The sequence below is a fragment of the Euryhalocaulis sp. genome (assembly GCF_013911995.1).
Classification (GTDB): Bacteria; Pseudomonadota; Alphaproteobacteria; order Caulobacterales; family Maricaulaceae; genus Euryhalocaulis; species Euryhalocaulis caribicus.
The window spans coordinates 1-42,081 of the sequence record NZ_JACESD010000025.1 but is presented as its reverse complement, the minus strand read 5'-3'; the positions used below and the strand labels follow the sequence as shown (position 1 = coordinate 42,081).

The window sequence follows — 42,081 nt, the reverse complement described above, 5'->3', positions numbered from 1 at the left end:
CAGCGCGGATGTTGTCGAGGCGTTGAAGTAGAGCTTCCTCTCCCCCGGGTGGGGAGAGGATCGAGGAGTGGGGCGGTCAAATTTCCGGGTTGGTGGACGTGTTAGACGCCCCCCTCACCCTAACCCTCTCCCCACGAGGGGGAGAGGGGATTAGTGTTGTGGAGAGGCTAGTTCGACTCTTCCATGTCTCCGCCGGCGTCCTCCGTTTCCGGAACCTCCAGCCCGGTGAAGTGGGCGAGGAAGGCGAGCTGGTCGGAATATTCCTCGATCAGCTTGGATTTCGGCTTGCCTGAGCCGTGGCCGGCGCGGGTTTCGATCCGGGCGAGGACGGGCTGGCCGTCAGCCGGGATGTCGCCGCCCTGAGCGGCCTGCAGCCGGGCGATATATTTGAAGGTGTGGCCCGGCACGACGCGGTCGTCCGTGTCCGCCGTGGTGGCCAGGATCGCCGGATAGTCCGCGTCCGCATCGATATTGTGATACGGCGAATAGGCGTAGAGCGTCTCGAAATCGTCGGCGACGCCTGGATCGCCGTAATCGTCGGTCCAGAAGCGGCCGGCGGTGAACTGGTTGAAGCGCAGCATGTCCATCACGCCCACGGTCGGCAGGCCGACCGCCATCAGGTCCGGGCGCTGATTAACCACCGCGCCGACCAGCAGGCCGCCATTGGAGCGGCCATGAACGCCGAGCTGTTCGGAGGTCGTGATCCCTTCGGCGATCAGATACTCGCCGGCGGCGATGAAATCGTCGAACACGTTCTGCTTGTTATCCAGCCGGCCGGCGTCGTGCCATTCCTTGCCGTACTCCCCGCCGCCGCGAATATTCGCGTTGGCGAAGACCCCGCCCATGTCCATCCATGTCAGGAATTGCGGGAAGAAGCGGGAGGTATAGGAGATGTTGAAACCGCCATAGCCATAGAGCAAAGCCGGGCGGGGCTCATCCAGTTCGATGTCGGCCCGGCGGGCGATGAACATCGGGATCTCCGCGCCGTCCTTCGACTCGTAGAAGACCTGTTCGATGACATAATCGTCCGGATCATAGGGCAGGTCCGGGGCGAACAGTTCCTCGCTCTCGCCGGTCTCCACATTATAGCTGTAGATGGTTTCCGGGCGGCGGAAGCTCTGGAAGGCGTAGAAGGTTTCCGGATCGCCGTACTTGCCGTTGAAGCCGGAAGCCTCGCCAAGGCCCGGCAGGTCGACCTGGCCTTCCCAAACGCCGTCCATGGCGTAGACCAGAGCCGCGCTTTTCGCATCGATCAGATATTCGGCGATGATCCTGTCGCCAACCACCGAGGCGTCAATCAGCGTATTTTCGCTTTCCGGCACAATCTCGGCGGAGACGGTCTGCTCGCCATTGGGCACGACCGCGATGATCTTGCCTCTGGGCGCGCCGCGATTGGTGCGGAAATAGAGACGGTTATTGGCCGAACCGATAAGGGCGAACTCGTCCTTGAACCCGCCGAACAGCTTGAAGAATTCGGCGTCGGGCTGGCCAACGCGGCGGATCATGATCTCGTATGCCTCGTCCGTGCCTTTCGAGGCGGTGACGACGATCCATTCGCCATCATCGCTGATTTCGGCCGACAGGCTGACATCGGGTTCTTCGGGACGGTCATAGATCAGCGTGTCATCCGCCTGACCGTCGCCCAGTTCGTGGAAATAGACCTTGTGGTCGTAATTCAGGTTCTGGAATTTCGCGCCTTCTTCCGGGGCGGGATAGCGGCTGTAATAGAAGCCCGATCCGTCCGGCGCCCAGTCGAGCCCGGAGAACTTGATCCACTCGACCGTGTCGGACATCACCTCGCCGGTTTCCACGTCCAGCACCTTTGCCGTGCGCCAGTCCGTTCCGCCGTCCTGGATCGTGTAGAGCAGTTGCGAGCCGTCGGGGGAGGGCTTGATTTCGGCCAAGGCGATGGTGCCGTCATCGGACCACTCATTGGGGTCGATCAGTTCGCGCGGTTCGGCGCCGGCCTCGTCCATCACGTAGAGGACGGACTGGTCCTCGCCCTCGCTGCGTTTGCGGAAGAAGATGCGTCCGCCCTTCTTCTCGGCCAGCGAGTAGGCGTCGAAATCCCAAAGCGCGGTCATGCGGCCGGCGATGGCTTCGCGCCCGCCAATGGAATCCAGGAAGGCGTTGGTGAATTCGCTCTCCGCCTGCACCCAGGCGGCGACGTCGGCGCTCTCGCGCACGTCATCTTCCAGCCAGCGATAGGGGTCGGCGACGCTGGTACCGTGATAATCGTCCGAAACGTCCACCGTGCGGGACTGCGGGTAGGGCGTTCCGGCCTCCTGCGCGGCGGCGGCCAGCGGCAGGGTCAGGACAGTCAGAAAGGCTATGGCGCGCATCAAATGCGTCTCCCCATCCAGGTTGTTATTGGCAGCTTGCGCGCAATCTAGAGCCAATGGGCCGTGGCGCAAAATGACGCATCGGTAAGGTCTTGCCCTTAACGTAAGCGTTAGGTAGGCTCCGCCGCGATGACTGCCCAAACCTATAGCATTTCCCAGCTCGCCGCCGAATTCGGCATTACGCCGCGCGCCTTGCGCTTTTACGAGGATCGCGGCCTTCTCAAGCCCGCGCGGTCCGGTCAGAACCGGGTCTATTCGGCCGCCGACCGGGCGCGCCTCGCCATTATCCTGCGGGGAAAGAGCGTCGGGTTTACGCTGGAGGAAATCCGGGAATTGCTGGATCTCGACCAGCTTGAGGGGCTGAAGACCCAGATGCGCGAGGCGCATCGCCGGTTGGAACAGCGCATCGACGACCTGAAACAGCGCCGCAAGGATATTGATGCGGCGATCGACGAGCTGAAAGCCGGTTGCGAGTGGCTGGAAACCAAGCTGGCCGACAAGGAGCCGCCGGAGGAGCTGAAACGCTCCGCCCGCGCATTCGAGGCGCTGGCCAAGGCGCGGCTTGAATCGGATCTTGCCACGATGGGCTCGAACTAGAGAATTTTCTTAAACGCCGGGTCGCCCCTGCCGGCGGCGCGATTGCGATTAACAGGGGAAGACACGCCATGCCGATGTACAAAGCGCCCGTTCAGGAAATGAAATTCCTGATGAGCGAGGTCCTGGACCTCGACAAATATTCCAATCTTCCGGGCTTTTCCGACGCCACGTCCGATCTGCGCGACGCGATCCTGGACGAAGGCGCGAAGTTCGCGGAAGGCGTGGTCGCCCCCCTGAACCGCGTCTCCGACACGCAGGGCTGCGCCTATAATGGCGACGACCATTCGGTGAAGACGCCGGACGGCTTCAAGAACGCCTATGACACGATGAGCCAGAATGGCTGGATGGGGCTGGGCTTCCCGGCCGAGCACGGCGGGCAGGGCCTGCCGGGCGTGCTGTCCATCGCGGTCAGCGAAATGGTGTCGTCCGCCTGCATGGCGTTCGGCATGTATCCGGGTCTGACCGCGGGCGCGGCGGAAGCGCTGCTGTCCGGGGGCACGCAAGAGCAGATCAAGAAATATGTGCCCAACATGGTCTCCGGCCAGTGGGGCGGCACGATGAACCTGACCGAGCCGCACTGCGGCACGGATCTGGGGATGCTGAAATCCAAGGCCGTCCCGAACGGCGATGGCTCCTATTCCATCACCGGCCAGAAGATCTGGATTTCCTCCGGCGAGCACGACCTGGCCGAAAATATCGTCCACCTGGTGCTGGCCCGGATCGAAGGCGCGCCGAAGGGCACGAAAGGCATTTCGCTGTTCGTGGTGCCGAAATTCCACGTCAATGACGACGGCTCGCTCGGCGATCGCAACGATGTCTATTGCGGCGGCCTTGAAGAGAAGATGGGCATTCACGGCAACGCCACATGCGTCATGAATTATGAGGGCGCGAAGGGCTGGCTGGTCGGCGAGGAGAACAAGGGCCTGAAGGTCATGTTCATCATGATGAACCGCGCGCGCATCGGCACTGGTCTGCAGGGTCTGGCGCAGGCGGAGGTCGCCTATCAGAACGCCGCCGAGTTCGCCCGCGACCGCGTGCAGGGCCGCGCGCTGACCGGCCCGAAATACCCGGACAAGCCGGCCGATCCGATCATCGTCCACCCGGACGTGCGCCGCATGCTGATGGATCAGAAAGCCTTTGTGGAAGGCGCGCGGGCGTTCGCCCTGTGGGTCGCGCTTTACGGCGATCTGGAAGAGCACGCAGAGGATGACGAGACCCGCCGCAAGGCCGGCGACTACATGGCGCTGATGACGCCGGTGGTGAAAGCCTTCCTGACCGGCAAGGGCTTCGACTCCGTCTCGCAGGCCGTGCAGGTGCATGGCGGCATGGGCTATGTGGAGGAAACGGGCGTCGCCCAGTTCCTGCGCGATAGCCGGATTTCCATGATCTATGAGGGCACGAACGGCGTTCAGGCGCTGGACCTGGTCGGCCGCAAGCTGGCCATGGAGGGCGGCCGCCCGATCTTCACCTTCCTGGAAGAGCTGGACGCGTTCGCCGCCGAGCATGAAGGCGACGAGGCGATGCGCCCGTTCGTCGAGGGCGTGAAAACGTCCAAGGAACGGCTGTCGCAAGGCGTGAACTGGCTGATGGAGAACGGCTTGACCGACTTCAACAATGCCGGGGCCGCCAGCCACGATTTCCTGGAGCTCTTCGGCTACACGGCGCTGGCCTATATGTGGGCGAAGATGGCCAAGACCGCGCTGGCCAAGGCCGGCGGCGGCGATCCTTTCTACGACACGAAACTCAAGACCGGGCGCTATTTCGTGGCCCGGATGCTGCCCGAGACCGAAACGCTGCTGGCCAAGGTGAAGGCCGGGGCGGAGCCGGTCATGGCGCTGGAAGCGGAGGCCTTTTGATGTCCCTGAACGTGCTGAGCAATCCCCGTCCCGACTGGCTGGACCAGGAGGACGTGAACATCTTCGAGGACGCGGTGCGCGGCTTCATCGAAAAGGAAGTCCTGCCGAACGGCGAACGCTGGGAGAAGGAAGGCAAGGTCGACCGCGAGGTCTGGAACAAGGCCGGCGAGGCCGGGATCCTGGTTCCCGCCTGTCCTGAGGAATATGGCGGCGCCGGCGGCGACTGGCGCCATGACTATGTGTTCCACATGGCGGTGGCCGAGATGGGCGTCGATGGCTGGGGCGCCTCGCTGCACAACTCCATCGTGGCGCCTTATGTCTGGGAATACGGCACGGACGGGCAGAAGGAAAAGCTGCTGCCCAAGCTGGTCTCCGGCGAATATGTCGGCGCCATCGCCATGTCCGAGCCCGCCGCCGGGTCCGACCTGCAGGGCATCAAGACGACCGCGGTGAAGGACGGCAACGGCTATCGCCTGAACGGCCAGAAAACCTTCATCACCAATGGCGGCACGGCGAACTTTGTCGTGGTGGTCGCCAAGACCGACCCGAGCGAGGGCGCGAAAGGCACCTCGCTGTTCCTGGTGGAAACGGACGAACTGGAAGGCTTCAAGCGCGGGCGCATGCTCGACAAGGTCGGCCTGAAGGGTCAGGACACGGCCGAGCTGTTCTTCGACAATTGCTTCCTGCCGGCCGACAGCCTGCTGGGCGAAGTCGAGGGACAGGGCTTCATCCAGCTGATGGAGCAGCTGCCGCAGGAGCGCCTGCAGATCGCGGTCCAGGGCGTGGGCATGATGAAGCGGGCGCTGGCCGAGACCATCGCCTACGTCAAGGAACGCCACGCCTTCGGGAAGCCGGTGATCGCGTTCCAGAACACCCAGTTCAAGCTTGCCGAGATGAAGACCAAGGCGACCATCGCCGAGAGCTTCTGCCACGACTGCTCAAAACGGCTGCTGGAAGGAACCCTGGATGCGGCGACGGCGTCGATGGCCAAGTACTGGGTCACGGACACGCAATGCGAAGTCATCGACGAATGCGTGCAGCTTCACGGCGGATACGGCTATATGAACGAGTATCCGGTCGCCCGGATGTGGCGCGACGCCCGCGTCCAGCGCATCTATGGCGGCACCAACGAGATCATGAAACTGCTGATTTCGAGGACGCTGTGAACCCTGAAGTCCTCCGCAAGCTGCCCAAGCCCAAGCTGGCCGATTTGCTCGGCTGGAAGTTCGAGTCGTTCGACGCCGAGAAGGGCGAGCTGACGCTGAGCTTTGTGGGGCGGGAGGACTTCACCAACCCGACCGGCAATGTCCAGGGCGGCATGCTGGCCGCCATGATGGACGACACGATGGGGCCGGCCATGGTGATCGTTTCAAACGGCGAGAAATTCGCCCCGACCATCGACTTGCACACCCATTTCCTGCGGCCCGTGAAACCGGGCCCCATCACGGTGAAGGCGCGCGTGACCCAGATGGGCCGCACCATCGCTTTCGGCGAATCCGAACTGTTCGATTCCCGCGGCCGCCTGTGCGCCCGGGCGACCTGCAGCTCCGCCGTGATGCCTTTGCAGAACAATACCCCCGAGACACTGGAGGCCTCCGCATGACCAAGGCTTATATTTACGACGCCGTGCGCACGCCGCGCGGCAAGAAGAAGAACGGCGCGCTGCACGAGATTACGGCGCTGTCCCTGTCCACCCAGATGCTGGAAGCGATCCGCGACCGGAACGAGCTGGACACGTCCAAAGTGGACGACGTCGTGCTGGGCTGCGTCTCGCCGGTGGGCGAGCAGGGCGCCGATATCGCCCGCGCCTCGGTCATCAACGCTGAGTACGCGCAGACGACAGCGGGCGTGCAGATCAACCGCTTCTGCGCTTCCGGCCTGGAAGCCACCAACATGGCGGCGGCCAAGGTGATGTCGGGCGAGGCCGATTTCGCCATCGGCGGCGGCGTGGAATCCATGAGCCGCGTGCCCATGGGCTCCGACGGCGGCGCGATGATGTCCGACCCGGAGATGAGCTTCGACCATTACATGGTCCCGCAGGGCATCTCTGCCGACCTGATCGCCACCAAGTACGGCTTCTCCCGCGATGACGTGGACGCCTATGCGGTGGAGAGCCAGAAGCGCGCGGCCAAGGCCTGGGACGAGGGCCGGTTCAAGAACTCCATCGTTCCGGTGAAGAACCAGCTGGGCCTGACCCAGCTTGACCATGACGAGCATATGCGCCCGGATTCCGACATGCAGTCGCTGGGGTCGCTGAACCCGTCCTTCCAGGGGCTGGCGGAATTTGCGGGCCTCGATAGCGTGGCCATCCAGCGCTACCCGGAAGTCGAGGCGATCAACTACGTCCATACGCCGGCCAACTCCTCGGGCATCGTGGACGGCGCCGCGGCGGTACTGGTCGGGTCCAAGGACGCCGGCAAGGCGGCGGGCCTGAAGCCCCGCGCCCGGATCAAGGCGATGGCCTCCATCGGCTCCGAACCGACGATCATGCTGACCGGCCCGGTGACGGTGACCCAGAAAGTGCTCGACAAGGCCGGCATGAAGGCCAAGGACATCGATATCTGGGAGCTGAACGAGGCGTTCGCCTCTGTCGTCCTGCGCCTGATGCAGGCCTATGACATCGACCACGACAAGATGAACGTGAATGGCGGCGCCATCGCCATGGGCCACCCGCTGGGCGCGACCGGGGCGATGATCCTGGGCACCGTCCTCGACGAGCTGGAGCGCACGGGCAAGGAAACCGCCCTTGTGACGCTCTGCGTCGGCGGCGGCATGGGCACCGCGACGATCATCGAGCGGGTGTAACCCCATGGCGGGCCGGAAAGACACAAACGACGAGCAACGCGAACGTCAGCAGGCCGCCTTCCAGCGTGGCCTGCCCATCGGGATCGGCGTGGGCATTGCGATTGGTGTGTCGTTCGGCCTGCTGTTTGGCTTGATGTTGGACAATCTCGCGCTGGGCGTGGCGATGGGGCCGGCCCTTGGCTTGGGGATCGGCATCGCGCTGTCCCCCGCCTTCGGCGCGCAACTGATTGAGAAAGACCGCCCGACGGGCGGAAAGGACGAGACAGATGAATAATTTCACCATCGACATCGACAATGACGGCATCGCGCTGGTCACGTTCGACGTGCCGGGCCGGTCCATGAACACGCTGACCAATGAAGTGATTGGCGAGATCGACGAACTGGCCGAGAAGATCGCCAGCGACGACGCCATCAAGGGCGCGGTGATCACGTCCGGCAAGGCGTCCGGCTTCTGCGCCGGGGCCGATCTTGGCGAAATGGGCGGCGGCCTGTTCGGCGGGTCCGGCGCCGCCAAGTCGGAAGACGAGCTGAAACAGGAAATCTTCGACAGCGCCTTCCGTCTGAACAAGACGCTGCGCGGTCTGGAAACCTGCGGCAAGCCGATCGCCGCGGCCATCAACGGCCTGGCGCTGGGCGGCGGGTTCGAGATCACGCTGGCCTGCCATTACCGCGTGGCCGCGAATGACAATCCGAAGCTGAAAGTCGGCCTTCCCGAAGCCATGGTCGGCGTCCTGCCGGGCGGCGGCGGCACGCAGCGCCTGCCGCGCCTTGTCGGGGCGATGAACGCCTTTGACCTGATGCTGCAGGGCAAGCAGATCCGCGTGGAGAAGGCCGCGGAGCTGGGCCTGGTGGACACTGCGCCGGGCGATCAGATCGTCCAGAAGGCCAAGGACTGGGTGAAAGCCAATCCGGAGGCCAAGGCGCCGTGGGACCAGGACAAGTTCAAGATTCCGGGCGGCGGACCTTACCATCCGTCCGGCGCGCAGGTTTTCATGGGCGCGGCCTCCATGCTGCGCAAGAATACCTGGGGCAATTACCCGGCCCAGCGCTTCATCCTGTCCTGCGTCTATGAGGGCCTGCAGCTGGATATCGATTCCGGTCTGCGGATTGAGAGCCGGTATTTCGCCAAGCTGCTGATGCGCCCCGAAAGCCGCAACATGATCCGCTCCATCTTCCTGTCCAAACAGGCGCTGGAGAAGGGCGCGGCGCGCCCGGCGGGTCAGGAGTCCAAGAAAATCAAGAAGATCGGCGTCGTCGGCGCGGGCTTCATGGGCGCGGGCGTGGCCAATGTCTCCGCCCAGGCCGGGATCGAGGTCATCCTGATCGACAAGGACCAGGACGGCGCGGACCGCGGCTACCAGCATATCGAGAAGGACCTGGCCAAGCGCGTCGAGCGCAAGAAGATGACCGAGGAGAAAAAGGCCGAGATACTGGGCCGCGTTACCGCGACCACGGACTATTCCGGCCTGAAGGACGCGGACATCGTGGTCGAGGCGGTCTTCGAGGCGCGCGACGTCAAGGAGCCGGTGATCAAGAAGATCTACGAGTCGGTCGGCCCGGACACGATTGTCGGGTCCAATACCTCGACCCTGCCGATCTCCTCGCTGGCCGAATACGGCGCCGATCAGGACCGCTTCATCGGCGTGCACTTCTTCTCGCCGGTCGAGAAGATGATGCTGGTCGAGCTGATCAAGGGCGACAAGACGGGCGACAAGGCGATCAGCGTCGCCATCGATTTCGTCGCCCAGATCAAGAAGACCCCGATCGTGGTCGAGGATACGCGCGGCTTCTACGCGAACCGTTGCGTCATGCGCTATATCCAGCAGGGCATGCATATGCTGGAGGAAGGCTATCTTCCCGCGCTGATCGAGAACGGCTCGAAGATGGCCGGCATGCCGGTGGGGCCGCTTTCCCTTCAGGACGAGGTCGCCATCGATCTTGGCTACAAGGTGCTGCAGGCCACCAAGAAGGATATGGGCCCGGAGGCGGCCGACGGTCCGACCGAGCGCATCCTGACGGTGATGTACGAGGCCGACCGCATGGGCCGCAAGAACGGCAAGGGCTTCTATATCTATCCGGAAGGCGGCAAGAAACGTCTCTGGGAAGAGCTGGACCAGTTCGCCAAGGACGGCGTGCTGCCGGAGAAGAAACAGCCCTCCACGGACCTGATCCGCGACCGCGTCCTGTATTCGCAGGCCATCGAGGCGGCGCGCTGCATGGAAGAGGGCATCGTGGACGATCCGCGGGAAGCCGATGTCGGCTCCATCCTCGGCTGGGGCTATGCGCCTTTCACGGGCGGCGTGCTGAGCTTCATCGATACGGTGGGAACGGAAGCCTTCGTGAAACGGGCCGATGAGCTGGAAGCCAAGTATGGCGATCCGTTCGAGGTTCCCGAGCTTCTGCGCGAGATGGCCGGCAAGGGCGAGACCTTCTATGGCCGCTTTGGCCGCGACGAGAAGAAGGCGGCCTGACCCGTGTCCGGCAAGGGCAGGGACGTCATGCCGCCTGACGAGGAGTTGGAGGAGGGGCTCGACGAGTCCTTCCCCGCCTCCGATCCGCCCACGGCGACGGCGCCCGGTTCAGACCGGGACGACCCCGCGCCGGGTGATGAGGAAGAATGAAGAAAGGCCGGGCGCACACGCCCGGCCTTTTTCCTTGCGGTGATATGCAGACAGGCGCGCGGCCGATGGAGCCTTTTGGGCGACGATGCGTTCAACCGGTGAACAAAAACCGCCCCGAAGGAGGCTCGATCCATGAGTGATCCGAAGAAACCCAAGGACGACAAGTCCCGCGAAGAAGAGATCGACGAAAGTCTCGACGAGACGTTCCCGGCGTCCGATCCGCCGAGCTATATGCCGCCCGCGCCGGACGATCCCGACGAAGAGGACGACAAGAAAAAGAAGAAGGACTAGGGCCTAGTCCTTTTTATCCTTGTCGCGACCGAACATGCCGCCGAACACGTCTGAAAGCGTGTTCGGCGTTCGCGTATTGCGCTGCTGACGCTTTTCTTCCTTCGAACGCTGAAGGTATTCGCCTTCCTCGCCCGGCTTTTTCGGGTCCAGCGCGCCGCCGATAAAATCACCGAACAGCGGAATATCGTCGACCAGACGGTCGTCATAGACATTGCAGTCGCGCATGACGCGATAGATTTCCGCGTCCGCGCCGCCGGTCGTGAAGGTCAGGCGGATGGGATCGCCGCGATCCTTCTGCGCCTCGATGAACAGGCGGCGGCCCTTGATCATCCGCCAGGCAAAGGTTTCGGGGTTCGGGGCGACCAGCATGGCGCGGTCATCCTCGGCGGCGTACCAGGTCTCGGTCACGATCTCCCCGTCATCGACGCGGTAGCGCACCGGCGTCGCGGCGGCGGCGATATATTGCGGGAAGCTGACCGCGGCGGACAGGCCCTGAAAGGCGTCGCAACGGACCTGAACGCGAATGCGGTTCAAACCCTCCGACTGTTCGGTCCAGGCGACGGTGGACAGGGAGTCGTCGAAATTGTCGTAATTCCGGTCGTAATCCCAGTCGTCGGTAACCACGGGAACCGCGGCGGCGGAGCCGGCGGAAAGCAAAAATGCGGCGAAAGCCATGCGTAGCGTGGTCATTGGCAAACAGTCCAAGTCTTAAAAGTCATGTCCCCTGTGCGCCCTCTTTAGAGGAGGAAAGCGCATTTCGCCAAGAGGCGATGGCTGCGTCAGCCTTTCCGCGCGCGCGGATGAGCGCGGTCATAGACCGACATCAGGCCCGCTGCGTCAATTTCCGCATAGACTTGCGTGGTCGACAGGCTGGCATGGCCCAGCAATTCCTGAATGGTGCGGAGATCGCCGCCGCCGGCCAGAAGGTGGGTGGCGAAGGCGTGGCGCAGGGCGTGCGGGGTGGCGCTGTCCGGCAGGCCCAGCTGGCCGCGCAGGTTCTGCATCAGGCGCTGGGCCTGACGCGGGTTCAAGGGCCCGCCGCGGGCGCCGCGGAACACGGGCTGCTCGCCGTCCAGCGCATAGGGGCATTTATTTTCATAGTCGGCCACGGCGTCGCGGGCGGCCTTCAGGACCGGCACGACGCGCGCCTTGCCGCCCTTGCCGGTGACGCGGATCGCCTCGCCCAGGGGCAGGTCCGCGCCGGTCAGGGACAGGGCCTCCGATATGCGCAGGCCCGCGCCGTATAAAAGCGTGATCAGGGCGGCGTCCCTCGCGGCGATCCACTGCGTGACGGTCTGGTCCGAGGCCGCCTCGATCAGTTCCCGCGCGGCGGCGGGGCTGACCGGGCGCGGCTTGGACCGGGCGAACCGGGGGGCGCGGAGATCGTTGAGGCCATCCGCCTTTACGCCCAGCCGCCGCACGGCGAAGCGCACGAAAGCGCGGATCGAGGAGACTTGCCGCGAAAGCGAGCGCGTGGACAGCGGGTCCGGACCGGAGCGGCGTCTGGCGAGATAGGCGCGAACGTCACGCGCCTCCAGCCTTGCGACCGCGCCAAGCGTCACCGGCCCGCCAAGATGATCCCGCAGGAAAGCGAAGAAGGCGGAGAGATCCGAGAGATAGGCGTCGACGGTTTTCGGGCTGAGGCGGCGTTCGTCCCGAATATGCGTCACGAAACGCGACAGCGCCTCTTCCGCGGAAAGATCTAGCGCGACAGCCATTCCCCCAGCCTGCGCTCCAGAACGCGGGCGAGGAAATTGAGCAGCTCGGTGCCGTTATCCTCGCGGAAAGTCTCGGGATCGAGCGAGCCAAGGGCCATCAGGCCGCGGCGGCCATTGATGTCCAGGCGGATGATCGCCTCGGACCGCAGGCGGTCGGTGTCGTCGCCGAAGATGACGCGCGCGCCGCGGCCCATGCGGCCCAGACGCTCCCACCGGCTGACGCCGATGGTCGATTCGATCAGGCCGGCCTCGGCGGACATGATGGAGGCGCCATCGGAAACCGGCAGGTCCTCGACCAGCACTTTCGCGCAATCCACGCCCAGCGCGCCGCGCAGCATCCAGCTGAGACGCTCATCGGCTTCCTCGGCCGATTCGGCGCTCATCAGGGTCAGCACGACGGCGTGAACCTGCGACTGCACGGCCAGATTGGCGCGGGCGGTTTCCACAATCGCCTGATGCGTGTCGGCCATGCGGCGGGCGCGTTCCTGAATCTGGGCCACGCGCGCGGCTTCCAGATCAACCACATTCCCCCCGGCCCGGCGCGCCAGCGCGTTCAGGTCCGAATCCTCGGTCAGCCAGTGCGGGTTTTCCAGCAGCACGGACTTGACCAGCTCCAGCGCCTCGTCATCGGATGGGCGCGGAAGAGTATTGAGATCACCATTCATGACAGCGACCCTAAACGACGAGGCGTTAAAGAAGCGCCAAGCCGATCGGAGAAAACCGCTTAAAGCGCGGATACTTTTCCCGATGCCGCTGCCAGAACCCTTTGATTATGCGATTCCGGAAGGGATGAACCTGACTGCAGGCGATGTGGTGATCGCCCCCTTGTCCGGCCGGTCGCAGCGCGGCGTGGTCTGGGAGGTGGTTCCCGATGAGGGCGAACGGGCGCTGAAGGCCGTCGAATCGCGGCAGGACGCGCCGCCGCTGACCGATGAATTACGGGCGTTTCTGGACTGGTCGGCCCGCTACACCGTGCATCCGCCGGGGGTTTTCCTGCGCATGGCGCTGCGCCATCGCGATTCCGCCGGCGAGCCGCGCACGCAGGATGTGTTCGAACCGACGGGTCAGACGCCGCCGCGCGCCACCGAGGCCCGCGCCGCCGTGCTGGCCGAGGCGGCGGCGGACGCGGGAACGGCGGCCGATCTGGCCCGGCGCGCCGGGGTGAGTCCGGGCGTGGTGACGGGTCTGGAGAAGGCGGGGGCGCTGCGCCGGGTCAAACGGCGGCTGGATCCGCCCTTCGATATTCCCGATCCCGACCGCAGCGGCATGAATCTGACAGACGGGCAGAAGCGCGCGGCGGACGAGCTGGTGTCTCTGGTGAAACGGGACGCCTACGCCCCGGTGCTGCTGGACGGGGTGACCGGGTCGGGCAAGACGGAAGTCTATTTCGAGGCGATCGCCGAGGCGCTGCGCCGCAGCGACAGCGCGCAATGCCTGGTCCTGTTGCCGGAAATCGCGCTGACACAGGCGGTGACGCGCCGCTTCGCGGAGCGGTTCGGGGCCGCGCCGGCCGTCTGGCATTCCGATGTCAGCCAGGTGGAGCGGCGGCGAGTCTGGCGGGAAGTGGCCAAGGGACGGGCGAGGATCGTTCTGGGCGCGCGTTCGGCGCTGTTTCTGCCCTTCACCGATCTCAAGGCGATCGTGGTCGATGAGGAGCATGACGGCTCCTACAAGCAGGATGACGGGGTGGTCTATAACGCCCGCGACCTGGCGGTGGCGCGGGCGAAATTCGCAGGCGCGTCGGCCATTCTGACGTCCGCCACGCCGTCCCTGGAGACGCTGGTGAACGCGCGGCGGGGGCGGTACGCGCATGTGCAGCTGCCGTCCCGGCCCGGCGCGGCGACGCTGCCTCAAACCGAGGCGATCAATCTGCGCGAGCAGCCGCCCGAGCGCGACCACTGGCTGTCGCCGGCTCTGGTCAAGGCGGTGGCCGAGACGTTGGAGCGGGGCGAGCAGAGCCTGCTGTTCCTGAACCGGCGGGGCTATGCGCCGCTGGTCATCTGCCAGGCGTGCGGCCACCGCATGACCTCGCCCGAGACCGATTCATGGCTGGTCGAGCACCGCTACACGGGAAGGCTGGTCTGTCACCTGACCGGGTTTTCCATGCCCAAGCCGAAAACCTGCCCGGAATGCGGGGCCGAAGACACGCTGCGCCCGGTGGGGCCGGGCGTGGAGCGCATCGAGGAAGAGGCGAAAGCGCGCTTCCCGGAGGCGCGCGTGGAGACGTTTTCGTCCGACAGCGCGCAGGCGCCGGGCGAGGTGCGGCGGCTGGTCAGCCGGATGGAGGCGGGCGAGATCGATATTCTGGTCGGCACCCAGATCGCCGCGAAAGGGCATAATTTCCCGAATCTGACGCTGGTCGGCGTGATCGACGCCGATCTTGGGCTGAAGGGCGGGGATTTGCGCGCCGCGGAGCGCACCTATCAGCTGCTGGTGCAGGTGGCGGGGCGCGCGGGGCGCGCGGCGCGTCCGGGGCGGGCGCTGATCCAGTCCTATGCGCCCGAGCACGAGGCGATTCAGGCGCTGATCGCGGGCGACCGCAATGCGTTCATCGATGCGGAGCTGGAAGCCCGGCAGGCTTACGGGCTGCCGCCATACGGCCGGCTGGCCGCGATCGTGCTGTCGGGACCGGATCAGGAGAAGCTGGACCAGTGGTCGCGGCGCATGGCGGCGGCGGCGCCGGTGACGGACGGGGTGGAGATTTTCGGCCCGGCCGAGCCGCCCATCGCGGTGATACGCGGGCGCTGGAGGCGGCGGATTCTGGCGCGCGCCGATCCGGGGATTGATCTGTCGGCCTATATCGCGGCTTGGCGGACGCGGGTGAAAATCCCGCCTTCAATCCGCGTGCAGGTCGATATCGACCCTTACAGTTTCGTCTGAGTTCAGGCGGCCTGCGCGGCTTTCGGATCGGCCGTGCGCTCGGCCCGCTTGAGTTTAAGACGGGCGCGGAAGGTGGAGCCCTTGCCTTCTTCCGATTCAAGCTGGACGTCGCCGCCCATCAGCTTGGCGATCTTGCGGGTAATGGCGAGGCCAAGACCCGTGCCGCCATATTTGCGGGTGGTGGAGTTGTCGGCCTGGGTGAAGCGTTCGAAAATCGCATCCTGCCGGTCCTGGCTGATGCCGATGCCGGTGTCGGCCACTTCCACGACCATGTGGCCGCCGGAGGTGGAGATGCGCCCGGTGACCGAGCCCTCCAACGTGAATTTCATGGCGTTGGACAGAAGATTGTGGAGGACCTGACGCAGGCGCAGCGCATCGCCCACCCACATGCCGCGGGCGGCCGGGGTGACGGTGATGGCGAATTCCAGATTCTTTTCCTGCGCCAGAGGCGTGAAGAGAGCGGATGCGGCGGAGGCGATCTCGTCGACCTCGAACGGCGCTTCCTCCAGCTCCACCTGTCCGGATTCGATGCGCGACAGGTCCAGCACGTCATTGAGAATGGCCAGCAGGGTCTGCCCGCTATTTTCGACCACCTCGATCATCTTGTGCTGGCTGTCTTCCAGCTGGGTGCGCTTCAGCGCGCCGGCCATGCCGATGACGCCGTTGAGCGGCGTGCGGATTTCGTGGCTCATCGTGGCCAGGAATTCGGACTTGGCGCGGTTGGCCTGTTCTGCGCGCTCCTTGGCCGATTCCAGATCGGCAGTGCGTTCGGCGACGGCGCGCTCCAGGCGTTCATTGTGGGATTGCAGGGCGCGGCGGGCGATCAGCAACTTGCGGTGCTGGGCGTGGGCGTCATAGGCGACCAGGCCCCATAGAATGGCGATGACGATCAGAACAATGCCGCCAATCGCGGTCAGCCATGTGGCGGTCGACCGCGCGCGCTGAAGCTCCAGATCCATGATGCTGGCGGCGTAGTCCAGCGCCTCGTCCAGACGGTTCGTATAGACCAGCTTCAGGTCGCGATACTCGCCGCTCAACATTTCCTCGGCGCGCGTATAGTCGCCGCGCCGCGCGAAGGCGACGGCCACGTCTTCCAGCGCCAGATAGGCTTCGCGTTCCGCGTTCAGGCTCTGTTCGATCCGCGCGCCGGTCTCGTCCACCGACAGGGAGAGAAGTTCGGTCAGGGTGTCGTCCAGCTCCCGGCTGAGCTGGTCATGGCGGTCAATGGCGGCGCGGTCGCCCTCGACGGCGCGCTCCACCGCGTCGGTCATGCCGTAGGACAGCGCCATGACTTGCCGCTGGACCTGCGAAAGCTTGGCCTGGTGTTCGGCGGCGTCCTGAAGATCGTCCACAAGACGGTTCATGCCAAAGGCCGCGACCCCGACCGCGGCCACGGTAATGACCAGCGCGGACCCCATTAGAACAAGGCGCATGGCGTTCCGCCCGCCTGTGAAAACGTCTGAAATTTTCATGTTTCCCCGTCCGAATGTGACAGAAAATGCGCTAGAGAAGTAAAGAATCATTTGATGAAAGTCAGAGTTGCGTTCGGGCGGGAGTAAAAGCCGATGGAATGGATTGCGTCACCGGAAGTCTGGCTGAGCCTGCTCACCCTGACATTTCTCGAAATCATCCTTGGCATAGACAATGTCGTCTTCGTCTCCGTCGCCGCGACGCGGGTTAAGGACGGCCAGCAGGCCAAGGCGCGGGATCTGGGCATCTATTCCGGCGCGGCGATGCGGATTGTCCTGCTGTTCGGACTGGTGTGGCTGGCCTCGCTTTCCCACGCGACTCTGTTTGAAATGCCGGAATTCCTGCACTTCATGGGCGGCGACTCCCACCCCGAAAGCTTCGTGCAGGTGACGCTGGAGGATCTGATCCTGCTGTTTGGCGGCCTGTTCCTGTTGTGGAAGGGCACCGACGAGATTCACGACAATCTGGAAGGCCAGCACGGCCACGGCGCGGCGAAAAAGAAATCGGCGTTCTGGACGGTGGTCATGCAGATGACCTTCATCAATGTCGTGTTCTCTCTGGATTCGGTGCTGACGGCGCTGGGCATGACCTCGGAGCTGGGCGGCGACGAAGGTTCGGGCGTGCGGCTTGGCGTTATGATCGTGGCCATTGTGCTGTCGACGGCGGTGATGGTGTTCTCCGCCAAGGCGATCAGCAGCTTCCTGGAAAAGCACCCGACGACGAAGATGCTGGCCCTGGCCTTTATCCTGCTGGTGGGCGTGGCGCTTGTGGCCGACGGGCTGGGCTTCCATATTCCGCGCGGCTATCTCTACTTTGCGATTGCCTTCTCGCTGACCGTGGAAGTGCTGAACGTGCTGGCGTCGCGGGCGCGGCGGAAAGGCAAGGCGGCGGCAGAATAGAGGCGCGGGGCGGACGGCGTCTGTTACAGGGCGCCATCGCCCGCTTGCCGGTCACAAGGGGCCATGCTATCAGCCCGCCGGGCTGGCGGATAAGTCCGCTGAGACCCCTTGTGGTTGCAGTATCAGCAACGTAATTCCCGATTTCCTTTTGTCCCGGACGGGACAGGCGAAAAACGTCTACGAAAGCGCACATTGTAGTGAATGACGAACACGCAATCGTGAACGAGGCGGCGGAGCGCTACGCAGAAGCGCTCTTCGAGCTGGCGACCGAGGCCAAGGCGGCCGAGGCAGTCGAAGCCGACCTCGCAAGCCTGAAATCCATGCTGCGCGAAAGCGCGGACCTGCGGCGCGCGGTCAACAGCCCGCTTGTCGACGCAGAGGACAAGGCGTCCGCCATGACGGCGCTGGCCGACAAGGCCGGCTTCCAGGGGCTGACCCGTAAGTTCCTGGGCATGGTGGCCGAGAACCGGCGCGCCGGCGCCCTGATGGACATGATTTACGCCTTCGAGGCGCTGTCCGCGAAAGAACGCGGCGCGACCCGGGCGAAAGTGACTTCCGCCGAAGCGTTGAGCGACAAGGAGCTGGACGCTGTCCGCGCTTCGCTCAAGACGGCGCTGGGGCGTGACGTGGAGATCGACGCGAAGGTCGATCCCGCACTGATTGCCGGCCTTAAGATCAAGGTTGGATCCCGACTATTCGATTCCTCTCTCCGGACCCGTCTGGAGAGACTGCGCGCAACAATGAAAGAGGCGTGAGAGACATGGACATTCGCGCCGCGGAGATTTCCGCGATCCTGAAGACCCAGATCCAGAATTTCGGCGAAGAGGCCGAGGTCGCCGAAGTCGGCCAGGTGCTCTCTGTCGGTGACGGCATCGCCCGCATCTACGGCCTGGCCGAAGTGATGGCCGGCGAGATGGTCGAGTTCGAAAACGGCATCAAGGGCATGGCCCTGAACCTGGAACGCGACAATGTCGGCGTCGTTATTTTCGGCGACGACCGCGGCATCAAGGAAGGCGACACCGTCAAGCGCCTTGGCGAGATCGTCGACGTGCCGGTGGGCAAGGGCCTGCTGGGCCGCGTCGTCAACGCGCTGGGCGAACCGGTGGACGGCAAGGGCCCGATCGAGGGCGAGGTCGAGCGCAAGCAGGTGGACGTGAAGGCGCCGGGCATCATCCCGCGTAAATCCGTGCACGAGCCGATGCAGACCGGCATCAAGGCCATCGACTCCATGATCCCGATCGGCCGCGGCCAGCGCGAGCTGATCATTGGCGACCGCCAGACCGGCAAGACCGCCGTCTGCATCGACGCCATGCTGAACCAGAAGCCGCTGAACGACGGCGATGACGAGAGCCAGAAGCTGTATTGCGTCTATGTCGCGGTCGGCCAGAAGCGCTCCTCCGTCGCCCAGCTCGTGAAGAACCTGGAAGAGCGCGGCGCACTGGAATATTCCATCATCGTCACCGCGACGGCCTCCGAGCCGGCGCCGCTGCAATATCTTGCGCCGTATACCGGCTGCACGATGGGCGAATTCTTCCGCGATAACGGCATGCACGGCCTGGTCATCTATGACGACTTGTCCAAACAGGCTGTCGCCTATCGCCAGATGTCGCTGCTGCTTCGCCGCCCGCCGGGCCGCGAAGCCTATCCGGGCGACGTGTTCTATCTTCACTCCCGCCTGCTGGAGCGCGCGGCGAAGCTGAACGAGGACCATGGTTCGGGTTCGCTGACGGCGCTGCCGATTGTCGAGACCCAGGCCAATGACGTGTCGGCCTATATTCCGACCAACGTGATTTCGATCACCGACGGCCAGGTCTTCCTGGAAACCGACCTGTTCTATCAGGGTATCCGCCCGGCCATTAATGTTGGTCTGTCGGTCTCCCGCGTGGGTTCCGCCGCGCAGGTGAAGGCGATGAAACAGGTTGCGGGCAAGATCAAGGGCGAGCTGGCCCAGTACCGCGAGATGGCGGCGTTCGCGAAGTTCGGTTCGGACCTCGACGCCTCCACGCAGCGTCTGCTGAACCGCGGCGACCGCCTGACCGAGCTTCTGAAGCAGGACCAGTTCTCCCCGCTTCGCATGGAAGAGCAGGTCTGCGTGATCTATGCCGGCACGAACGGTTATCTCGACGATATCCCGACATCCGCCGTGCGCCGGTTCGAGACCGAGCTGCTGCACTATCTGAATGGCGAGAAGAAAGACCTGCTCGACGCGATCCGCGACGAGAAGAAACTTTCCGATGAACTGGAAGGCCGCCTGAAAGAGGCGGCGGACAGTTTCGCCAAAGGGTTCGCGGTCTAACAAACGCGCGAAAGCGGTCAGGAGAGAAGGCTTAGCTCATGGCGAGTCTCAAGGACCTACGCAATCGGATCTCCAGCGTGAAATCCACGCAAAAGATCACGAAAGCGATGCAGATGGTGGCCGCGGCGAAGCTGCGCAAAGCGCAGGACGCCGCCGAAGCCGCGCGCCCGTATTCCAAGAATATGGCGCGCGTGGTGGCGAACCTGTCCGCGTCCATGGCGGGCCAGCCGGGCGCGCCGGAGCTGCTGATCGGCACCGGGCAATCGGAAACCCATCTTCTGATCGTGATGACGGCGGACCGGGGCCTGTGCGGCGGCTTCAACACCAATATCGTGCGCAAGGCGCGCGAGCGGATCGTGGAGCTGCAGCGCGAGGGCAAGACGGTCAAGATCATGACCATCGGGCGCAAGGGCGCGGACCAGCTGCGCCGCCTGTATGGCGACCTGATCGTCGAGAAAATCTCGCTGCGCGACAAGAAAGAGATCGATGCGGGGATCGCCATCGATCTTGGCAAGAAGATCACGGACATGTTCGAGGCGGGCGAGTTCGATGTCGCCACCATGTTCTTCGCCGAGTTCAAGAACGTGCTGACGCAGGTCCCGACCGGCAAGACGATCATCCCGGCGGCCGAGTCGCTGAGCGATGACGAAGCCGCCGAAGCGCCGGACCTGAAGGGCGCGGTCTATATCTATGAGCCCGGCCAGGAAGAGATCCTGGAAGAGCTTCTGCCGCGCTATATCAACAGCCAGATATTCTTCACGCTGCTGGAAAACGCGGCGGGCGAACAGGGCGCGCGGATGAGCGCCATGGATAACGCCACGCGCAACGCCGGCGAGCTGATCGACGATCTGACGATGGACTATAACCGTTCGCGCCAAGCCAAGATCACGACGGAGCTGATCGAGATCATCTCAGGCGCGGAGGCGCTGTAGATCATGCGTTTGCGTTTCCTCATCCCCGCCGCGGCGATGGGCGTTCTGGCGGCGTGTTCGCAAGGCGCGGACGAAGCCGGTGGCTCGGCGAACGCAGCTGCGTTCACGGCCGAAACGGCGGCCTGCGGTGTCGAGCAGCTCGAGCCGATGGTCTGGGGGCGCGAGGTTTCGTCGTCCGGCCTGAAGGTTCAGGAGCTGCGCGACGGCGTGCGCAATCTGCGGGTCTGGAGCGAGGCGGACGCGGCGCTGGCGGACGAGGACGGCGTGCTGACCGGCGAGGTCACGGGCCCGGCCTGGATCGCGGCCGACCTGAGCGCCGCCAAGTCGAAGATGCTGCACGTCCCGGCCGGGACGGTGCGCGTGCGGGTGGCGGGCGAAGCGTTCGAGTGCGAAGAGAACGCCGAACTGGCCGCGCAACTGGAAGACGCGCGGGCCGCTGAAGCGGCCGCCGAGGCGCAGGAAGAATTGAGCGAAGCAGCGGAGCAAGAGCCCGCCGCGGATGCTCCGGCTGAAGCTGAAACGGAACAGAATGAAGGCCCCGCCGAAGATGCGGACGGGACCGAGCAAGAGAGCGAAGAGCAATGAGCACCAAGCAAACCGGACGCATTTCCCAGGTGATCGGCGCCGTTGTGGACGTCGAATTCGACGATCACCTTCCCGATATCCAGAACGCGCTTGAGACCGAGAACAAGGGCAACCGCCTTGTCCTCGAAGTCGCGCAGCATCTGGGCCAACACGCCGTGCGGACGATCGCCATGGACGCCACCGAAGGTCTGGTCCGCGGCCAGCCCGTGACGGACTCCGGCGAGCCGATCCGCGTGCCGGTCGGTCCGGCGACGCTGGGCCGCATCATGAACGTCATCGGCGAGCCGGTGGACGAAGCCGGCCCGATCGAGACCGAGCATTACGCCCCGATTCACCGCGCCGCGCCGGAATTTGACGAGCAGTCGACCGAGGCGGAAATGCTGGCCACGGGCATCAAGGTCGTTGACCTGCTTTGCCCCTACGCCAAGGGCGGCAAGATCGGCCTGTTCGGCGGCGCCGGGGTTGGCAAGACCGTGCTGATCCAGGAACTGATCAACAACATCGCCAAGGCCTATGGCGGTTACTCCGTGTTCGCCGGCGTTGGCGAGCGGACCCGCGAGGGCAACGACCTGTATCACGAGATGATCGAGTCGAAGGTGAACGAGATGGGCGGCGGCGGCGAATCCCGCGCCACGCTTGTCTACGGCCAGATGAACGAGCCGCCTGGCGCCCGCGCTCGCGTTGGCCTGACCGGCCTGGCCCAGGCGGAATATTTCCGCGACCAGGAAGGTAAGGACGTGCTGTTCTTCGTCGACAACATCTTCCGCTTCACCCAGGCGGGCGCCGAAGTGTCGGCCCTGCTGGGCCGCATCCCGTCCGCGGTGGGCTACCAGCCGACGCTGGCCACCGACATGGGCGGCCTGCAGGAGCGTATTACCTCCACCAACAAGGGCTCGATCACGTCCGTGCAGGCCATCTATGTGCCGGCTGACGACCTGACCGACCCGGCCCCGGCGACTTCCTTCGCCCACCTTGACGCGACGACCGTTCTGTCGCGCTCCATCGCCGAGAAGGCCATTTACCCGGCCGTGGACCCGCTTGACTCCACCTCGCGCATCCTGGAGCCGCGCATTGTCGGGGAGGAGCACTATCAGGTGGCCCGCGAAGTTCAGGAGATGCTGCAGCGCTACAAGGAACTGCAGGACATCATCGCCATCCTGGGCATGGACGAGCTGTCGGAAGAGGACAAGCTGACCGTGGCGCGCGCCCGGAAGATCGAACGCTTCCTGTCGCAGCCGTTCCACGTGGCCGAAGTCTTCACCGGCTCGCCGGGCCTGCTGGTCGACATCAAGGACACCGTCAAAGGCTTCAAGGGCCTTGTGAACGGCGATTACGACCACCTGCCGGAGCAGGCGTTCTACATGGTCGGCACCATCGAAGACGCCGTGAAGAAGGCCGAAAAGCTGGCTGCGGAAGCGGCGTAAGCTAGAAGAGAGAGAGCCGGCACATGGCCGACAAGCTTCACTTTTCTCTTGTGACGCCGGAGCGCGAAGTCGTTTCGGGCGAGGTGGACCAGGTGGTGGTTCCGGGCACGGAGGGCGATTTCGGCGTCCTGCCCGAACACGCGCCGCTGATGTCCACTATCCGTCCGGGCTGGCTGACCGTGATTGAAGGGTCCGACGAAACGAAGATCGTGATCCGCGGCGGCTTCGCCGAAGTCACTCCGGAAGGCCTGACCGTGCTGGCCGAAGAGGCGGCGGTGGCCAGCGAGCTGAACGCCGACGAAATCGCGCAGGCGATCCAGAACGCCCGTGAGGATGCGGCCGACGCCGACACGGACAAACAGCGCGAGACCGCTCAGGACCGTCTGGAATACCTGCTGGTCTTGCAGGAAGCGGCCAAAGCCGCGTAACAATCGTCCCTTATGGGGATTGATCTCGAAGACGCACGAACCGGTTTCGTCCGGGGCTCGCTGGGCGGGTTCCCGTTCGTATTTGTAAACGCCGTCGCATGGCTGATCATGGGCGGCGTTTTCCTTTGGACGAATGCCGCGGGCGTGGATGTGCGCTGGCCGGCGCTGGCGCTGATCTTCACCGGCGCGGTGACCATGCCGCTCGCCTTCGTCATGCAGGCTGCGCTGAACCTTCCCGCGCCTTCGACCTCCAACCCGTTTCCGCTACTGGCGGCCGCGCTTTCGCTGGTTCTGGTGCTGGGCCTGCCGGCGCCGCTGATCATGTGGTTCGTGGAGCCAAGCTATTCTCCGGCGGTGTGGGCGGCGGTTCTGGGCGCGCATTTCCTGCCCCATGCCTGGCTGCAGCGCACGCGCTGGTATGTCTCGCTGGCCATATTGATCTCCCTGACCGCCTTCCTCGGCGCGGCGCTGCTGGGCCATGAATCGCCGGCGGCCGTAACGCTGATCACCGGCGCCCTGATGCTGGTCTGGTCGTTCCTGATCCGCCGCAAGGCGCGCCGCCTGCCCGCCGCCTAAAGCTGCGAATCCGCCAGCGGCCGCACGTCGTTCACCAGGTGGACGAGAACGCGGCCCGGCTCCTCCAGCATCATCATGTGCGCCGAATTCTCGAACCAGACCAGCTTCGTGGCCGGGGCGTCCACCCGTTCCAGCCACTCCGCCGCGATCACGGAGGGCGTGGTGTAATCGTGCCGTCCCTCGAACAGGATGACCGGGCAATCGAAGGCGGTGACATCGCTGAAATTGAACCCGGCGAGATCAGGCAAAAGGCGGGGAAGCGACAGGGCTGACCCTTTCCCGATCGCGGCATAGTCATCGGCGGTATAGTCGGGCGAGAATTTCGCCAGCTGGAAATAATAGTCGATGCTGTCGCGGCCATAGGTTAGGCCGCCATAGCGCACCGACCATTTGCGCTCCGTATCGATCTTTTCCAACGGCACGGTCCCGTCCGGTTCCGGATAAGGCAGCAGGGACTCCAGCTCCTCCACGGCCACGGCGTTGCCCGCTTGCCGCGCCGATTGAAGGGCGTGGGCGTAGCTGAGGCGCTCATTCTCCTGCCCGTTGATCACCTGACCCATGCCGATATAGGCGTGCAGGCGGTCCGGGTGGCGATGGGCCAGACCCAGCCCGACAAGGCTGCCCCAGGAATGGCCCATGACGAAAATTTTCTCCTTGCCGTAACGCTGGCGCAGATAATCGACGACCAGCGCGGCGTCCTCGGTGATCCGGTCCAGCGACAGGGTCGGAGCGATTTTTTCGGGATCGTTGGCGTTATAGGTCTTGCCGGATCCGCGCTGATCCCACTGAACGACCGTGAAATAATCCTCCCACCCGTTCTGGAACGCCCAGCTGGCCGGCATTTCCGGCGAGGCCGGCCCGCCATGAATGACCAGAAGCACCGGGTTATCGCGGTCGCGCCCGCGAACCGTGATCCACTGCCTGGTGTCGGCGACCGGAATTTCCAGCGTTTCCTCCACCCCGTCCGGCGTGACGATGCGGCGCCCATTGGCGATGACGGCGGCGACCTGATCCCGGGTAAAGGTTTCCCCGGCGGCCTGTTCAGACGTGTCAGAAGGCGCATGGTTCTCTGCCGTGCAGGCGGCGAGGCCGCATATCAGGCCTAGTATCAGGGCGGCAAATACGGCTGGGCGGGGGAAGTGCATCATTTTCTCCGCAAGGGTCGCGTGTTGTTTTCAAGAAGGATGCGGAGCGGCGCGCTCATGGATGCAGGCGATGACAGCGCGCGCGGATGAAACAGCGCTTTTACGGATGAATTTCGCGCCTCGCACGAAACTTGCTTCGCGCCTTGCATGAAAGCGCTCAACCGGTTCCGGCCCGTCTCTTTGTTCCAGAATGCGCCAGCGCAGGGCGCGGCGGCTGCGGCGCCGCGTGTCAGCGCGGCCCTGTCCGATCAGATCAAGGTTGCGCGGGTGCTGTGCATTTTCTTCATGATCTATGTGCACGTGAACCCGGGCTCGGCGGCGTTCGAACCGGCGGTTCACGGCGTTCGCGCTTTCGACTGGATCCGGCTATGGATTGCCGACTCCGCCGGGCGGGCCAGTATCGGCCTGCTGTCTATCGTATCGGGCTTTCTGGCCGCGCGGGCCGTGGCGGTTACCCCTTATGGCCGGCTGATCGCCAAGCGTATCCGCAGCCTGGTGATACCCATGGCGTTATGGAGCGCGGCGTTTCTGGGCTTTGTGTTGCTGGGCGAGGCGGTGTCGCCGGGCTATTTCGTGCAGACTTTCGGACGGGATTTCGGGCTGGGCGGTCTGCCCAACTGGCTGTTCGGGCTGAGCGGCGAACCGGCGAACGGGCCGCTGGCCTTTCTGCGCGATGTATTTGTCTGCGCGCTGTTGAGTCCGCTACTGGCGGCGGGGTTGCGGTTTTCCGCGCCTTTGATGCTGGCCGGACTGTTTGCGGTCATGGTGGGGCCGGTATCCATCGATCTTCTGGTTTCGGCGAATATCCTGTTCTTCTTCACGCTGGGTCTGGCGTTTGGCCGCAAGGGCTATGCGCCGGCGCGGTTCGGCCCGGCGCTCACGGCGCTGGTCTGGGCGGCGTTTATACTGGGCGGCGGCTTACTGGCCTGGGGCGAGGTTCAACTGGCTCTGGGGCGGGGCGAAGCCTGGGCCGGGCTTCATGCCGCGGGATATGACGTCCTGAGACTGGCGGCGGCCCCGGCGGCATGGATGGCGGCGGGGTGGTTGTCGCGTTCTTCTGTTGGCGCGCGCGTGCGCGCGGCGGAGCCCTATGTCTTCATTGCCTTCTGTAGCCACCTGATTGTGACCACCGCCGTCTGGTTCGTCTGGCAGAAGCTGTTTGGCGGTTATTACGGGGCGCTATACCCGGTGTTCTTTGCGCTGGGCCCGGTGATCGCCTTTGCGGGCGCTTTTGCGATTGTCGAGATTGCAGCGCGGGTCTGGCCGGACGGGCTGAAATGGATCAATGGGGGCCGCGGCGCGCCGCGTCCTGAAACTCAGCCCGCAAACGGCGCGAAGGTCTCCGCAACGGCTTCATAGACTTTCCGCTTCCACGGAATGACCAGTTGCGGGGTCGAGGCCAGCGCCGCCCATTCCCAGGCGTCGAATTCGGGATCGTGGGTTTCCAGGTCGATGTCGCTGTCCGCGCCGTTGAAGCGGTAGGCGAACCAGAGCTGGGCCTGGCCTTTATGACGCGCGAATTTGGGCAGGTCGCGGATTTCTGCCGGAAAATCATAGGTCAGCCAGTTTTCCGTGCGGCCCAGCGGCGTGATGAGAGAGGGCGCGACGCCGGTTTCCTCGCGCAGCTCCCGTTCCGCCGCCAGCGCGGGGTCTTCGCCCCTGTCGACGCCGCCCTGAGGCATCTGCCAGCAATAATCGCCGCGCTCGCCCGCGCGGCGGGCGATAAAAACGCGCCCGTCCGGATGGAACAGCGCAATGCCGACATTGGGGCGGTAGCCTTCAGGCGGCCGCATCAGGAAGAGTTGGCCCGCATTTCCAGAATGGCCGAAGCCGGGACGAGGGCGTAGCCCTTGGCCTCCAGACCCTCCGACCAGGCTTTCGCCTGATCGATGGTGACCGGATAGGCGAAGCCCATGCCCAGCGCCGAACCGTTCTGCAGGGCCAGCGCCTCGAGTTGCAGGAACTGCTTGTCGATCTGATCGGGGGCGGGCGGCGAATCCACGATGCGGTCAGCGGCCGCCCAGTCCAGATTCGACTGCTCTGCGGCGCGGCCCAGCGGCGAACGCGACTGCGCGCCGTCATGCACAAGAACCAGTCCGCGATCGGCCAGCGCATCCCAGACCGGGCGCATGGCGCTTTCCGAGGCGGTGAATTTCGCGCCGAGATAATTGGTGACGCCGAAATAGCCCGTGGTGCGGGAAAGCAGCCATTCCAGACGGCGGATATTCTCGCCGGAGTCGGCCTCTGTCAGAAGGGTGTGGGGGCCGGGATCGTTCTGCGGATAGTCGAACGGCTCCATGGGCAGTTCGAGGATCACTTCGTGGCCGTTCTCGCGCGCAAGATCGATCCAGTTCTGGAGATTTTCCGCATAGGGGACGAAGCCCAGCGTGATTTCGGCGGGCAGGGTTTCGATGGCGGTGCGGGTGCGTTGCTCCGACATGCCAAGACCGCCGACGACCAGGGCGATCGCCGGCTTGCCGCTATTTTCGAACGGGCGCTTATAGGCGTCAGCCGGGCTCTGGCCATTGGGGCCGATAACCGGAAGCGGGCCGCCGGGGCCGGGTTCCGTCAGACCGGCGACCGGGGCGTTGGGCAGCGCATTGCTGTTGGCTTTCTGGGCGGCGGCCAGTTCGGCGCGCGTGCGGACGGGCGCGTCAGGATCAATAGGATCCAGACCGTCCAGAGAGACGTCAGAGGCGTTTTCCGGCGGCGGCGCCAGTTGGTCCAGTGACGGGTCGTCCAGAGAGACCTGATCGCCGCGCAGAGGCGCGACGGGCGTGTTCTCGGCGACATCGATTTCCGGGGCGGGCGGCACGCTGACCTGTACGGCCGGGCGGCCGCCATCGGGATCGCCAAACAGCAGGATCGCGCCCAGCACCGCGGCCGTCGCCAGGGTCAGGCCCAGCGCGCCCAGCAAATGAGGATTCACGGATGAAGAGGATCGCATTGCCGCGGACATGGTTCCTAGATCGCTACTGGCGCAGACGCCGGTATACAGCGCCGCGCCAGCAGCATTAACCATAACAGGGTAAAGATTAGTCTAACGCGGCGCAGAGACCGCGTCAGAACTGATCCGTTCGCGAATTATTGCGCGACCGCGGCGGTTTTCCGGCTGGCGTTCAGCTCGGCCAGAATCTCCAGACCGCGCTGCAGCTGGAAGTCCTCGCCTTCGTAATCGGCCGGCGGCTCTTCGATATCGTGCTCGATTTCCTCGTTCTCGGCCATCGATTCCAGCTCCGCCTTGAGGGCGTTGGGAAGATCGGATTCGCGCAGCCGCTTGAGGGCGGATTCGTCAAGAATCTCGTTGGCGATCTCGTGATCGGGCACGATGCCGGTGGCCTGAATGGAGCGGCCCGACGGCGTGTAATAACGCTGGGTCGTCAGGCGGATGGCGCCGTCGCGCCCGCCGCGCAGCGGGATCACGGTCTGGACGGAGCCTTTGCCGAAGGAAGTCATGCCCGCAACGGTCGCGCGTTCGCGATCCTGCAGGGCGCCGGCCACGATTTCCGCGGCGGAGGCGGTGCCGGAATCGATCAGCACGACAATCGGCGAGCCATCGGTCATGTCGCCGCCATCGGCGTTATAGCGTTCCGTGTCGCGCGGGTCGCGGCCGCGGGTGGAAACCACTTCGCCGCCATTCAGGAACACGCCGGAAACGCCCACGGCCTCATCCAGCAAACCGCCCGGATTGCTGCGTAGGTCCAGAACCAGGCCCGGCAGGTTGGGGCCAAGCTCGGCCTGCAGAGATTTCACCGCGGCGGCCAGGGAGTCCGTGGTTTTCTCGTTGAAGGTGGAAACGCGGATGACGCCGAAGCCGTCTTCCACGCGCCATGCAATCGGTTTCACTTCGATCGTCTCGCGCACCAGTTCGACGTCGAACGGGTCTTCATTCTCGCGCGCGATGGTGATGGTGATGGGCTCGCCCACCTGTCCGCGCATCTGCTCGACAGCCTCGTCCAGCGTCGTGCCGACGATGCTCTCGCCATCAATGGCGGTCAGGTAATCGCCGGGTTCGACCCCGGCGCGGGACGCGGGGGTGTCGTCAAACGGGGCGACGACCTTCACCACGCCGCTTTCCAGCGTGACCTCGATGCCGAGGCCGCCATACTCGCCGCTGGTCTGTACCTGCATGTCGCGGAAGGCGTCGGGCGGCAGGTAGCTGGAATGGGGATCCAGCGACCGCAGCATGCCGTTGATGGCGTTCTCGATCAGCTCCGGATCGTCGGTCTCGGTGACATAGTCGCTCTGGACGCGGGCCAGGATGTCGCCAAACAGCTCAAGCTGCCGGAATGTTTCGGACTTGTCGCTTTCCTCGGCCGAGAAGGCGAGGGCGCCAGCGGCCGCCGCCGCGACCAGCACAGGAGCCAAAAACCATTTCCGCATTGTCTTCCTCACCTTCTTTATCCCCGCAGCCCGTTCTAACCGGACCTGGAACCCGGCCTCATCCATGGGGCCGGGTCAATGGGCGCGCCGTCTTTCCGGATTTCATAATACAATTCCGGCGCCGGATCAGCGCGATCCGGCATCTGGCCCACCGGCTCGCCCGCCAGAACGCTTTGTCCTGACACGGTATATAGGCGCGCGAGGCCGGAAAGCACGATATGGTAACCGTCGCCGACGCTTAAGATCAATAATTCTCCGTAGCCCTGAAACGGGCCGGCGAATTCCACCTTTGCGTCAAACGGGGACACGACCTGCGCCTGGGCGCGGGTCACGATCTTGAGGCCTGAGGATTCGCCGATGCGGTCATCCTCGCCATAACCGACGATAACCTGACCTTGCGCGGGCGGCCGCAGCGCGCCGCGGGCGGCCGCGAAGCTGACCGCGGGACCTGAATTTTCGCGGGATGCGACCTGACGCCCGGCCTCTGCCTCGGCTTCCGCCTCCGCTTCGGCCTGAGCCGCTGCGGCGGCGGCCGCTTCCGCCTCGGCGCGGCGGCGCTCCTCTTCCTGGCGCTTGATGAACTCGGCGATCAGGTTCTCAAGAGATTCCGCTTCCTCCGCCAGCCGCGCCGCCTCCTGGGCCTCGGCCTGGGCGGTCTCGTCCAGTTCCGCCCGGCGGTCCTGGCGTTCGTCGACAAGGCCGGCGATTTCGGTCTGGCGGCTTTCCAGCTCGGCCTCTTCCTCGGCCAGCGCCGTCTGGTCCTCGCCAATCTGTGCGCGGATCTCGGCCAGCGAATCGATGCGGTTTCGAAGTTCGGCGGCGCGTTCTTCCAGCTGCGGGGCGACAGCGGCCAGAAGGGCTGCGGACCGGGCCGCGTCAGAGGCGTCGTCAGGGGAGACGGCCAGCGGCGGCGGGCGCTGCATCTCGGCCCGCTGCAGGGCCGCCATGACCCGCATCAAGGTGGCGCGGTCCTCTTTCAGCGCGTCGGTCAGCACGGCCTCTTCCACCGACAGGCGCGACAGGCGGCCGGTCAGATCGTTCGCGCGCTTCTCGGCGGCGGCGATTTCATCGGCCAAAGCGATCAGATCGGATTCCAGATCCTCGATCTCGGAGGCCGCCGCCTCGGCTTCCTCGCGCAGCTGTTCTGCGCGCTTCTCGGCCTCGGCCTGTTCCTCGCGAACCTGCTCCAGCCGGTCCGGGTCCGGCGGCTCGGCGGCGGTCTGCGCCATAAGGAAGAGGAGAGCGGTCAGCATCTAGTCGCGATGATAGGGGGAGCCGGCCAGAATTGTCATGGCCCGGTAAATCTGTTCGGCCAGCATGACGCGCGCCAGACGGTGCGGCCAGGTCAGCTTTCCAAATGCGATGCGTTTATGGGCTTTCGGGGCGGCGCCGGCGTCAAATCCGTCCGCGCCGCCGATCAGGAAGGCTGCGCCGGACGCGCCCTGATCCCGCCAGTCCGCCAGCATTTTCGCAAAATCGCGCGAGCCCATCTGCTCGCCGCGTTCATCCAGAAGGCAGATGCGGTCGCTTGCCTCCGCCGCGCGCGCCAGCGCCGCGGTTTCATCGGCCGCGCTAACGCGGCCCTTCAGCTCGATTTCCCGCTCGTCCAGCGGGGCGAGGCCCTGACCGCGGCCAAGGCCCTCCGCGCGTTTCAGATAGTCGTCTATGAGCGCGCGTTCGGGTGATCCGCGCAGCCGGCCGATGGCGATCAGGTCCAGTCGCATGGGGCCTTGTCAGCCTAGTTTGCCGCGTCGGCCGGGCTGGTGACGTTCCAGAGCTTTTCCAGATTGTAGAATTCGCGCACTTCGGGCCGGAAGATGTGAACGATCACGTCGCCCGCATCGATCAGCACCCAGTCACAGGCGGGCATGCCCTCCACGCGCGCGTTCCCGTAGCCGCTCTCCTTGAGGGAGCGGGTCACGTGATCGGCCAGCGCGTTGACGTGCCGCTGCGAACGGCCGCTCGCCACGATCATGAAATCGGTCACGCTGGATTTTCCGGTGAGGTCAATGGCGACGACGTCCTGCGCCTTGTCGTCGTCGAGCTTGTTGAGGATCAATTCGGCGAGACCCTCGGCCCGTTCAAGGGCGCCAGCCTGGTCCGGCGTATCGCCGGCCTGTGCAGACTGTCTTTCCGCTTCGGTGTTCAGGGCGTCTAATCCTTTTTCAGTTCAACCCAAAAAGCATCCGCTTTCTAACACGGACACCCGATTCTTGCCATGCGCGTCAGACAGCCCGCATCAGGCGGACGCTGAACAGGCGGTTATCGTCAATCCATATCCGGTGCGGCTTGAATCCGGCCCGGGCGGCGAGGGCGTTGAATTCTTCCTCGCTGTATTTGTGGGAGTTCTCGGTGTGGATCGTCTCGCCCTTCTCCAGCGAGAAATCATGCCCGCCAATTGTAAAGCTGACCGCCTCCGTCGCGACTAGGTGCATTTCCACCCGGCCCTTGTCTTCATTATAGACTGCGCGGTGGCTGAAATTCTCGACCGGGATATCGGCCTGCAACACGCGGTTGATGACGTGCAGCACATTCAGGTTGAAGGCGGCGGTGACGCCCTGCGAGTCGTCATAGGCGCGCTCCAGCACGTCGCGGTCCTTTTTCAGGTCGACCCCGATCAGCAGGCTGTCGTCCGGGCGCAATTCGCTGCGGATCGCTTTCAGAACGTCGACGGCCTGATCCGGCGTGAAATTGCCGATGGTGGAGCCGGGGAAAAAGGCCAGCCGCCAGTGATCGCCAAACAGCTCGGCCGGAATCTCGAACGGGCGCGTGAAATCGGCGCAGATCGCGCCAATGGGAAGGTCGGGATAGTCGGCCTTCAGCGCGCGGCAGGATTCCAGCAGGAAAGTCCTGGAAATATCGACGCCGGCATAGAGGTGCGGCTTTTCCAGCGCGTCCAGAAGCGTGCGGATCTTCACGCTGGCGCCGGAGCCATATTCAATGACGGTGGCGTCCGGGCCGATATCGGCGGCCAGTTCCGCTCCGATCTGGCGTAGCAGGGCGATCTCCGTGCGGCCGACATAATATTCCGGGACCATGGTGATGCGGTCGAACAGTTCCGATCCGCGCTGGTCGTAGAAATATTTCGGCGAAAGCCCCTTGGGCGTTGCGGACAGGCCTTCCACGACCTCGGCCATCATGTCGGAATCCTGCGGCTCAAGGTCGATGAAGAAGGCGAGGTCATCCCCCGCCTGATCCGGCGACGACGCTGCGTCGGTCATGGTGCGGGGTCCTCTTTCGGCCCGGTTCTCAAGAACGGGCCTCGGCCCGTATCGCGCTGGAGGATTGGGGATGTAAGGGCGCGGTCAGATATGTCCATGCCGGCGCCCGCATAAGGGCCAGATTTTTTGCCCTCTGTTCCGGGACGCGGTGACTGGCGTATTGCCGCGCGGCGCGGCCTAGCCGGGCGCCGGTCGCGGTTCCGCGGCGCGCGATAACCGCCACGGGAAGCGTTTCCATGATCGTCCGCCAGCCGCGCCAGCGATGGAAGCCGGCGAGATTGTCAGAGCCCATCAGCCAGACAAAATTCACCTCAGGCCAGCGGCTGTTCAACGCCAGCACCGTTTCCAAGGAATAGGCCGCGCCCAGACGCCGCTCCACATCGCTGACCGTCATGCGCGGATGATCGCCGAGCGTCCACACGCCGGCGGCGCGGCGCCAGTAATTGTCCGTCTCCGCCGGGTCCTTCAACGGGTTTTGCGGGCTGACCAGAAACCAGACGCGGTCCAGCTGCAAACGCTGCATTGCGGTCCGGGCGACGTGGAGGTGACCAGCATGGGCGGGATTGAAGGAGCCGCCGAACAGTCCCACCGACATGCCGGGATAGAGCAGTTCGCTCCTGAGCGGGGGACCGCCCGGCGCGCCGTGCGTCAGCGGCGCGATACGAGGCGTGCGCAGGCTGTGACTTAAGGCGTCCAAGGCTCGACATCCTCGGCCGCCTTGCGGGCCGCGGCGCGGCGGGCCTCGATCCGGCGCGCGGCTTCCTGCAGAAGTTCGGTGACGCCTTCGCCGGAGACGCCTGAGACAAGCCGCGGCTTCACGCCGGCGGCGGCTTCCAGCGCCTTTGAGATATCTCCAATGGTTTTCGCGTCCAGCGCGTCGACCTTGTTCAGCGCCAGGATTTCCGGCTTGCCTGCGAGACCGCCGCCATATTCCTCGATCTCGTGCCGCACGGTGCGCCATGCGCTGACCGGGTCCTCGCCGGTGGCGTCAACCAGATGGATCAGGGTTTCGCAGCGCTCCACATGGCCCAGAAACCGGTCGCCAATGCCCGCGCCTTCATGTGCGCCTTCGATCAGGCCCGGAATATCGGCCAGGATAAAGCGCGCCTTCTGTGCGTATTCCACGACGCCCAGATTGGGGTGCAACGTGGTGAACGGATAGTCGGCGATCTTGGGCTTGGCGGCGCTGACCGCCGCTAGGAAGGTGGACTTTCCGGCATTGGGCAGGCCGACCAGCCCGGCGTCCGCGATCAGTTTCAGGCGCAGCCAGATCCAACGCTCCTCGCCCGGCGCGCCGGGATTGGCGCGGCGCGGCGCCTGATTGATGGAGCTCTTGAAGCGCGCATTGCCCCAGCCGCCATTGCCGCCCTCGGCCAGCAGCACGCGCTGGCCCGGTTCGGTCAGGTCCGCGATGACGGTTTCACGGTCCATTTCCAGGATCTCGGTTCCCACGGGCAGCTTGATGACCACGTCCTCGCCATCGGCGCCGGTGCGGTCCTTGCCCATGCCGTGCTCGCCCTTTTTGGCCTTGAAGTGCTGCTGGTAGCGATAGTCGATCAGCGTGTTGAGATTCTCCACCGCTTCCGCCCAGACATCGCCGCCCCGGCCGCCATCGCCGCCATTCGGCCCGCCGAATTCGACATACTTCTCCCGCCGGAACGAAACACTGCCCGCGCCGCCATCGCCGGAACGGATATAGATCTTGGCCTGATCGAGAAATTTCATGTCGGTTCCGGTTCTATCAGTGAGCCGCGCCGGAGCGCCACTCCATTTCGACCGAGCGCGCGCGGGCGCGGCGGCCGAGGCTGAAACGTTCGGCGGTTTTTCCGGTCGGCGTGAAGCCCGCTTTTTCGAGAACGCGTCCGGAGGCCGGATTGTCCTCGAACCACTCCGCGCCGATGACGGGCAGGTTCAGTTGACCGGCGGCAAAATCGCGGAGCGCGCCCGCCGCTTCGCTGGCATAGCCGCGGCCCTGCCAGGGCTCGCCAATCCAGTAGCCGAGAATCCAGCCCCCGCGTGTGCGGTGAAGCCCCGCCGCGCCCACAAGTCCGTCCGCGTCCGTCGCTACGGCAAACGGGAAAGCCTGGCTGCGGCGGCGCAGGGAGTCGTGCAGCATGATCCAGCCTTCCACGGCAAGCTGCGGATAGGGGCAGGGGACGTTCTGCACCATGCGCGCGATCGCGGGGCGTCCGGCATGTTTCGAGACGCGCTGCGCATCCTCGATCCGGAAGGGCCGCAGGGACAACTGCTCGGTCGTGATCACGGGACTCATGGTTTCGGCGTTCCTTGGCGGAGGGGCAAAGAAAAAGGGGAGACAGGCGGCCCGTCTCCCCTCGCTTCTCGCGTTACGGTTCGCCTTCATTGAGGCAAACCGAGAATTTTCCGCAGTTCGCCTATTCGGTTTCGGCAGGCATGACCGACACGGTCGGACGGTCGTTCTTGCCGCGCCCGAAGGTCACAACACCGGCGATCTTGGCGAAGATCGTGTGATCCTTGCCGATGCCGACATTCTCGCCCGGACGATATTTCGTGCCGCGCTGGCGAATGATGATGTTGCCCGGGATCACGGACTGACCGCCGGATTTTTTCACGCCGAGGCGGCGGCCTGCTGAGTCGCGGCCGTTGCGCGATGAACCGCCAGCTTTTTTATGCGCCATCTCTAGTTCTCCTTCGCCAGGTCTTTGGCCTGGGCAACCCAGCCTTCGTTTTCGGCTTTCGCCTGCAGACCGCTGATTTGCTCGTCCAGCTTCTCGATGTCCGCCTTCTTCCAGGCCGCGACCTGTTCAAAGGTCGTGACACCGGCCGCGTTCAGCTTCTTGGCGTAGGCCGGGCCAACGCCGTTCAGCTTGGTCAGATCGTCAGCCTTGCCGGTGACGCCCTTTTTCGCAGCGGTTTTCTTCGCCGGCGCGTCAGCCTTCTTGGCCTCGTCCTTCTTGGGCGCGGCTTCCTTCTTGGGCGCGGCCTTTTTCGGCGCGTCCTTGGCGGCGGGCTTTTCTTCGGCCTTCTTGGCGGCTGGTTTGGCCTTGGCCTTGGAGCCGCCAATGCCGATCACGCGCAGGACCGTCTCGAACTGACGATGGCCCTTGGTACGGCGATAGGTGGACCGGCGCCGCTTCTTGAACACCGTGATCTTGTCGCCCTTGCGCTGTTCGATGATCTCGGCGTTGACGGAGCCGCCGGATTTAACATCGGCGCCGTCGCCGCTCATCAGAACGTCCAGATCGACAGAATCGCCGACTTCGCCTTCCAGGCGCTCGGCGACGATCACGTCGTTCTCGTTCACGCGGTATTGTTTTCCGCCGGTCTTGATGACTGCAAACATCGTAAATTCGTCCGTATTCTCTTGGCCCGCGTCCCTTTCCCGCTTCATAAGCGCGGAGGAAACGCGAAAGCCGGCGCGTCACGACGCACCGGCGAAAACTCGAAGGCGCTTAGCTATCGCCGCGCCCTCACAGAGTCAATTGGAGGGGACAGGAATTGCAGGCCCCGCATACAGCGCCGCTACACGTCCGATACCACGCGCAGCGCCCTGCTTGAAACCGCCAAAAGTCGCCGCTAGGTTCCGCGCCCGATCGCTTGGATTTGGAGAGGTGCCGGAGTGGTCGAACGGGGCGGTCTCGAAAACCGTTGAGCGCGCAAGCGTTCCGAGGGTTCGAATCCCTCTCTCTCCGCCATCCAGTCACTCGGAAAACTCCCATTCCCAAACCATACGGAAAAGTCGCCGGAGTTTCCGGCGCTTATTCTGCAATGCCTGTAGGCGAGACCCTCTTCAAAGCCGGGCAGGGGCAGAATTGCGGCCCTGGTCTCTAATGCGGCTTTGCATCGGTTCGCTTTCCCTGTTTGCAGGGAAAATACAGGGATTATCGGATATCAACCGCACTCAATCCGGCGCCGACCTGGTTCTAATCATTATATTTCAATAACTTAAGGGGAAATTCCCTAAACATCGGAAGAGGGAATTTTAGACTTCGAACAGGGAACTATCAGCAGACATCAGGGGATTTTTCCAGCCTATCAGGCGAAGCCCAAAAGCTGCTCCTGTTGAGCCCAGGCCAGCGGAAGCTTTGTCCGGATCAGTCTCTCAAGTGTGAGCTCCACCGGCTGCTTTCCATCAAGCAACGCCTCGACGATCGTGGGTGACAGAAACGCAAGCTCCATGCGCGTCCGCACAAAGACCGAGGTTACCTTCTCGGATTCTGCAATCTCGGCGAAACGCTCGCCGGCCAGGATACGCTCGCGCCAACCTTGCGCACGCCGCAAGTCCAGATTTCGCCCTGTCGCGTTACGGCTTCACCGCTCGTTATGGCGGTGGGGCAGGTCTCCTGTTCGGGCTCCACATCCAGGCTCAGCGCCAGATCGATCTCGGCCACCTCGAAGCCGGTAATTGTTGGGTCTATCTCCAGGTCCAGTTGGCACAGATAGCCGAGCTCGATCCGGAGCAGGTCCGAATCCCAGCCGGCGTCCTCAGCTAGGCGGTTGTCGGCCAGGATATAGGCCCGCCGTTCAGCCTCGCTCAAATGGGCGAGGAGAATAACGGGCGCCTCCTTAAGCCCCAGTTTGATTGCAGCCCGTATGCGTCCGTGGCCGGCGATGACGTTGCCGTCGGCATCGGTCAGAATGGGGTTCACAAAACCGAACTGCTCGATTGACCGGGCGATCTTGTCGATCTGTTTTTCGGAATGGGTCCTGGCGTTTCCAGCGTAGGGCGTCAGGGTTTCGGGCGCGACGTATCGCACCTTAAGCGCCATAGCGGCGCGGTCTCGGGATGACATGGGTCATACCTCCAACTTTGGGCCGGAGCGCGCTGGGCAGATTTCAGCCGCGATGGGCTCCAACCAGATTAACAAAAGGGCTTGGAGTCCGTGCGCGACCCATGTCGTGCAGTGGGATCTTGTGAGGGTCACTCGGGACCATGCCGGAGTGAGAGCCGTCGGCGGCGTTGGGGACCGAGACCCATGTCCGGTCTATCCCTGGGCCGTCCACACGCAAGACATCACGTATAGCGTGAGTTTGGCCGCCTTCGATGTACCCATTATAGGGAGGCTCGATTAAATTTTCCAGAACGCCATCAGCGTGTTTTTCTCAACACCCATTCCGTAAGTCCCGCAGAACGGACCAAGCGGACCAGGTCTTCTGGTCCAAGCAGAAGGACTTGCGGATTTTGGGATGTCAGGTCGGGACCCGAGTGCCAGACATAGAACATCCGATCAGTCCCAAAAGCTTCAAACCGTTGGACATAATCATCCAGCTCAGACTGGTTGCTTCGAGATTTCACCTGCACAAAAGCTCGCTCGCCCGTGAGCGGTTGCTCAATCTCCAGATCCACAGTCTTCTGTGGTCCGCCAACAGCGCCAGTGCGGCGCCACCCCAGTCGGCCAATGACCAGATCCACGAGAAGCTCGAAATCTTTCGGGGTCAGTGTCCGGATGAGCGTGAGGAGGTGACGGGAGAGGGCGGTCTGGCATTCCTTGATAGAGATTGCCGCGGGGTGCTGCTCGGCGTTTATCACGCGCACCACGGCGTCCAGCGAACGGAGCCTGCAGATTGTGCCTTGGTATCCGGCGGTCTGTGTAATGGCTCCGCTTAGGTCAGAAAGACGGATCGGGTTGCCCTCAATGTCGGTGTTTTGCCACGGAGCAAGAACTTCCCGTGTCCGGTAGCCGTATGATGATCGGTCTGGTTCGAGCGAAACGCCATCGTCAGCAAAGCACCACCAGAGATCGCCGTTGTGGAAAGTGATCCAAAGCGTCGATTTGGTCGCGTGATAGAAATCCAATACCTGGTCGGCGTCGCGTGTTGCGGTGCCTGAGTCAGACCGGCCGAGTTTCTCAATGGCCTCCCGACGGAGCTTGTCCCTGTCGTTTGCGAGAGCGGCATTGTGGGAAAGCGATTCGTAGAAGAGTCCCAATTTCCCATCATTGAGACATGCGTCGGCGATCTCGCCGCCTTGGCCCAGCTTTATGTACCGGCCATCACTCGGATTAATTGGTTCCGTCATTCTTGATCCCATTTTGGGATAATCCTGAGACGGGATTAGCTCTACGTGCGCCTGAAGTCCACACGCGGCGCACTAGTGGTTAAGCCATCCGATTCCGTTGCCTATCAGACGTTGCTTTCGGAGTTGGGCCGGCTCCGCAAGGAGGCTGGGCTGACACAACGAGAGTTGGCAGACCGCCTCGGAAAGCCCCAATCTTATGTGGCAAAATACGAGCTCGGTGAACGGCGCTTGGATGTGGTGGATTTTCTAGACATAGCTGAAGCCCTATCCTTTGACTGGGTCAAATTGCTTTCAACTGTAGATATTGCGCGTTCGTAGATACTGTTTGCACAGCATCGGCACGGGGGGCGCGTTGTGAGCACCTACAAAGTCAAGAGCCTGGCCCGACGTGGGTCGAGGCATGCTTTTGCACTGATACTTCAACATATCCGCGACGGGCAGGAACCATTCGTCACATACGGAGCTGTCGCCCGATTGCTGGAAACGCGGTTACGGATTCCAAGGGTGTTTCCGACGCACATTGGGGCGGTTGCCGGCAAACTGATGGATCAGATTGAAAACGTTGACGAAGATGCGCCGCTAATCAACGCTCTGATAACGCGGTCCAATGGTATCCCAGGTCGGGGATTCGGGGGATACTACGACAGGCTGTGGCGTCCTAGCGGCGGCCGATATTGGGAGAACGCCACTCGCAAGCAAAAACTTGAGATTGTCGAGGAAATTCGTGCTGAGGTGCGGCAATACCGGCGCTGGGATCAAGTTTATCGTGACCTATATGGCGTGGATCCTAAGGAAGTAATTCTCGCCAGAAAATATACTGAAAAGGATGGGAAGCCGCCCGAGACAGCTCGTCGCCCAGGTGCAGGTGAGAGTCCTGAGCATCGCAATCTTAAACTCTGGGCAGCTGCTAATCCCGAAGCGCTGGGACTTTCCGAAACGATGGTTGGGACACCTGAGCAGGGTTTACTTTCGGGGGACAGGGTCGACGTACTCTTTACTGACGGCGCAAAATTTGTGGCTGTTGAAGTCAAATCGATCCTATCCAGTGAAGATGATTGGCAGCGCGGCATCTATCAATGTGTCAAATACCGCGCCGTCGTTTCTGCGCTAGAAAAACCACTTCCAGTCTCTGTCCGGACTATCTTGCTGACTGAGCTTCCCCTCACGCCGGAGTTGAAAACCCGAGCGCGAGAGCTTGGCGTTCAGCTCAAAGTTAAGAATCTCAACGGGGCGAAATAATTTATAGGCTCAACTGTTCAATAGCGAGCAAGGGTATAGTCAGACAACGTTAACGCCATCATCCTCCACACCCCTCGCCAGCATCAGAAGGCGCTTGAATTCCTCGTTGTCGCTGTCGCTTTTCCAGAAATTGATAAAGCGACAAACGATCTGAAGGTTGCCGGCTTCGTAGTGACCGTCGCTGTCGATCCGATCTACGGAAGGAAGCAAATTTCTGTCTGCGTCTGGTCCATCAAAGTGGAAGGGTATACCGCTTAACGCGCAACGATTATCTTGCAAATCAAGCATTGAAGAGATCAGAGCGTCGAGCTCCTCGGAACTCATCGCAAGGTTTTTATTCTTGAGTGTACGCTGAACCTGCTGCCCGTTTGCATTTCGTGCCGTGTTCTCGACAGAGACGCGCATTGCAATGATCGATTTTTCACGCCCGCCTACGACACGACCATCTCGCGTTCCGCCAGTTACCCGATCCAGCTTTCCCTCAGCCGCCTGTTTCAGAAGCGTTGAGTAAATCCAGCAAAAACTGTGCGCATCAACCAGGCGAACATCCGCGAGGCCGGCTGCTTCGGAAACCAGCGGCCGCAAGCTTTGGAGTATAGCGTTATATGTAGCGTAATTCTGCCAAGAACACTGGCGGAGCGTTGTAAAATCGACTCCCAGAGCATTGAAAGCTCGGTCAAAGCCGGTGGGCTGAATCGGCATAAACCGATCCATGTCATTGAGAAAGAAGAGGTAGGCAAGGAACGGATATTTACCGCCTGAAATTTCATCCAACTTAATAAAGACCGATTTCTCGGTCTCGCCGCCACGATAGAGTTCAAAGAGAAGGGTTTCGATCTCCCCCAGCAACTTTTGGGTGGTGGCCGCTTCCAGCAAAATTCGATGATCCCGATTGGCGTGGCCGTACCGGTTTTGCCAGAAGACGAGATTATTTGTCAGATTTTGCCGGTTCTCTTGAATCTCGATTGCCGAAATCGTTTTTTGAAGAATTGCGCCAGTTCCAATGTCGCTTTCGGACCAGGATTCTGCACGCAGAAGTGAAAGGGCATAATCCCGTAGCCGCGGCTTGTAGCTCTCCCAAACCGCGGCAAGTCCCTCATCGAAATTTTTGAATGGATGCCCGGACTTGATCGTCACAAGCTCCTGAAAATGATGCCACGCCCGTTCGAAATTTTCGGCTTCGGGGGCGTCCTTCGATGCCTGATTCATCCCGCTGTAGGTCTCACCCGCGTACCAATCCAGGAAGCGCTCAAGGGCCCACGCGCTGGATACCTCCGCGCGCAGCGTGTTTGGTTGCCGCAACGGCTGAAGCGGGCCACTGAGATTTGAATTTCCGTTCGACGGTGAACTCAGGAGTCGGACGCCCTCAATGGACGGCGGCGCGGGCGGTTGGAACCAGGGGCGGGGTTCAAGTTGTCGTCGGTCCAGTGCAATCAGCTTGCCCGACGCTATCTTGAAACCAATTACATAATTGGTGGGAGGTTTAACCGGCTCGCCAAGACGGTCTCGCATTATGGTTTCGGCGGTAGCAATGGAAAGTGTCACTCGGCGGCCTCCAGATTGCAATCAGGTCCGGTTTCCAAACTCTCGTGGAGGAGGGCTTCGAGGAGGCGGGCGCGGGTGGTGTCGGCGGTGGTGACGGCGGCCTCCAGCCGGTCGCAGAGGGCCATGAGGGCATCGACCTTCGCCACGATGCGGTGTTGTTCGGCGAGGGGTGGGAGGGGGACAACGAACTGCGTCACATCGGTAAGCCGAAAACTGTTCTTGATGCCCCTTTGGGGCGCGTTGAATTGGTCTTGCGCAAAGGGCGCGCGAAAAAGCTCAGGCAAGTATCTGCCCTTCATCTCAGGCATCGGCCGAACCATTGCGGTGTGCTGATTGATATATGCGTCACCAAAGTCTTCGGGGATAAGCCCTAGCATTCCAACATCGCCGGTAATGGATATGAGAATGTCACCACCTACCAGACGTGTCCGGGTTCCTTCGCCGGTGGCCGGCGGGTTGACCCTTTGAATATTCTCCAGCCGAAGCTGGTAGTGATCCTTCGAGAGGTTGCCCATGCGCACGAAGGTGGCACCTTCGTTCGCATAGAACTTGGCCCAATCGCGCGAGCCGCTTGTCACGAATTGGCTTAGGTCTCCGAGACGCGCCCAAGCCCAGCCGCTTGGCGGTCTGAAGGAAGTCTCTTCGTCGTTAATGGGCGGCAAAGCTTTCTGCTTCCTGATCTCCCCTAATTTGACGAGCCGTTCCTTCTCCGCCGCGATCCGCTTCAGCAACTCCGAGGCCGGTTCGTCGGTCGGGTCCTGTTCCACCAGTTTTCCGCGGACGGCAAGGTTGAGGATGGTCTGGCGGAGGGGTTTGATCTGGTCGGGGCG

The 42,081-nt window shown here is 63.3% G+C and carries 42 protein-coding genes and 1 tRNA gene; 21 read left to right on the top strand and 22 right to left on the bottom strand.

Annotation, left to right across the window (positions count from 1 at the left end; all coding sequences use genetic code 11):
* Positions 1-167: 167 nt before the first annotated feature.
* Positions 168-2,342 carry a prolyl oligopeptidase family serine peptidase gene (locus H2040_RS08385; protein WP_287156740.1) on the bottom strand — a complete coding sequence of 725 codons (2,175 nt, stop codon included), beginning with the start codon at positions 2,340-2,342 and terminating at the stop codon, positions 168-170.
* A 129-nt stretch (positions 2,343-2,471) separates the two neighbouring features.
* Here H2040_RS08385 and H2040_RS08380 point away from each other — a divergent pair, with 129 nt between their 5' ends.
* The 8 genes from H2040_RS08380 to H2040_RS08345 all read left to right on the top strand — a co-directional run bounded on the left by H2040_RS08380 (position 2,472) and on the right by H2040_RS08345 (position 10,512).
* Positions 2,472-2,939, top strand: coding sequence for a MerR family transcriptional regulator (locus H2040_RS08380; RefSeq protein ID WP_022698218.1), 468 nt, complete (start codon positions 2,472-2,474; stop codon positions 2,937-2,939).
* Positions 2,940-3,007: 68 nt separating this feature from the next.
* Entirely contained in the window at positions 3,008-4,795 is a 1,788-nt protein-coding gene (locus tag H2040_RS08375; protein ID WP_287156739.1) for an acyl-CoA dehydrogenase C-terminal domain-containing protein, read from the top strand.
* Positions 4,795-5,961 (top strand): acyl-CoA dehydrogenase family protein, encoded by a 1,167-nt coding sequence (locus H2040_RS08370; RefSeq protein ID WP_022698216.1) that lies wholly within the window; start codon positions 4,795-4,797, stop codon positions 5,959-5,961. Before H2040_RS08375 ends, H2040_RS08370 begins: the two co-directional genes overlap by 1 nt.
* Entirely contained in the window at positions 5,958-6,398 is a 441-nt protein-coding gene (locus H2040_RS08365) for a PaaI family thioesterase (RefSeq protein ID WP_022698215.1), read from the top strand. Before H2040_RS08370 ends, H2040_RS08365 begins: the two co-directional genes overlap by 4 nt.
* The gene (locus H2040_RS08360; protein WP_287156737.1) at positions 6,395-7,600 is read left to right on the top strand and encodes an acetyl-CoA C-acetyltransferase; all 1,206 of its coding nucleotides are present in this window, start codon (positions 6,395-6,397) and stop codon (positions 7,598-7,600) included. The genes H2040_RS08365 and H2040_RS08360 overlap by 4 nt, the downstream gene beginning before the upstream one ends.
* 4 nt (positions 7,601-7,604) lie before the next feature.
* Positions 7,605-7,874, top strand: coding sequence for a hypothetical protein (locus tag H2040_RS08355; RefSeq protein ID WP_287156736.1), 270 nt, complete (start codon positions 7,605-7,607; stop codon positions 7,872-7,874).
* Entirely contained in the window at positions 7,867-10,071 is a 2,205-nt protein-coding gene (locus H2040_RS08350; protein ID WP_287156733.1) for a 3-hydroxyacyl-CoA dehydrogenase NAD-binding domain-containing protein, read from the top strand. The genes H2040_RS08355 and H2040_RS08350 overlap by 8 nt, the downstream gene beginning before the upstream one ends.
* 282 nt (positions 10,072-10,353) lie before the next feature.
* A complete protein-coding gene (locus H2040_RS08345; RefSeq protein ID WP_022698210.1) occupies positions 10,354-10,512 on the top strand; it encodes a hypothetical protein in 159 nt (52 codons plus the stop codon).
* A gap of 3 nt (positions 10,513-10,515) precedes the next feature.
* Here H2040_RS08345 and H2040_RS08340 read toward each other — a convergent pair whose 3' ends face one another.
* The 3 genes from H2040_RS08340 to H2040_RS08330 form a co-directional block, all read right to left on the bottom strand.
* Positions 10,516-11,202, bottom strand: coding sequence for a hypothetical protein (locus tag H2040_RS08340; protein ID WP_022698209.1), 687 nt, complete (start codon positions 11,200-11,202; stop codon positions 10,516-10,518).
* 89 nt (positions 11,203-11,291) lie between these two features.
* Entirely contained in the window at positions 11,292-12,230 is a 939-nt protein-coding gene (locus H2040_RS08335) for a tyrosine recombinase XerC (protein WP_287156729.1), read from the bottom strand.
* Entirely contained in the window at positions 12,215-12,895 is a 681-nt protein-coding gene (locus H2040_RS08330; RefSeq protein ID WP_287156727.1) for a DUF484 family protein, read from the bottom strand. The genes H2040_RS08335 and H2040_RS08330 overlap by 16 nt, the downstream gene beginning before the upstream one ends.
* On the opposite strand from H2040_RS08330, the gene H2040_RS08325 reads away from it, so the two are divergent.
* Positions 12,894-15,110 carry a primosomal protein N' gene (locus H2040_RS08325; protein ID WP_287156724.1) on the top strand — a complete coding sequence of 739 codons (2,217 nt, stop codon included), beginning with the start codon at positions 12,894-12,896 and terminating at the stop codon, positions 15,108-15,110. The two genes, H2040_RS08330 and H2040_RS08325, sit on opposite strands and share 2 nt — an antisense overlap.
* Before the next feature lie 2 nt (positions 15,111-15,112).
* On the opposite strand, the gene H2040_RS08320 is transcribed toward H2040_RS08325, so the two are convergent.
* Positions 15,113-16,543, bottom strand: coding sequence for an ATP-binding protein (locus H2040_RS08320; protein ID WP_287156722.1), 1,431 nt, complete (start codon positions 16,541-16,543; stop codon positions 15,113-15,115).
* 132 nt (positions 16,544-16,675) lie between these two features.
* Here H2040_RS08320 and H2040_RS08315 point away from each other — a divergent pair, with 132 nt between their 5' ends.
* The 8 genes from H2040_RS08315 (at position 16,676) to H2040_RS08280 (ending at position 23,720) form a co-directional block, all read left to right on the top strand.
* A complete protein-coding gene (locus H2040_RS08315; RefSeq protein ID WP_022698205.1) occupies positions 16,676-17,479 on the top strand; it encodes a TerC family protein in 804 nt (267 codons plus the stop codon).
* A 197-nt stretch (positions 17,480-17,676) separates the two neighbouring features.
* Positions 17,677-18,234: a F0F1 ATP synthase subunit delta gene (locus H2040_RS08310; RefSeq protein WP_022698204.1), complete on the top strand. Its 558-nt coding sequence runs from the start codon at positions 17,677-17,679 to the stop codon at positions 18,232-18,234.
* A gap of 5 nt (positions 18,235-18,239) precedes the next feature.
* Positions 18,240-19,775: a F0F1 ATP synthase subunit alpha gene (gene atpA, locus H2040_RS08305; protein ID WP_287156720.1), complete on the top strand. Its 1,536-nt coding sequence runs from the start codon at positions 18,240-18,242 to the stop codon at positions 19,773-19,775.
* A 38-nt stretch (positions 19,776-19,813) separates the two neighbouring features.
* On the top strand, positions 19,814-20,707 hold the full coding sequence (locus H2040_RS08300) for a F0F1 ATP synthase subunit gamma (RefSeq protein WP_022698202.1): 894 nt from the start codon (positions 19,814-19,816) through the stop codon (positions 20,705-20,707).
* Between the two features lie 3 nt (positions 20,708-20,710).
* A complete protein-coding gene (locus tag H2040_RS08295) occupies positions 20,711-21,292 on the top strand; it encodes a hypothetical protein (RefSeq protein WP_287156718.1) in 582 nt (193 codons plus the stop codon).
* Positions 21,289-22,716 carry a F0F1 ATP synthase subunit beta gene (atpD, locus tag H2040_RS08290; protein WP_287156716.1) on the top strand — a complete coding sequence of 476 codons (1,428 nt, stop codon included), beginning with the start codon at positions 21,289-21,291 and terminating at the stop codon, positions 22,714-22,716. Before H2040_RS08295 ends, atpD begins: the two co-directional genes overlap by 4 nt.
* Before the next feature lie 23 nt (positions 22,717-22,739).
* On the top strand, positions 22,740-23,144 hold the full coding sequence (locus H2040_RS08285; RefSeq protein ID WP_022698198.1) for a F0F1 ATP synthase subunit epsilon: 405 nt from the start codon (positions 22,740-22,742) through the stop codon (positions 23,142-23,144).
* Between the two features lie 12 nt (positions 23,145-23,156).
* Positions 23,157-23,720, top strand: coding sequence for a DUF7010 family protein (locus H2040_RS08280; RefSeq protein WP_022698197.1), 564 nt, complete (start codon positions 23,157-23,159; stop codon positions 23,718-23,720).
* On the opposite strand, the gene H2040_RS08275 is transcribed toward H2040_RS08280, so the two are convergent.
* On the bottom strand, positions 23,717-24,865 hold the full coding sequence (locus tag H2040_RS08275) for an alpha/beta fold hydrolase (protein WP_287156712.1): 1,149 nt from the start codon (positions 24,863-24,865) through the stop codon (positions 23,717-23,719). The two genes, H2040_RS08280 and H2040_RS08275, sit on opposite strands and share 4 nt — an antisense overlap.
* A 147-nt stretch (positions 24,866-25,012) precedes the next feature.
* Between H2040_RS08275 and H2040_RS08270 the strand changes: the two genes are divergently transcribed.
* Positions 25,013-26,224 carry an acyltransferase family protein gene (locus tag H2040_RS08270; RefSeq protein WP_287156710.1) on the top strand — a complete coding sequence of 404 codons (1,212 nt, stop codon included), beginning with the start codon at positions 25,013-25,015 and terminating at the stop codon, positions 26,222-26,224.
* On the opposite strand, the gene H2040_RS08265 is transcribed toward H2040_RS08270, so the two are convergent.
* The 12 genes from H2040_RS08265 to H2040_RS08210 form a co-directional block, all read right to left on the bottom strand.
* Positions 26,182-26,658, bottom strand: a complete 477-nt coding sequence (locus tag H2040_RS08265) for an RNA pyrophosphohydrolase (RefSeq protein ID WP_287156709.1) — start codon at positions 26,656-26,658, stop codon at positions 26,182-26,184. The genes H2040_RS08270 and H2040_RS08265 overlap by 43 nt on opposite strands.
* Entirely contained in the window at positions 26,658-27,794 is a 1,137-nt protein-coding gene (locus tag H2040_RS08260; RefSeq protein WP_287156707.1) for a divergent polysaccharide deacetylase family protein, read from the bottom strand. The genes H2040_RS08265 and H2040_RS08260 overlap by 1 nt, the downstream gene beginning before the upstream one ends.
* Positions 27,795-27,949: 155 nt before the next feature.
* Positions 27,950-29,224: a S41 family peptidase gene (locus H2040_RS08255; protein ID WP_287156742.1), complete on the bottom strand. Its 1,275-nt coding sequence runs from the start codon at positions 29,222-29,224 to the stop codon at positions 27,950-27,952.
* A 59-nt stretch (positions 29,225-29,283) separates the two neighbouring features.
* Positions 29,284-30,501 (bottom strand): murein hydrolase activator EnvC family protein, encoded by a 1,218-nt coding sequence (locus tag H2040_RS08250; protein ID WP_287156705.1) that lies wholly within the window; start codon positions 30,499-30,501, stop codon positions 29,284-29,286.
* Complete coding sequence (locus tag H2040_RS08245; RefSeq protein WP_287156703.1) at positions 30,502-30,972, bottom strand: 23S rRNA (pseudouridine(1915)-N(3))-methyltransferase RlmH; 471 nt, start codon at positions 30,970-30,972, stop codon at positions 30,502-30,504.
* Between the two features lie 14 nt (positions 30,973-30,986).
* Positions 30,987-31,397, bottom strand: a complete 411-nt coding sequence (gene rsfS / locus H2040_RS08240) for a ribosome silencing factor (RefSeq protein WP_081639567.1) — start codon at positions 31,395-31,397, stop codon at positions 30,987-30,989.
* 76 nt (positions 31,398-31,473) lie between these two features.
* Positions 31,474-32,469, bottom strand: a complete 996-nt coding sequence (egtD, locus tag H2040_RS08235) for an L-histidine N(alpha)-methyltransferase (protein ID WP_287156701.1) — start codon at positions 32,467-32,469, stop codon at positions 31,474-31,476.
* 28 nt (positions 32,470-32,497) lie between these two features.
* The gene (locus H2040_RS08230) at positions 32,498-33,166 is read right to left on the bottom strand and encodes a nicotinate-nucleotide adenylyltransferase (RefSeq protein WP_287156699.1); all 669 of its coding nucleotides are present in this window, start codon (positions 33,164-33,166) and stop codon (positions 32,498-32,500) included.
* A complete protein-coding gene (gene obgE / locus H2040_RS08225) occupies positions 33,154-34,194 on the bottom strand; it encodes a GTPase ObgE (protein WP_287156698.1) in 1,041 nt (346 codons plus the stop codon). Before obgE ends, H2040_RS08230 begins: the two co-directional genes overlap by 13 nt.
* Before the next feature lie 16 nt (positions 34,195-34,210).
* Positions 34,211-34,741, bottom strand: a complete 531-nt coding sequence (locus H2040_RS08220; RefSeq protein ID WP_287156697.1) for a GNAT family N-acetyltransferase — start codon at positions 34,739-34,741, stop codon at positions 34,211-34,213.
* 121 nt (positions 34,742-34,862) lie between these two features.
* A complete protein-coding gene (gene rpmA, locus H2040_RS08215; RefSeq protein ID WP_022698184.1) occupies positions 34,863-35,126 on the bottom strand; it encodes a 50S ribosomal protein L27 in 264 nt (87 codons plus the stop codon).
* Positions 35,127-35,128: 2 nt separating this feature from the next.
* Positions 35,129-35,791, bottom strand: a complete 663-nt coding sequence (locus H2040_RS08210; protein WP_287156696.1) for a 50S ribosomal protein L21 — start codon at positions 35,789-35,791, stop codon at positions 35,129-35,131.
* 262 nt (positions 35,792-36,053) lie between these two features.
* Here H2040_RS08210 and H2040_RS08205 point away from each other — a divergent pair.
* Positions 36,054-36,143 (top strand) — tRNA-Ser (locus H2040_RS08205).
* 507 nt (positions 36,144-36,650) lie between these two features.
* Here H2040_RS08205 and H2040_RS08200 read toward each other — a convergent pair.
* Both H2040_RS08200 and H2040_RS08195 read right to left on the bottom strand, forming a co-directional pair.
* On the bottom strand, positions 36,651-37,217 hold the full coding sequence (locus H2040_RS08200; RefSeq protein ID WP_287156694.1) for a ParB/Srx family N-terminal domain-containing protein: 567 nt from the start codon (positions 37,215-37,217) through the stop codon (positions 36,651-36,653).
* Positions 37,218-37,537: 320 nt separating this feature from the next.
* A complete protein-coding gene (locus H2040_RS08195) occupies positions 37,538-38,467 on the bottom strand; it encodes a restriction endonuclease (RefSeq protein WP_287156693.1) in 930 nt (309 codons plus the stop codon).
* Positions 38,468-38,512: 45 nt separating this feature from the next.
* Between H2040_RS08195 and H2040_RS08190 the strand changes: the two genes are divergently transcribed.
* A complete protein-coding gene (locus H2040_RS08190; RefSeq protein WP_502709330.1) occupies positions 38,513-38,785 on the top strand; it encodes a helix-turn-helix domain-containing protein in 273 nt (90 codons plus the stop codon).
* 186 nt (positions 38,786-38,971) lie between these two features.
* Positions 38,972-39,706: a hypothetical protein gene (locus tag H2040_RS08185; RefSeq protein ID WP_287156691.1), complete on the top strand. Its 735-nt coding sequence runs from the start codon at positions 38,972-38,974 to the stop codon at positions 39,704-39,706.
* 39 nt (positions 39,707-39,745) lie between these two features.
* Here the strand turns inward: H2040_RS08185 and H2040_RS08180 are convergent, their stop codons facing one another.
* Together H2040_RS08180 and H2040_RS08175 are read right to left on the bottom strand one after the other, a co-directional pair.
* Entirely contained in the window at positions 39,746-41,251 is a 1,506-nt protein-coding gene (locus tag H2040_RS08180; RefSeq protein WP_287156688.1) for a hypothetical protein, read from the bottom strand.
* On the bottom strand, positions 41,248-42,081 hold an 834-nt coding region (locus H2040_RS08175; protein WP_287156686.1), incomplete at its 5' end, for a restriction endonuclease subunit S. The genes H2040_RS08175 and H2040_RS08180, both read right to left, overlap by 4 nt.

Bases quoted from the DNA above. Each gene is read 5' to 3' on its own strand.
- H2040_RS08385 (WP_287156740.1), bottom strand. From the start codon at position 2,342: ATGCGCGCCATAGCCTTTCTGACTGTCCTGACCCTGCCGCTGGCCGCC.
- H2040_RS08380 (WP_022698218.1), top strand. From the start codon at position 2,472: ATGACTGCCCAAACCTATAGCATTTCCCAGCTCGCCGCCGAATTCGGC.
- H2040_RS08375 (WP_287156739.1), top strand. From the start codon at position 3,008: ATGCCGATGTACAAAGCGCCCGTTCAGGAAATGAAATTCCTGATGAGC.
- H2040_RS08370 (WP_022698216.1), top strand. From the start codon at position 4,795: ATGTCCCTGAACGTGCTGAGCAATCCCCGTCCCGACTGGCTGGACCAG.
- H2040_RS08360 (WP_287156737.1), top strand. From the start codon at position 6,395: ATGACCAAGGCTTATATTTACGACGCCGTGCGCACGCCGCGCGGCAAG.
- H2040_RS08355 (WP_287156736.1), top strand. From the start codon at position 7,605: ATGGCGGGCCGGAAAGACACAAACGACGAGCAACGCGAACGTCAGCAG.
- H2040_RS08350 (WP_287156733.1), top strand. From the start codon at position 7,867: ATGAATAATTTCACCATCGACATCGACAATGACGGCATCGCGCTGGTC.
- H2040_RS08345 (WP_022698210.1), top strand. From the start codon at position 10,354: ATGAGTGATCCGAAGAAACCCAAGGACGACAAGTCCCGCGAAGAAGAG.
- H2040_RS08340 (WP_022698209.1), bottom strand. From the start codon at position 11,202: ATGACCACGCTACGCATGGCTTTCGCCGCATTTTTGCTTTCCGCCGGC.
- H2040_RS08335 (WP_287156729.1), bottom strand. From the start codon at position 12,230: ATGGCTGTCGCGCTAGATCTTTCCGCGGAAGAGGCGCTGTCGCGTTTC.
- H2040_RS08325 (WP_287156724.1), top strand. From the start codon at position 12,894: ATGACAGCGACCCTAAACGACGAGGCGTTAAAGAAGCGCCAAGCCGAT.
- H2040_RS08330 (WP_287156727.1), bottom strand. From the start codon at position 12,895: ATGAATGGTGATCTCAATACTCTTCCGCGCCCATCCGATGACGAGGCG.
- H2040_RS08320 (WP_287156722.1), bottom strand. From the start codon at position 16,543: ATGCGCCTTGTTCTAATGGGGTCCGCGCTGGTCATTACCGTGGCCGCG.
- H2040_RS08315 (WP_022698205.1), top strand. From the start codon at position 16,676: ATGGAATGGATTGCGTCACCGGAAGTCTGGCTGAGCCTGCTCACCCTG.
- atpA (WP_287156720.1), top strand. From the start codon at position 18,240: ATGGACATTCGCGCCGCGGAGATTTCCGCGATCCTGAAGACCCAGATC.
- H2040_RS08300 (WP_022698202.1), top strand. From the start codon at position 19,814: ATGGCGAGTCTCAAGGACCTACGCAATCGGATCTCCAGCGTGAAATCC.
- H2040_RS08295 (WP_287156718.1), top strand. From the start codon at position 20,711: ATGCGTTTGCGTTTCCTCATCCCCGCCGCGGCGATGGGCGTTCTGGCG.
- atpD (WP_287156716.1), top strand. From the start codon at position 21,289: ATGAGCACCAAGCAAACCGGACGCATTTCCCAGGTGATCGGCGCCGTT.
- H2040_RS08285 (WP_022698198.1), top strand. From the start codon at position 22,740: ATGGCCGACAAGCTTCACTTTTCTCTTGTGACGCCGGAGCGCGAAGTC.
- H2040_RS08280 (WP_022698197.1), top strand. From the start codon at position 23,157: ATGGGGATTGATCTCGAAGACGCACGAACCGGTTTCGTCCGGGGCTCG.
- H2040_RS08275 (WP_287156712.1), bottom strand. From the start codon at position 24,865: ATGCACTTCCCCCGCCCAGCCGTATTTGCCGCCCTGATACTAGGCCTG.
- H2040_RS08270 (WP_287156710.1), top strand. From the start codon at position 25,013: ATGAAAGCGCTCAACCGGTTCCGGCCCGTCTCTTTGTTCCAGAATGCG.
- H2040_RS08265 (WP_287156709.1), bottom strand. From the start codon at position 26,658: ATGCGGCCGCCTGAAGGCTACCGCCCCAATGTCGGCATTGCGCTGTTC.
- H2040_RS08250 (WP_287156705.1), bottom strand. From the start codon at position 30,501: ATGCTGACCGCTCTCCTCTTCCTTATGGCGCAGACCGCCGCCGAGCCG.
- H2040_RS08245 (WP_287156703.1), bottom strand. From the start codon at position 30,972: ATGCGACTGGACCTGATCGCCATCGGCCGGCTGCGCGGATCACCCGAA.
- egtD (WP_287156701.1), bottom strand. From the start codon at position 32,469: ATGACCGACGCAGCGTCGTCGCCGGATCAGGCGGGGGATGACCTCGCC.
- obgE (WP_287156698.1), bottom strand. From the start codon at position 34,194: ATGAAATTTCTCGATCAGGCCAAGATCTATATCCGTTCCGGCGATGGC.
- H2040_RS08220 (WP_287156697.1), bottom strand. From the start codon at position 34,741: ATGAGTCCCGTGATCACGACCGAGCAGTTGTCCCTGCGGCCCTTCCGG.
- rpmA (WP_022698184.1), bottom strand. From the start codon at position 35,126: ATGGCGCATAAAAAAGCTGGCGGTTCATCGCGCAACGGCCGCGACTCA.
- H2040_RS08210 (WP_287156696.1), bottom strand. From the start codon at position 35,791: ATGTTTGCAGTCATCAAGACCGGCGGAAAACAATACCGCGTGAACGAG.
- H2040_RS08200 (WP_287156694.1), bottom strand. From the start codon at position 37,217: ATGGCGCTTAAGGTGCGATACGTCGCGCCCGAAACCCTGACGCCCTAC.
- H2040_RS08195 (WP_287156693.1), bottom strand. From the start codon at position 38,467: ATGACGGAACCAATTAATCCGAGTGATGGCCGGTACATAAAGCTGGGC.